The organism is Pseudomonas sp. EA_65y_Pfl2_P74, from assembly GCF_963970575.1.
GTDB lineage: Bacteria > Pseudomonadota > Gammaproteobacteria > Pseudomonadales > Pseudomonadaceae > Aquipseudomonas > Aquipseudomonas baetica_A.
This window is the reverse complement of the sequence record NZ_CAXAOQ010000023.1, coordinates 56,814-109,112: the sequence shown is the minus strand read 5'-3', so window position 1 is coordinate 109,112 and position 52,299 is coordinate 56,814. Positions and strand designations below refer to the sequence as shown.

The following is a 52,299-nucleotide window of genomic DNA, read 5'->3' as shown; positions in this document are numbered from 1 at the left end:
CGTGTTCTTCGAGGATCAGCGCGATGATTTTCGGCGCCGACATTTGCTGGTAGATGCGCTGGTTGGTGCGGTGATGCAGGTATTGCAGTTGCGGCACCATCGACACTTTGTAGCGGGTCAGGCGCTTACCGGCATCGCCCTGGGCGACGCGGTAGATCTGGCCGTGGATGCCTGAGCCCTGCGGATCGAATGCGAGAAACGCCTGCTTGTGCAGAAGTTTTTCCAGGTCCAGATCGGGGTTTTCGCTGACCAGTTCGAGGTCGAAACGATACGGCTGGCTGATGCCTTCGGTGCCGACAAACGACAGCACTTGCAGGTCGCCCACGTAGTCTTCGACCTTGAGGCTGAAGTGGGTTTCGTTGGCCAGGTTGAACATCTCAGACTCCTTGAGACAGCGCCGGTAATCCGTGGGCGTAGTGCATCTGTGTAGGGGGATGCAGATGGGAGCTGGATGTTAAACGTAAAAAGTTGCGCAAAAAGTTGCGCACATACGGTGAGGGCCCCGGTCTATGGGGGCTCCGGGAAAGTAATGCGAAATATTTCTTGGCGATGTGCCATCAGCTAGCCCAGCACAGAGCATGCTTTGCTGGGCAGTCGAGGGCATTTTTCAGCCGCTCAGGCGCTGAATTCCACCACCGGCATCTGCCGCTTCATCAATACCTTGGCGCCGCGAATCGAATACAGCGGCAGACCCTGGCTACGAATCACTTCGTAATCACTGTCCGCCGAAAGGATCAACAGGTTCGCCGGGCGCCCCGGTTCAAGGCCATAACGCTCGCCCAGATGCATGGCTTTGGCGCTGTTGTCCGTCACCAGATCCAGCGCACTTTGCAGGTTGCGGTAACCGAGCATGTGGCAGATGTGCAGCCCCGCTTCAAGCACGCGCAGGATGTTGCCGTTGCCCAGTGGGTACCACGGATCGACGATGGAGTCCTGGCCGAAGCACACGTTCATGCCAGCCTCCAGCAACTCGTTGACGCGGGTCACGCCACGGCGTTTGGGGAAGTTGTCGAAACGGCCTTGCAGGTGAATGCTTTCGGTCGGGCACGAAACAAAACTGATCCCGGAATGGCCGAGCAGGCGGAACAGTTTGGCGCAGTAGGCGTTGTCGTAGGAACCCATCGCGGTGGTGTGGCTGGCGGTGACGAGGGCGCCCATGTCACGGCTGCGCGCTTCTTCGGCAAGCACTTCGAGAAAGCGTGAGTGCGGGTCGTCGGTTTCGTCGCAGTGCACGTCGACCAGACAACCGGTGCGCTCGGCCAGGTCCATCAGAAACTTCACCGAACTGACGCCCTGATCGCGGGTGTATTCAAAATGTGGAATCCCGCCGACCACGTCCGCGCCCATGCGGATGGCTTCTTCCATCAACTCGCGACCGTTGCGGAATGACTCGATGCCTTCCTGCGGGAACGCGACGATTTGCAGGTCGATGAGGTGCCGGTTCTCTTCGCGCACTTCGAGCATGGCCTTGAGTGCAGTGAGTTGCGGGTCGGTGACGTCGACGTGGGTGCGTACGTGTTGAATGCCGTGGGCGGCCAGTGCCTCAATGGTTTTCTTGGCGCGGGTCTTGGTGTCTTCTTCGGTGATGGTGACCTTGCGCTCGCCCCAGCACTCGATGCCTTCGAACAGCGTGCCGCTCATGTTCCAGCGCGGCTCGCCAGCGGTGAGGGTGGCGTCGAGGTGAATGTGCGGCTCGACGAAGGGCGGCACCACCAGGTTGCCGCCGGCGTCGAGGTCGTCGGGCCCCAGGGACGGCGCTTCGGTCTGGGGGGCGATGCTGCGGATCAACCCGTCTTCGAGTTGCAGTTGGTGCAAACCTTCCTTGTGGCGCAATCGGGCGTTGATGATGTGCATCAGGCGAATCCTTTTTATAGGTCTTGTAGTGGCGCGCTGGCGCGGCGGGCGCCGAGCAGGCCGGTGACGATGACATACGTTAGCGCGGCAGCGGCAATGCCGACCAGCGGCGCGACCCATGGCGAACTGAACGCGGCCACGGTGCCGACGGCGTAAGCCCAAAGCCCCGGCCAGTTGAAGGCTGGCAGTTGTGCGTCGACCAGCCGTGGATAGCGCCCGCGCCAACGGTAGAAAAAGTCAGCCATGATCACCCCGCCAATCGGCGGGATCACCGTGCCGAGCAGAATCAGATAGGGCACCAGCATGTCGTACATGCCCAGCAGGGCGAGCAGGGTGCCGATCACCGCGCCGGCGAGGGTCACGGTCTTGCGCCGCCCGGTGCGCAGCAGGTTGCAACCGGCGACGGCGAAGTTGTAGATGGTGTTGTCCTGGGTGCTCCAGATGTTGAGCAACAGCATCGCCATCGCCGCCATGGCGAAGCCTTGCAGCAGCAAGACTTCAACCACATCCGGCTGCTGATAGACGATGGCGCCGTAGGCCCCGATCAGCACCATTAAACCGTTGCCGATGAAGAACCCGATCAGGCTGGCCAGTACGGCGACTTTTGCCGAGCGTGAGAAGCGTGTCCAGTTGGTCGCCTGTGTTGCGCCGCTGACGAAGGTGCCGAACACCAGCGTGATCGCCGTCGACCAGTCCATCGAGCCGCTCGGGACGATGCTGAGCAAACCCTCGAAACCACCGACCTTCACCGTCGCCACCCACATCGACAGCAACAGCAGCAACATCATCGCCGGCACCGCGATGCAGGAGAGAATTTCCAGTCCGCGATAGCCGACATATGCCGTGGCGCAGAACATCAGGCCGAACAGCACCATCAAACCCAGCACCGTGCCTTGATCAAGATCGAAATATTTGCCAATCACCACCGCCGCCGTCGCGGTGCCCCAGGCGTACCAGCCAATTTGGGTGAAACCGAGGATCAGGTCGCTGAGTTTGCTGCCGACTTCGCCGAAGCAGAACCGGCCCATCAGCACCGAGTTGAGGCCACTCTTGAAGGCGATGTAACCCAGGCCCGCCGCGTAGAGGCCCAGCAGCAAGTTGCCGACGATGATCACCGCCATCATCTCGCTAAAACTGAACGCCACGCCGAGCTTGCCACCGGCAAACATGGTGGCAGTGAAAAACGTGAAGCCCAGTAACACGATCGCCGTCGAGGCCAGGCCTTTGCGCGCGTGCATGGGGACTTCGCTGAGGGGGTAATCGTTGCCGGCATCGTTCTGCGTCATGGGGTGGTCCTTGCTGAAAAGGGGAAGACGCGGGAGGGTTGCAGTGCTCGTGCCAAATGCGGGTGGGCGCGATTATGTATAGACGAGTCGCGAGGAATGGCACGAAAGCGGTGCAGTTGAACGCACCGAGGCACAATCTGGGAGCTGTCGAGGGCGGCGGGTTTTCCGATGCACAGCGCGAAGGTTTGAGCCCGAAAAGTCCAGGCATGGAAAAGAGCGGTGGTGGCTGTTTAGTGGTGAACTTCAGAGTTGCCGGTATAGAGCCGGATAATCTGATCAATCTCCCCCGACATTTTCATCCTCAGCAACGTGCGTAAAACGCGCTGCACTGGCACCTTTGGGTCATTCCTGACATAGCAGCCCACGCTCTGCTCCTGCAGTATCGCGACACCTTGCAGTTGCTTTTCAGGCGTCAGGCGTTGGTTGAACCAGTCCAGCGTCCACTGATTGCTCACGGCATAGCGGTAACGCCCGGCCAGCAGTTTTTCCAGTACCTGTTCCTGATTTCGGGCGTCTTCGCGATGCAGTCGATCAGCATCGAACAGGTTTTGCAGGGTCGGGTAGGTGTAACCGAGCACGGTGCCGATGGATTGGCGTGGCAGTCGGTTAGTGTCGACGCGGGCAGGCTGATCCTGGTGGCTGATCAGCAAATCACGCTGAAAAAACAACGGAATGCTCCAGATGTAATCCCCGGACTGATTCGGCAGCCAGGATTGTGCGGCAAAGCAGCGCACGTCGACTCCGCCGTGTTCCATGGTGCTTTGTACGCGAGTCCGGGGCAGAACGTGGAATTCTGCCGGCACGCCGACCTGAGTCGCGAGGCTGAGCATCATGTCGTACAGAATGCCTTGGGTCGGACGACCGCGTTCAAGTTGCACCATCGGCATGGCCCAGCTATCCGGCACGGCGAAGCGCAGTGGTGTTTGCGCTGCCGTCACGCTCAAGCTGATTCCCAGCAGTGCCCCCAAGGCCCAACGCATAAACGCTCCGGTCATTTCCCGATCCCGAGCCGATAAAAGACTCCGCTCATGCAGCTTAGCCACATTAGACGAGGACACCGGATGCAATTTTGCCCTTGCTCCGCTAGCATTAGCCGCTTCAGCTTCCTTCGTTGCGACGGTTTTCGATGAGTTATCAGGTTCTTGCACGTAAATGGCGTCCGCGCTCGTTCCGCGAAATGGTCGGCCAGACCCATGTGCTCAAGGCTCTGATCAATGCCTTGGACAGCCAGCGGCTGCACCATGCGTACCTGTTCACCGGTACACGCGGGGTGGGTAAAACCACGATTGCGCGGATCATTGCCAAATGCCTGAACTGTGAGACAGGTATCACTTCCAGCCCCTGCGGCGAGTGTTCGGTGTGTCGTGAAATCGACGAAGGCCGTTTTGTCGACCTGATCGAGATCGACGCCGCGAGCCGCACCAAGGTCGAAGACACTCGCGAGTTGCTCGACAATGTGCAGTACGCGCCGAGCCGTGGGCGCTTCAAGGTCTACCTGATCGACGAAGTGCACATGCTCTCCAGCCATTCCTTCAATGCGCTGCTGAAAACCCTCGAAGAGCCGCCGCCGTACGTCAAATTCATCCTGGCGACGACTGATCCGCAGAAACTTCCGGCAACGATTTTGTCGCGTTGCCTGCAGTTCTCTTTGAAAAACATGACGCCAGAGCGTGTGGTCGAGCATTTGACCCACGTCCTCAGTGCCGAAAACGTGCCGTTCGAAGACGATGCCCTGTGGCTGCTGGGTCGCGCCGCTGACGGGTCGATGCGAGACGCCATGAGCCTGACCGATCAGGCCATTGCTTTTGGTGAAGGCAAGGTTCTGGCCTCCGACGTGCGAGCGATGCTCGGCACACTGGACCATGGTCAGGTCTATGACGTCTTGCATTCGCTGATCGAAGGTGACGCCAAGGCGTTGCTCGAAGCTGTGCGTCACCTGGCCGAGCAAGGCCCGGACTGGAATGGTGTGCTCTCGGAAATTCTCAACGTGCTGCACCGCGTCGCCATCGCCCAGGCGCTGCCCGAAGGTGTCGACAACGGTCATGGCGACCGTGATCGCGTGTTGGCATTGGCTCAGGCCTTGCCGGCCGAAGACGTGCAGTTCTATTACCAGATGGGCCTGATCGGCCGTCGCGATTTGCCGCTGGCGCCTGATCCGCGCGGTGGCTTTGAAATGGTGTTGTTGCGGATGCTGGCCTTCCGGCCCGCCGACACAGTGGACGCCCCGAGGCAACCGCTAAAGCCAGTGGGGATCAGCCAGGCCACAGTTGATTCCGCAAACGCCGTGGCTGCCGCGCCGGTGGTCGCTGCGGCTATTGCGCCGGCTCCAGCGCCGGCTGCTGCACCCGCGCCGGCTCCCGAGCCAGCGCCGGTGATTGCTCCTGAGCCGGAACCAGAACCAGATCCTGTGCCCGAGCCTGAGCCAGTCGTCGTCGATGCCGTCGTCGACTTGCCCTGGAACGATCCGGTAGAACCCGAACCCGAACCGGCCCAGCAGCCGGCGGTCGACCCCGTGCTGGAAACCGCTGCCGAGCAGCCTGATCTGCCGCCGATGCCGTTGCCCACCCCGGACAGCGTTGTACCGGACGCGCCGGAGTGGGCCGCCGGACCGATTCCCGAGCCGTCGGTCGCCGACGTCGATGCCGCCACGCCGGGCATGGACACGGATGACGAGCCGCCGCTGGACGAGGACTACATCGAGCCGGACATGGATTCGGCATACAGCTATCTCGACGAACTGGCGAGCGAGCATGCCGCAGAACCGGCCCCGGAACCCGAGCCGGAGCCCGCAGCGATGCCGGCCACCGGTCTGGCGTTGCAATGGCTGGAACTGTTCCCGAAACTGCCGATCTCCGGCATGACGGGCAGCATCGCCGCCAACTGCACGCTGATCGCGGTTGATGGCGATCAGTGGCTGATGCACCTGGACCCGGCTCACAGCGCCTTGTTCAACGCCACTCAACAGCGTCGTCTCAACGATGCGTTGAACCAGTTCCACGGTCGCACGCTGAGCCTGACCATCGAACTGATCAAGCCCGAGCAGGAAACCCCGGCCCAGGCCGCGTCCCGTCGCCGTGCCAACCGTCAGCGCGAAGCGGAGGAGTCGATCCACGGCGATCCGTTCATCCAGCAGATGGTTCAGCAGTTCGGCGCAGTGGTGCGACACGATACTATTGAACCCGTCGACGCCTTGGTCGCCCAAGGCTAATAACTGAAGGCGCTCGTTCTCCAAGGCCGGGCGCTGTTTTGATCCAAGTACTTTTGAGGTGATTCCCATGATGAAAGGTGGCATGGCCGGCCTGATGAAGCAGGCGCAGCAGATGCAGGAAAAAATGGCCAAGATGCAGGAAGAACTGGCCAACGCCGAAGTCACCGGCAAGGCCGGCGGCGATATGGTCACCGTGGTGATGACCGGTCGTCACGACGTCAAAAGCGTGAGCATCGACCCAAGCCTGGTTGAAGGCCTGAGCGAAGACGACAAAGAGATGCTGGAAGCCGTGGTGGCTGCCGCCGTCAATGACGCCGTGCGCAAGATCGAAGCCAGCAGCCAGGAAAAAATGGGCGGCATGACCGCCGGCATGAACCTGCCAGCGGGCATGAAACTGCCATTCTGATTCGCCATTGCGCGACAGATGAGCTACACAAAGTGCCAGGCATTGCGCCTGGCATTTTTGTTTCTGGCTGATTGTTTTGCATTGGCAGGGCTGACGCCTTCGCGAGCAGGCTCGCACATTTGAAATGCGTTAACCCTGTGGGAGCGGGCTTGCTCGCGAAGAAGTCGACTCGGTCGGTCCGAATAAACATCGAACCCATCACCGCCACCCACGGTCTGCTCCCTATACCGCCGAATTCATCATTCACAGGAGACGCTGACATGTCCGACCCTCTCACCCTCAATCAACGTGTCGTCCTGGCCTCACGCCCGGTCGGTGCGCCGACCCCGGAAAATTTTCGCCTTGAGCGCGAAGCCTTGCCAGAGCTTGAAGACGGGCAGGTGTTGCTGAAAACCCTGTACCTGTCGCTTGATCCGTACATGCGCGGGCGCATGAGCGACGCTCCGTCCTACGCCGCGCCGGTGGAAATCGGTGAAGTGATGACCGGTGGTGCGGTCAGCCGAGTCGAACGCTCGACCCACCCCAAATTCCACACCGGTGATCTGGTCGTTGGCGCGACCGGTTGGCAGAGTCACAGCATCAGCGACGGGCGCAATATCATTCCGATTCCGGCAGGGTTGCCGAGCCCCTCAATGGCCCTCGGTGTGCTGGGTATGCCGGGGTTGACCGCGTACATGGGCCTGATGGATATCGGTCAGCCAAAGGCTGGGGAGACGCTGGTGGTCGCGGCGGCGTCCGGGGCGGTCGGCTCAGTGGTCGGCCAAGTGGCGAAGATCAAAGGCCTGCGCGCGGTCGGTGTGGCTGGCGGCGCCGAAAAGTGCAAATACGTGGTGGAGGTGCTGGGATTCGACGCCTGCGTCGATCACAAGGCTGCGGATTTCGCCGAGCAACTGGCGAAGGCCTGTCCCGATGGTATCGATGTCTATTACGAGAATGTCGGCGGTCATGTGTTCGAGGCCGTGGTGCCATTGCTCAATCCCAAGGCACGCATTCCGCTGTGTGGTCTGATCGCGGGCTACAACGCCCATGAAGCCCCGCAAGGCCCGGATCGCCTGCCGATGCTGCAACGCACCCTGTTGACCAAGCGTGTGCGGATTCAGGGCTTTATCGTGTTCGATGACTACGGTGATCGTCAGCCGGAATTCATCAGCCACATGGTGCCGTGGGTGCGTGAGGGCAAGGTGAAATTCCGTGAAGACGTGGTCGAAGGCCTGGAGCAGGCACCCGATGCGTTTATCGGTCTGCTGGAGGGGCGCAACTTCGGCAAACTGGTGGTGCGGGTCGCCCAGGACTGAGTATTTGACGCTGGCCAGAGGCGCGGGTATAAACCGCGTCTCGTTGTTTTGTCGGACTTTTTACCCATGAGCTTCAGCCCTTTGATTCGCCAACTGATCGATTCCCTGCGCGTTCTGCCGGGTGTGGGTCAGAAAACCGCCCAGCGCATGGCGTTGCAGTTGCTCGAGCGTGACCGCAGCGGCGGTCTGCGTCTGGCTCAATCCCTGAGTCAGGCCATGGAAGGGGTCGGTCACTGCCGTCAGTGCCGCACGCTGACCGAAGACGATCTGTGCCCGCAATGCGCCGATACGCGCCGCGATGACACGCTGTTGTGCGTGGTGGAAGGGCCGATGGATGTCTATGCGGTCGAGCAGACCGGGTTCCGTGGGCGTTACTTTGTGCTCAAAGGTCACCTGTCGCCGCTGGACGGCCTCGGGCCTGAGGCAATCGGTATTCCGCAGTTGATGGCGCGGATCGAAGAGGCGGGCACTTTTGCCGAGGTGATCCTGGCCACCAACCCGACGGTGGAAGGTGAAGCGACGGCGCATTACATCGCGCAGTTGCTGAACAATAAAGGCTTGATCGCCTCGCGGATTGCCCACGGTGTACCGCTGGGGGGTGAGCTGGAGTTGGTGGATGGCGGTACCCTTGCACACTCGTTTGCCGGGCGTAAGCCGATCTCTCTCTGATAGTTGTGTTGCCTGATCTGAGGCCTTCGCGAGCAAGCCCGCTGCCACAATGGTTTTGTATACGCTACAAATCCCATGTGGCAGCGGGCTTGCTCGCCAATGGCGCGCCTCGGTCTGTCTGAATCAAACAATTCTGTTGAAAACCAAGCAAGCGCTCGGTTAACGTCGGTCAACCCTTCCGTGGAGTTTGCCGATGCCTGCCTTCCAGGAATACTTCGACCCCAACCACCAATTGGTTCGCGACAGCGTCAGACGTTTCGTCGAGCGTGAAATCCTGCCGGACATCAATGAGTGGGAAGAAGCCGAAAGCTTCCCCCGTGAGTTGTATCTGAAGGCCGGTGCAGCGGGGATCCTTGGTATCGGCTACCCCGAAGCACTGGGTGGCAGCCATGAAGGCGATGTGTTCGCCAAGGTTGCCGCCAGTGAGGAATTGATGCGCTGCGGTGCTGGCGGCCTGGTGGCGGGGCTGGGTTCGCTCGATATCGGCCTGCCGCCGATCGTCAAATGGGCGCGTCCCCACGTGCGCGATCGCGTGGTGCCGCCGGTGCTCCGTGGCGAGAAAATCAGTGCGCTGGCCGTTACCGAGCCCGGCGGCGGCTCTGACGTTGCCAACCTGCAAACCCGCGCCGTGCGTGACGGTGATTTCTACCGGGTCAGCGGCAGTAAAACCTTTATCACCAGTGGCGTGCGCGCCGATTTCTATACCGTCGCGGTTCGCACCGGCGCGCCGGGTTTTGCTGGCATCAGCCTGTTGCTGATCGAGAAGCAAACGCCCGGATTCACCGTCGGCCGCCAGTTGAAGAAAATGGGCTGGTGGGCGTCGGACACGGCGGAGTTGTTCTTCGACGATTGCCGGGTGCCTGTCGACAACTTGATCGGTGCCGAGAACATGGGCTTCGCCTGCATCATGGGCAACTTCCAGAGCGAGCGGCTGGCGTTGGCGCTGATGGCCAACATGACTTCACAGTTGGCGCTGGAAGAGAGCCTGAAGTGGGCACGCGAGCGTGAGGCATTCGGCAAACCGATCGGCAAATTCCAGGTGATCAAGCACCGGCTCGCCGAGATGGCGACGGCGCTGGAAGTGTCGCGGGAGTTCACCTATCGGCAAGCGGCGAAAATGGCGGCGGGGCAGAGTGTCATCAAGGAGATTTCCATGGCGAAGAACTTTGCCACGGACACCTCGGACCGAATCACCACCGAAGCGGTGCAGATTCTCGGCGGGCTGGGTTACATGCGCGAGAGTCTGGTGGAGCGGCTGTATCGGGATAACCGCATCCTGTCGATTGGCGGCGGGACGCGGGAGGTGATGAACGAGATCATCAGCAAGCAGATGGGGCTTTGAAGGGTAGCTGAGGCTACTGCCTCTGCGCGGGCAAGCCAGTTCCCGGTGTACACAAGATTTGTGAACGACCGAAATCACTGTGGGAGCGGGCCTGCCCGCGAAGGCATCAGTACAGGCGCTACTTACTTATCGGTCAGGGCAAACTGCGTCAGGCAGAATGTCGGGATCCCCATGTCTTCCAGACGCTGCGAACCACCGAGCTCCGGCAGATCAATGATCGCCGCCGCCTCATGCACCCGAGCGCCCATCCGGCGAATCAGATTGGCCGCGGCAATCAGCGTTCCGCCGGTGGCAATCAAATCATCAAACATCACCACCGAATCGCCCTCACACAGGCTGTCGGCGTGCACTTCAAGGAACGCTTCACCGTACTCGGTCGCGTAACCCTCGGCCAGCACGTCCGCCGGCAGTTTGCCTTGCTTGCGGAACAGCACCAGCGGCTTGTTCAACTGATAGGCCAATACCGAACCGATCAAAAAACCACGGGCATCCATCGCGCCGATGTGGGTGAAGTCGGCTTCGACATAGCGGTGAGCGAAGCTGTCCATCACCAGGCGCAGGGCCGTTGGCGACTGGAAGAGGGGGGTGATGTCACGAAAGATCACGCCCGGTTTCGGGAAGTCGATTACGGGGCGGATCAGGGATTTGATGTCGAAGGAGTCGAAGACCATCGTCGAAGTGTCCTGGCAGGGCTGCAAACGGCGCAGTATACCCGCGGCTGAAACGCTTCGCTCAACCGCGGATCGAGATCAGCCTTCGAGCGAGCCACCCGCCAGCGCACACAGCTGAATCGGGTCGAGGATATGAATTTCTTTGCCCTCGGCGGCAATCAGTTCGTTTTGCTGGAAGCGGGTGAACACCCGGGACACGGTTTCTACCGCCAGCCCCAGGTAGTTGCCGATTTCATTGCGCGACATGCTCAAGCGGAACTGGTTGGCCGAGAAACCGCGAGCGCGGAAGCGGGCGGACAGGTTGACCAGGAAGGTTGCAATACGTTCGTCGGCAGTCTTCTTCGACAGCAGCAACATCATTTGCTGGTCGTCGCGAATTTCGCGGCTCATCACGCGCATCAACTGGCGGCGCAGTTGCGGCAATTGCAGGGCCAGTTCGTCGAGGCGTTCGAAAGGGATTTCGCAGACCGAGGTGGTTTCCAGGGCCTGGGCGGAAACCGGGTGTTTTTCGGTGTCCATGCCGGACAGGCCGACCAGTTCGCTGGGCAGGTGGAAGCCGGTGAGTTGCTCTTCGCCGGTATCGCTCAGGCTGAAAGTCTTCAGGGCGCCGGAGCGTACTGCATAAACGGAATCGAACGTGTCGCCCTGGCGGAACAGGAACTCACCCTTTTTCAACGGGCGGCCGCGTTTAACGATGTCGTCCAGCGCATCCATGTCTTCCAGATTCAGAGAAAGTGGCAGGCACAGAGGGGCCAGGCTGCAATCCTTGCAATGAGCCTGGGTGTGAGCGCGCAGTTTAACTGGCTCGGACATTTCTTTAATCCTTGTGGGAAAACACACATAAGCCGTAAGGGTAACTCACGGGAGGACATTCAGGCCAGCTTGTGAAGAGATTGCCCTGCGGGCATAAAGCCGCAGGGCACGCGACAGTCGAGGTGCTATCGAGTGAATCCTGAACCATCGGTTTCAAAGCGTCTGCGTAAGCAATAACAGTTCAGATCACCCGGGAAAAACGCTGGCGGTTCTGCTGTTCAAGGTAGGCGTCAAATACCATGCACACCGAGCGCACCAACAGCCGTCCGGCCGGTAAAACCTCAATACGCTCGCGACCAAGCGTGATCAGGCCATCGTTGGCCATGCCTTGCAGTTGCGGCCACAGCGCGCCGAAATACCCCTGAAAATCGATGTTGAACTGCTGCTCGATCTCGGCGAATTCCAGGCTGAAATTGCAGATCAGTTGCTGAATCACTGCGCGTCGCAGCCGATCATCGGCGTTGCACACCAGGCCCCGACTGGTCGCCAATTGCGCGGCGGCGAGGGTGTTTTGGTATTCGTTGAGATCACTGCTGTTCTGGCAATACAGATCGCCGATCTGGCTGATGGCCGATACGCCCAGGCCAATCAAGTCGCAATGACCGTGGGTGGTGTAGCCCTGGAAGTTGCGTTGCAGGGTTTGTTCTTCCTGAGCGACCGCCAGTTCATCGTCGGGCAGGGCGAAGTGGTCCATGCCGATGTAGCGGTAACCGGCGGCGGTCAGTTGCTCGATGGTGCGCTGGAGCATGTGCAGTTTTTGCGTCGGGGTCGGCAGTTCATTGCTGTTGATCCGCCGCTGCGGCATGAAGCGTTCCGGCAGGTGTGCGTAGTTGAATACCGAGAGTCGATCCGGCTGCAGGCTGATGACTTCCTCGACCGTGCGGGCGAAGTTGTCGGGGGTCTGTTTGGGCAAGCCATAAATCAGGTCAATATTGATCGAACGAAATTGCAGCGTGCGCGCCGCGTCGATCACGGCGCGGGTTTCTTCCAGGCTTTGCAGGCGATTAACCGCCCGCTGTACCGCCGGATCAAGGTCTTGCAGGCCAATGCTGACCCGGTTGAACCCCAGCTCACGCAGCAAGCCCATGGTCGACCAGTCGGCTTCACGCGGATCGATTTCGATGCCGTAATCGCCGGAGTCGTCATCCAGCAGATTGAAGTGTTTGCGCAGATGCGCCATCAGTTGGCGCAGTTCGTCGTGGCTGAGGAAGGTCGGGGTACCGCCGCCGAAGTGCAACTGCTCGACTTTCTGCGCCGGGTCGAGGTGGCAGGCGATCAGCTGGATTTCCTGCTCCAGGCGTTGCAGGTAAGGCAGCGCTCGGCCACGATCCTTGGTGATCACCTTGTTGCAGGCGCAGTAGTAGCAAATGTTCGCGCAGAACGGCACATGCACATACAACGACAAGGGGCGTAGCGCCTTGCGGCTGTCGCGCAGGGCGTGGAACAGGTCGAAGGTGCCGACCTGACTGTTGAATTGCACGGCCGTCGGGTACGAGGTGTAGCGCGGCCCCGCCAAGTCGTAGCGGCGGATCAGATCTGTGTCCCAACGAATGGCGTCGAGCATGCGGGCATTCCCCCGGGTAGGCTGGCAGTGTTGGCGAGTCTAGGGGAGGGCGCGCGCAGGCATGTTGATTTGCATCAACGGGGAGATATGTGTGGCGGGTGCGGGCTTACCCGCGAAGGTTGCGCCGCCGACTCAATGCCCCATCAACCAGTGTTGATGAGGGCCGGGCAGGGTCCAGATGCCGAACAGCATCACTAAAACCCCGCCGGTCATGCGTACGCTGCGTTTGCGCAACAACGCTGTGACGCGCTCGGCGGCGAGGCCGGTTGCGAGCAGCACCGGCCAGGTACCCAGCCCGAATGCGAGCATCAACAAGGCACTGTCCAGCGCATTGCCCTGGCTCGCCGACCACAACAGCGTGCTGTAAACCAGTCCGCAGGGCAGCCAGCCCCATAGCGCACCGAGCAATAAGGCGCGGGGCAGGCTCGACACCGGTAGCAAGCGGTTGGCTACCGGTTGAATGTAGCGCCACAAGCCGCGACCGAGGCTTTCGATGCGGGTCAGTCCGCTCCACCAGCCGGCCAGATACAAGCCCATGGCAATCAACAGCAAACCGGCCAGCACGCGCATGAACAGCGCGGCCGGGCTGTTCGCCACTGCCCAACCGGCGAGGCCGATCAGCAATCCGGCGGTGGCGTAACTGAGGATTCGACCCAGGTTGTAGGCCAGCAGCAGACGAAAGCGTCGGCTGCGTTGTTCCTTGGGGATTGCCAGCGTCAGCGCGCCCATCAAACCGCCGCACATTCCCAGGCAATGGCCGCCGCCGAGCAAGCCGAGGATCAGCGACGACACCAGCAGAGGCGCCAATTCAAGCATGGGGCGGCGCCTTGTCGTCCGGTTTGGTTGCGTTGGCTTCGTCCACCGCAGCGGTGTGGTTGGGGTCCTGATCGTCGAACAGAATGCTGTGGGCCGGACCGTCGAGGTCGTCGTACTGACCGCTGTCCACTGCCCAGAAGAAAATGTACACGGCGATGGCCACGATCAGCAGTGCGGCCGGGATCATCACGTAGAGAGCTGGCATCTGTACTCCATGCCCTTGCGGCTCAGGCCGGCAGCGGGCGGGTTTCTGACGCGGTGCGGGCGGCCGGCGCGCTCGGCAGGCGAGTCAGGCGCAGGGCATTGAGCACCACGGTCAACGAACTGATCGACATGCCGACCGCGGCCCACACCGGGGTGATCCAGCCGAGGGCGGCGAACGGCAACATGAAGCCATTGTACAGCGCCGCCCACAGCAGGTTCTCGATGATTACCCGGCGGGTGCGTCGCGCCAGCGTGAAGGCTTGCACCAGGGCGTCGAGCCGATTGGACAGCAACACGGCATCGGCGCTGGTTTTCGCCAGGTCAGTGGCCGAGCCCATGGCCACGCTGATGTCGGCAGCCGCCAGCACTGGCACATCGTTGACGCCGTCACCGAGCATCAAGACTTTGCGACCTTCCCGGTGCAACTGGTGCAGCACTTGCAGTTTGTCGTCCGGGCGCAGACCGCCACGGGCCTCTTCGATGCCCAGTTCTGCGGCAACACTTGCGACCATCGGCGAACTGTCGCCGGACAACAGCAATGTGCGCCAGCCACGCGCCTTGCAGGCGGCGAGCAGGGCCGGTGCATCGTCGCGCAAACGGTCATCGAGGACGAACCAGGCCAGCGGCCGCTGCGTGTCGCCGAGCAGCAGCCATTGCCCGGGTTCATTCGGCATCGCAGGCGCAATGGCGCCGCTAAGGGCGCAGACAAATTCCGCCTGACCGATGCGCAAGCGTTGTTCGCCGACCAAGCCTTCGAGGCCAAGCCCTGGCGTGCTGTGGACCTCTTCGGCCGCCAGCGGCGCACGGCCGAACGCGCGGGCAATCGGGTGTTCCGAACGGTTCTCCAACGCAGCGGCGAGGCTCAGGCATTGATCGCTGTCCAGTGCGCCCAGTGGGCGAATCGAGCGCAATACCAGTCGGCCTTCGGTGAGGGTGCCGGTCTTGTCGAAAATCACCGTGTCGATCTGGTTCAGGCCTTCCAGCACATGGCCGCGGGTCAGCAGCAAGCCGAGTTTGTGCAACGTGCCGGTGGCGGCGGTGAGGGCGGTCGGTGTTGCCAGCGATAGCGCGCAGGGGCAGGTCGCCACCAGCATCGCGAGGACGATCCAGAATGCGCGTGACGAATCCAGCTCCCACCACAGCAGGCCAATGGCAGCAGCGGCGATCAGCGACAACAGCAAGAACCATTGCGCGGCGCGGTCGGCGATTTCCGCCAGTCGTGGTTTTTCGGTCTGGGCGCGGTCGAGCAAACGGACGATGGCCGACAGTCGCGTGTCCTGTCCTAGCGCGAGCACTTGCACGGTTAACGCACCCTCAACGTTCAGGGTGCCCGCTGTGACGGCATCGCCCGGCGTGCGCGGTTGTGGCAGGTATTCGCCGGTCAGCAGTGATTCGTCGATGCTCGACTGGCCATCGAGGATCTTGCCGTCCGCCGGCAGGGTCGAGCCCGGTGGCACCAGCACGTGATCGCCCAGGCGCAGCTCGCTGAGCAGGATGCGCTCGCTCTGGCCGGCCTCATCGAGGCGCAGGCACGAGGCGGGCAACAGGTTGACCAACTGTGCGGTCGCAGCGGCGGTTCGCTCCCGCGCGCGACGCTCCAGATAGCGCCCGGCGAGCAGAAACAGCGCAAACATGCCGACCGCATCGAAATACAACTCGCCGACGCCGGTGATCGCCGTCCAGATCCCGGCCATGTAGGCGCTGCCGATCGCTAGCGACACCGAAACATCCATGGTCAGGTGGCGCGTTCGCAAGTCACGCATCGCGCCCTTGAAGAACGGCGCGCAACTGTAGAACACGATCGGCGTGGTCAGAAACAGCGCGACCCAGCGCAGGATGGTGTGCAGTTCGGGGCTCAGGTCGATGTTGAATTCCGGCCAGGTCGCCATGGTTGCCATCATCGCCTGGAACCATAGCAGCCCGGCCACGCCCAATTGGCGCAGGGCGAGGCGGTTTTCGCTGGCTATCTGTTCGCTGGCACGGTCGGCCTGATACGGGTGGGCGGCGTAACCGATGTGGCGCAGTTCGGCGAGCAATCGGCTCAGCGGCAATTGCCCATCCGCCCAGCGAACGTGAAGTCGATGGTTGGACAGATTCAGTCGGGCTTCGGCGACCGCCCCAAGCGTGCGCAGATGTTTCTCGATCAGCCAGCCGCAGGCGGCGCAACTGATGCCTTCCATCAGCAGCGTGGTTTCGGCCAGTTCGCCTTCGTGGCGGACAAAAGGTTGCTGGACATCGGCGCGGTCGTACAGCGCCAGCTCATCGACCAATTGCACCGGCAGCGCTTCGGGGTTGGCCGAGGCTTCGCTGCGGTGCTGGTAGTAGCTTTGCAGACCACCGGCAACGATGGCTTCGGCCACAGCCTGACAGCCCGGGCAGCAGAACTCACGGGGTTCCCCGAGTACAACGGCGGTGAAGCGACTGCCGGACGGGACGGGCAGGGCGCAGTGGTAGCAGGGGATCGGGGTGGTCATCAGGTTTTCATTAATGCGGCGTAATCGATGTCGTCCGGTCGGGCCTCTTCGCGAGCAAACCCGCTCCCACGGTGGATACTGGATATCCACCGTGGGAGCGGGTTTGCGCGAAGCGCGGCGTTACTTCTTCAGGTCTTCGGCGCCCTGGAGCGGTTCGTCACCGAGCAGCAGGTCCGTGTCATGGCTGACCCGCTCTTCTTCGAACATGCGCCAGATGTGATCATCCTGCGATCCCAGCAATTCGACAAACCGGCGGCCGTCGACCTTGTCGCTCAACTGGCCGATGTAGCGGCCCGCTTCAGTTTCGCTGCGGGTCAGGACGATCTTGCGATCCTTCTCCGGTTGGGTCGGCGAGATCAGGTTCAGCTCAAGTGTCCTGGGCTGGCTGTCGCCGCTCAAGCGCACTTCGACTTCACCGGTCAGATCATCCAGATGCACAGCGGCGCGCATCTTCAGGTGCTGTGCGAGCAGTTCGCGATCCAGTGAGCGGTTGATGCCTTTGCCTGCCTCGTAGTAGTTGTCGTTGACCAGGTTGTCCGGGTTGTTCACCGCGATGGTCACCATGGACAGGGTCAGCGTCACCGAACAGGCCAGAATCGCGATGATGATCCATGGCCAGAGGTGCTTGTACCAGGGACTTGCGGCGTTTGCTGCGGGCATGTTCAGTTCTCTTAACGGATTTGTGGGCCGATGAATCGGCTCTTGGCTTCAACGTGGACGCTGTTGTCATCAGCATCCTTGAGGATGAATTTGACCTCGTTGGTGCTCGACGGCAGTTGTTCCGGTGCGCTCGACAGCTCGACCGGCATGCTGAAAATATCCCCGGCCGCGACCTTGATTTCACGTTTGCCTTGCAGGCGCAGATCCGGCAGGCCAGCGGCTTCCAGCACGTAGGTGTGGTCGCGCTGATCCTTGTTCATGATCTTCAGGCTGTAGACGTTTTCTATCCGGCCTTCGGCGTTCTCGCGATACAGCACGCGGTCTTTGCTGACATCGAAACCGACCAGAGAACGCATGACGAACGCAGTCACCAACAGGCTGATCATCGCCAGCAACACCACGGCATAGCCGATCAGGCGTGGTCGCAGTTTATGGGTTTTCTGGCCCGACAGGTTGTGTTCGGTGGTGTAGCTGATCAGGCCGCGCGGGTAGTCCATCTTGTCCATGATGCTGTCGCAGGCGTCGATACACGCGGCGCAGCCGATGCATTCGATTTGCAGGCCGTCGCGGATGTCGATACCGGTCGGGCAGACCTGAACGCACATGGTGCAGTCGATGCAGTCGCCCAGGCCCTGAGCCTTGTAGTCGGCGCCTTTTTTGCGCGGGCCACGGCTTTCGCCACGACGCGGATCGTAGGAAACGATCAGTGTGTCCTTGTCGAACATCACGCTCTGGAAGCGAGCGTACGGGCACATGTAGATGCACACCTGTTCGCGCAGCCAGCCGGCGTTGCCGTAGGTGGCGAGGGTGAAGAAGCCGACCCAGAAGTACGACCAGCCATCGGCTTGTCCGGTGAAAAACTCGAAGACCAGTTCGCGGATCGGCGAAAAGTAACCCACGAAGGTCATGCCTGTGACGAAACCGATCAGCAGCCAAAGCGAGTGTTTGGCGAGTTTGCGCAGGAGTTTGTTGCCGCTCATCGGCGCCTTGTCGAGCTTGATGCGCTGGTTGCGGTCGCCTTCGGTGACCTTTTCGCACCACATGAAAATCCACGTCCACACGCTTTGCGGACAGGTGTAGCCGCACCAGACTCGGCCGGCATACACGGTGATGAAGAACAGGCCGAACGCGGCAATGATCAGCAGGCCTGAAAGGAGAATGAAGTCCTGTGGCCAGAAGGTGGCGCCGAAGATGAAGAACTTGCGCTCCGGCAGGTTCCACCACACGGCCTGATGGCCACCCCAGTTCAGCCACACCGTGCCGAAATACAGCAGGAACAGGGCGGCACCGCCCATCATCCGCAGATTGCGGAACAAACCGGTAAAAGCACGGGTGTAGATTTTTTCTCGTGAGGCGTAAAGATCAACGCTGTTGTTCGCGTTTTTGCTCGGTGGCGTGACGTCGTGTACCGGAATCTGGTTGCTCATCATTGCATCCCACGGCAGTGGAAAAATGCCTCGGTCGATACGTGCCGGCCGGGGTCGGAAAGGGCGTTGCAGTGGCGCAATGATACGCCTGTCACGCCGTCTAACGGGTGCGACCTTTGGTCGCGTTGGGGGCGGGCTGTAAATGGTGTAGCAGATGTAACAAGTCCTGATCCAGATCAATTGACTATAGACGATGCATGAGAATCGCTCGGGCGAGTGAGTCCCATGCATCGTCTCGGCAGGCAATCCGCAGGCATCAGTCCAGCCTGCCGCCGCCGAGACTTTCAAGCCCGCCGTCTTTGGGTTTTTTCACCTCATGGCCAGCGGTGGCGTCGCCGCTGGCATCGGGGAGCGGAGTGTCGGGTTTGATACCCGGGTCGGCAAAAGTGAAATCTTCGTGGGATTGCACACAATCAACATCGGATTCTCGCATGGCTTTCTTCCTTGATATGCAGCGGTATAGGGGGTGGTCTGACGAACCATCGGCAGACGGAAAGAAAAGTTACAGACCGATGAAGATTGAGTCTATTGAGCATTTGCCTCAAATCGTGAACGCTTTCTGATTGCAAGTTTCGCAAGCCCCTGCGGCTGATCGTTGATTGCTTTTTAATTGTTAGTCCTGGTTGTTTTTTAGAAGCTTGGAAACAAGAGTGATTAATTAATCAGGTTTGTGTGTTTGAGATTTTATTGTCTTTCGAATAAGTTGGTGGCTGGCGACATGAGGTCGTCAGCATAAGTTATTGAATGGAAGTTAAATATGATGACGGGTAGTAAAGTTGCGGCTTTTATTCTGGGTGTGTGTTTGTTGTTGTCGGTAGTCTCGGCTTATTCTGTGGAGCCTGCGCCTAAATATATGGTGTTTGCATCGGATACGCAGTATCCCTGGACAGACAAGACAGACAGCGGGGCGCCTGAATCTGATGAGGCGTTTACAAAGCGTTCGAAGTGGCTGGTGGAAACTCAGTTGGCAAGTATTGCCGCTTTTCGAAATGCTCAGGGTGGGCAGGCGAAAGTGCCATTGATGATCAACGGAGATATCACCGCGTTCGGTCATGACTGGCAGCGCTCCTATATGAAAGAGGTGCTGGCTAAGCACTTCGGTGGTGAGTATCTGTATGGTTTGGGTAATCATGACTATGAAAACAATGTGGATGATTGTTTCAGTAACAGCTGTGCGGCGGGCAGTATTGTTGAATTCAGAAAACATCATGAAAACAGGGTGGATAACTTTGATGTGAGGTCCGCGCAAGGTTTTTGGGGTAATACGTATTCAGGAAGTCTCGCTTATTCAAAGACCATCGGTGACGTCCACATGGTTCAACTCAACAATGAGCCGACGTACTCGACCCGGATTGCTCATTTCCTGAACCCGACGACGTTCGAGATCAATAGTGCACTGGACTGGCTTGAGGTTGACCTGCGTCTGGCGAGAGCTCAGGGGTACGCCATTATCATAAATATGCACAAGCCGTTGAAGATGAAGGGCGACAGTGCGCAGCAAAAACGCTTTCGCGACATGATCGTCAAGTATCAGGTCACAGCAATATTCGCCGGTCATTTACACCGGGACGGCGGTGACTCTTACTGGGTGGGAGATGTGCCGATGTATCTGAGTGGCGCCACGTCTCAGCAGACCTACTTGATCACCCGTTTTACCGAGGATCGCAAGCAGTTGCAGATTTATCTGGTGAAGGACAATCAATGGCAGGAGCGCACGCTCATCGACACGGTGGCGGTGAAATCCATCTGGGCCAGCCGTCCATGAAAAAGGCCCGGCCAATTGTCATTGGCCGGGCCTTCCTTTGCATCAAGCGTCGGCCTTACTGCGCCTCGGCTTCCGGCATTTTTTCACCGTGGGACAGGCTGTAAACGTAAGCCGCCAGCAGGTGAACCTTGTCGTTGCCTTGCAGTTGTTCCTGCGCCGGCATCTGGCCCTGACGGCCGTAACGGATGGTTTGTTGGAGTTGCGCGAAGCTCGAGCCGTAGATGAACGCGCCCGGGTGGGTCAGGTTAGGCGCGCCCATGGCCGGGGTGCCTTTGCCTTCCGGGCCGTGGCAAGCCACGCAGTTGACGGCGAACAGTTTCTGGCCGTTGACCGGGTCAGCCTTGGCGTCTTGCGGCAGCTTGCGGCCATCGAGTTGCGTCACCACATAGGCTGCCACGTCGGCAACGCCTTGCTCGCCGATCACTTCGGCCCAGGCCGGCATCACCGCGTGACGACCGCCCATGATGGTGGTCTTGATGGTTTCCGGCTCGCCGCCCCAGCGCCAGTCGGCGTCGGTGAGGTTCGGGAAACCGTAAGCGCCTTTGGCGTCGGAACCGTGGCAAACCGAGCAGTTGGAGGCGAACAGGCGGCCGCCCATCTTCAGGGCTTGCGGATCCTTGGCGACTTCTTCGATCGGCATGGCAGCAAACTTGGCGAAGATCGGACCGAACTTGGCGTCCGAGCGAGCCATTTCCTTTTCCCACTCGTGGACGCCGGTCCAGCCGGTCTGGCCGTTGGCGAACGCGGTCTGCTTGTCGTTATCGAGGTAGTTATAGCCTGGCAGCAGGCCTTTCCAGTTACCCAGACCCGGATACAGCACCAGGTAACCCAAGGCAAAAATGATGGTGCCCACGAACAGCATGAACCACCATTTCGGCAGTGGGTTGTCGTACTCCTCGATCCCGTCGAAGGAGTGCCCGACCGTCTCGTCCGTCTGTTCGCTGCGCTGGCCCTTGCGGGTCGACAGCAGCAGCCAGGTCAGGGAAAAGATCGTACCGAGACTGAGGACTGTGACGTACAGACTCCAGAATGTAGTCATTCTTTGTTACTCCTAGAAGCTTGCTCGACGTGCTTGATGGCTTCGGGATCATCCGCAAAAGGCAGCAATGTCGCGTCTTCAAACTCCGACTTGCGCTTGGGGCTGAATACCCACAAGGCCAGACCGATGAAGGCCACCATCACGACAACGGTGCCCAGGCCACGAATCATCCCGATATCCATCCAATTCACCGTTTGCTTTTGATGATGGTGCCCAGGCCTTGCAGATAGGCCACCAGCGCGTCCATTTCGGTTTTGCCCTTCACGGCATCTTTTGCACCGGCGATGTCTTCGTCGGTGTAAGGGACGCCGAGTGTGCGCAACACTTCCATTTTCTTGGCCGTGTCTTTGCCGTCGAGCTTGTTTTCCACGAGGAACGGGTAAGCCGGCATTTTCGACTCAGGCACTACGTTGCGCGGGTTGTACAAGTGCGCACGCTGCCAGTCATCGGAGTAGCGACCACCCACACGGGCCAGGTCCGGGCCGGTACGTTTGGAACCCCACAGGAACGGGTGATCCCAGACGCTTTCACCAGCGACCGAGTAGTGGCCATAGCGTTCGGTTTCGGCGCGAAACGGACGGATCATCTGCGAGTGGCAGCCGACACAACCGTTGGCGATATAGATATCGCGGCCTTCCAGTTCCAGCGCCGAACGTGGCTTCATGCCCTCGACCGGCTTGTTGGTCACGTCCTGGAAAAACAGCGGAACGATTTGGGTCAGGCCACCGACGCTGACGGCGATGACCATGAAGAAGGCCAGCAGGCCAATATTCTTCTCGACAGCTTCATGCTTCATCAGTGAGCTCCAACGACAGCGATCTGGGCGGCGGCTTCGGCTTCAGCCGGGTTCGAGGCGCGCACGGTGCGCCAGACGTTGTAAGCCATCAGGAACATGCCGCTGGCGAAGAATGCACCGCCCAGGGCACGGACGATGTAGCCAGGGTGGCTGGCTTGCAGCGCTTCAACGAACGAGTAGGTGAGGGTGCCGTCGTCGTTGATTGCCCGCCACATCAGGCCTTGAGTGATGCCGTTGACCCACATCGACGCGATGTACAGCACGGTACCAATGGTTGCGAGCCAGAAGTGCGCGTTGATAAGGCCGACACTGTGCATCTGCGCACGGCCGAACAGTTTCGGGATCATGTGGTAGATCGCACCGATCGAGATCATGGCCACCCAGCCCAGAGCGCCGGCGTGTACGTGGCCGATGGTCCAGTCGGTGTAGTGCGAGAGCGAGTTGACGGTCTTGATCGCCATCATCGGCCCTTCGAAGGTCGACATGCCGTAGAACGCCAGCGATACCACGAGGAAGCGCAGGATCGGGTCGGTGCGCAATTTATGCCAGGCGCCCGACAGAGTCATCATGCCGTTGATCATGCCGCCCCAGCTCGGTGCCAGCAGGATGATCGACATTGCCATGCCCAGCGACTGTGCCCAATCCGGCAGTGCGGTGTAGTGCAGGTGGTGCGGGCCGGCCCAGATGTACAGGGTGATCAGTGCCCAGAAGTGCACGATCGACAGGCGATAGGAGTAGATCGGACGTTCGGCCTGTTTAGGCACGAAGTAGTACATCATCCCCAGGAAGCCAGTGGTCAGGAAGAAACCCACGGCGTTGTGGCCGTACCACCACTGGATCATCGCGTCGGTCGCGCCGGAGTAGGCCGAGTAGGACTTGAAGAAGCTGACCGGCAGCGAGGCGTGGTTGACGATGTGCAGCATCGCGGTGACGACGATGAAGGCGCCGTAGAACCAGTTACCGACGTAGATGTGCTTGGTTTTGCGCTTGGTGATGGTGCCGAAGAACACCAGACCGTAGGTGACCCAGACAATGGCCAGGAGAATAGCCAGCGGCCATTCCAGTTCCGCGTATTCCTTGGTGGTGGTGTAACCCAGCGGCAAGGTAATGATCGCGCCGACGATCACCGCTTGCCAGCCCCAGAAGGTGAAGGCGGCGAGGCTGTCGGAAATCAGTCGCGTCTGGCAGGTTCGCTGCACGACATAGTAGGAAGTGGCAAACAGTGCACATCCACCGAAGGCAAAAATCACCAGGTTTGTGTGCAACGGGCGCAGGCGTCCAAAGCTCGTCCACGGCAGACCGAAGTTCAATTCCGGCCAGACCAGTTGCGAGGCGATGAAGACACCGAGCCCCATGCCAAGGATCCCCCAGACCACCGTCATGATGGCGAACTGGCGGACTACCTTATAGTTATAAGCAGTCGGACTGATTGCTGTGCTCATTCTAAGGTTCCACGGTTTAGGTGTTTTATTAGGATTAAAATCGGCCGCAAGTATGCAGAGAGCAAGGGGTCATTGCAACGCGCCATGACCTGGGTCAATGCTTTCCAACGCTGATTCTGCGGCCTTTCCATACGCCGCGTAAGGACAAAATTGGCCTCGGACAAAATGTCGCAGCAGACAAAAAAAGCGAGGGGTTCAGATCACTTGTAACGAGGTGTGTTAAAACTGCCGGTTCGGCTGATGAACGGCAATCGGCGCGACAGCCGGTATCTACCGGCCTTTGCGGCGCGTTTGTCAGCCGATTCATCGAACACATCGCTCAGGTCGACCTGGAACCAGCACGGGCCAGTCCGCATCGAGCAAGCGTAGACCCGAATCAGGGGAACCGAAAGGAGAGGGTATCAAGGGGTGCGACAATGCGTCGCAAAGGGGCGGGAAACTGCCGCACTGAGAAACATGCGGCAGCGGTGTAGTCAATAACTACTGCTTATTGTCTTCAGTAATAAGTTTTTCTGTATTCAATTTGTGGCTGAGGCTGTACACATAAGCAGCCAGTAATTGCACTTTATCGTTACCCAGCAGCTCATTCTGCGCTGGCATATGACCTTGGCGACCATGGCGGATGGTCTGTTCGAGCTGGGTCAGGCTGGTGCCATAGATAAATCCGGCCGGGTGCGTCAGATTCGGCGCCCCCATGGCTTCAGTGCCGTGGCCGGTTGCCCCATGGCAGGCGACGCAAGTGGTGCTGAACGTTTGCTGTCCGGCTTGCAGGTCGGCCTTGCTGTCGGCGGGCAAAGGCAGGCCGGCCAGATCGTGACGCACATACGCGGCAACGTTTTTCACACCCGCTTCACCGAGCACTTCGCCCCAGGCCGGCATCGCCGCCATCCGCCCACCCATGATGGTGGTCTTGATGGTGTCGGCGTCGCCGCCCCAGCGCCAGTCGCTGTCGGCCAGGTTGGGGAAGCCGAACGCGCCTTTGGCATCCGAGCCGTGGCAGACCGAGCAGTTGGAGGCGAACAGACGGCCACCCATTTTCAGCGCCTGTGGGTCTTTTGCCACTTCTTCCAGCGGCATGGCGGCGAACCTGGCGAAGATCGGTCCGAACCTGGCGTCAGCCTTGCTCATTTCCTTTTCCCACTCGTGCACGCCGGTCCAGCCGTCCTCGTAACCGGGCAGGATGCCTTTCCAGTTACCCAGGCCCGGATACAGGATCAGATAGCCCACGGAAAACACCAGCGTGCCGGCGAACAGCATGAACCACCACTGCGGCAGCGGGTTGTCGTACTCCTCGATGCCGTCGAAGCTGTGGCCCATGGTCTGGTCGACGCTGCCCTTGGTCTCGCCCCGACGCGTGCCGATCAGCAGCCAGGTCAGGCCGATCAGGCTGCCGATGGTCAGTACGCAGATCCACGTACTCCAGAAGGTGGTCATGGCCGGGTACTCCTTGGTTCAGATGCGGGGGTAGTGTCGGGTTGCGGCTCGTCGGCGAACGGCAGCAGACGTGCTTCGGCAAACTCCGGGGTGCGCTTGCGATTGAAAACCCACAAGGTCAGGCCTACGAAGGCGACGAACACCACGACCGTGCCGAGGCCACGTATGAGGCCTGTGCTCATTTCAATGACCATGGCTCACCTCTTGCTCTTGATTGCAGTGCCGAGCACTTGCAGGTAGGAGACGAGGGCGTCCATCTCGGTCTTGCCCTTGAGGCTGGCCACCGCGCCGCTGATATCGTTGTCGGTGTACGGCACGCCGAGGGTGCGCAGGGTCTTGAGCTTGGTTTCGGTGTGGCTGCTGTCGACCGCTTGCGTGACCAGCCACGGGTAGGCGGGCATCTTCGACTCCGGCACGACGTTGCGCGGGTTGTACAAGTGCGCGCGGTGCCAGTCATCCGAGTAACGCGCGCCGACCCGGGCCAGATCCGGACCGGTGCGTTTCGAGCCCCACAGGAACGGGTGATCCCACACGCTCTCACCGGCTACCGAGTAGTGCCCGTAGCGTTCGGTTTCGGCGCGGAACGGGCGGATCATCTGCGAGTGGCAACCGACGCAGCCTTCGCGGATGTAGATGTCGCGGCCTTCCAGTTGCAGCGCGGTGTAGGGCTTCATGCCTTCCACCGGTTTGTTGGTCACGTCCTGGAAGAACAGCGGGACGATCTGGGTCAGGCCGCCGATGCTCACGGCGAACACCATGAGCAACATCAGCAGGCCGACGTTCTTTTCAATCGTTTCGTGTTTCATGGCGGACTCCTCAGGCCATCTGCGCGGCAGCAACGACGTCAGCAGGCTGTGAGGCCCGTACGGTGCGCCAGGTGTTGTAAGCCATCAGGAACATGCCGCTGAGGAAGATCGCCCCACCCACCAGCCGTACGACGAAGCCTGGGTGGCTGGCCACCAGGGTTTCGACGAAGGAGTAGGTCAGCGTGCCGTCCTCGTTCACGGCACGCCACATCAGGCCTTGGGCGATGCCGTTGACCCACATCGACGCGATGTAGAGCACGGTGCCGATGGTCGCGAGCCAGAAATGCGCGTTGATCAGGCCGATGCTGTGCATCTGCTCTTTGCCGAAGATTTTCGGGATCATGTGGTACAGCGCGCCGATGGAAATCATCGCCACCCAGCCCAGAGCACCGGCGTGTACGTGGCCGATGGTCCAGTCGGTGTAGTGGGAGAGCGCGTTGACGGTCTTGATCGCCATCATCGGACCTTCGAAGGTCGACATGCCGTAGAACGCCAGCGACACCACGAGGAAGCGCAGGATCGGGTCGCTGCGCAACTTATGCCAGGCGCCCGAGAGGGTCATCATGCCGTTGATCATCCCGCCCCAGCTCGGTGCCAGCAGGATCAGCGACATCACCATGCCCAGCGACTGTGCCCAGTCCGGCAGCGCGGTGTAGTGCAAGTGGTGCGGGCCGGCCCAAATGTACAGGGTGATCAGTGCCCAGAAGTGCACGATCGACAGGCGATACGAATACACCGGGCGCTCGGCCTGTTTCGGCACGAAGTAGTACATCATCCCGAGGAAACCGGCGGTGAGGAAAAAGCCCACGGCGTTGTGGCCGTACCACCATTGCACCATCGCATCGGTCGCACCGGCATACACCGAGTAGGACTTGGTGAAACTCACCGGCAACTCAAGGTTGTTGACGATGTGCAGGATTGCCACGGTGATGATGAACGCACCGAAGAACCAGTTGCCCACATAAATGTGCTTGGTCTTGCGCTGCATGATCGTGCCGAAGAACACGATGGCGTAGGCCACCCAGACGATGGTGATCAGAATGTCGATCGGCCATTCCAGCTCGGCGTATTCCTTGGAACTGGTGTAACCCAACGGCAGGCTGATCGCCGCCAGCAGGATCACCAGTTGCCAGCCCCAGAAGCAGAACGCGGCGATTTTCGGCGCAAACAGTTGAGTCTGGCAGGTGCGTTGCACCGAGTAGAACGAACTGGCGAACAGCGCGCAGCCACCGAAGGCGAAGATCACCGCGTTGGTGTGCAGCGGGCGCAGACGGCCGAAACTGGTCCAGGGCAAATTGAAGTTGAGTTCAGGCCAGACCAATTGGGCGGCGAGAAAAACCCCGAGGCCCATGCCGACGATGCCCCAGACCACCGTCATAATGGCGAATTGGCGGACCACCTTGTAGTTGTAGGCGGTACTGATAGAAGTGTTCATGGTTCCCCATCCACGGTTCAGCCGAAGTGAGCGCGAGCAACAATCGCCGCGAATCCTTCGCCTGGAGTTATAGGCAGACTAAAAGCGAGGCAAGCATGGACAAACAGCACAAGGCCAGTATTGACGGGGATCAATGGGCGCAGTGTGCGCGCGAGCATGGATGGCTGTGGGACGCCGCGTCGGGCGAGGCTTCGGTGACGTTGATCCTGGCCCACGGTGCTGGTGCGCCGATGGACAGTGACTGGATGACGGACATGGCTCGGCGCCTTGCTGCACTTGGGGTCAACGTGTTGCGCTTTGAGTTTCCGTATATGGCGCAGCGACGGGTTGATGGGGGTAAGCGGCCGCCCAATCCTGCGGGGAAATTGCTGGAGTGCTGGCGCGAGGTGTTCGTTGAAGTGCGACGTCATGTCGCTGGGGTTTTGGCCATTGGCGGGAAGTCGATGGGGGGGCGGATGGCGAGTCTATTGGCCGAGGAATTGGGTGCCGATGCGTTGGTCTGTTTGGGTTATCCGTTTTATGCGGTGGGGAAGCCGGAGAAACCTCGGGTTGAGCATTTGGCGTCTTTGAAGACGCGGACTTTGATTGTTCAGGGGGAGCGCGATGCGCTTGGCAATCGGGAAGCTGTCGAGGCTTACACCTTGTCACCGAGTATCGAGGTGACGTGGCTGGCGGCCGGGGATCATGATTTGAAGCCGTTGAAAGCTTCAGGTTTTACCCATGAACAGCATCTGGCTAGCGCCGCGCAGCAGGTAGTCGAGTTTCTCGGCAACAGTTCAGCGCGTATCCATCTCTTTAATTGTCTCGGTGGATGATCTGTCTCTGCGCCTCCGAACTCTGGTAATGAACGCATGTACCGGATGGAGGATGGCGGTAAGCACGCCAAGCAGCATGATGATGAAGATGATGATCAGCGGGACGCTTTCATGCGAGAACATGGTGGTTTACTCCTGTAGTCACTATGTCGGAACCCGCAGACTAGACGCATAGAACCCTGTTTTCGATGAACGTATATTCATCCTCAGACGCTCGAGCTGTGCTACGGCACAGCTGTGCGCAGTCGTCGACCAAACGTGTGCTTTAGGTCATGAATCCTTATGGATGCATACCCAGGGTGAGCGGGGCGAAGGTTTTCCTCTGGCCGCACTCATTGCTCCCTTGGTTGCCGTTTTGTCCGTCGCTTTCCATCAGGAGTGTGGAAGGAAACACCGCGATAGCGCGCTCTCGCAGAGAGGCTCGGGCGGTTTTCGTCAGGCTGACGTGGTACCGTCCTGTGAAATGCTGAGGCAGTAGGATTCGGTTGTCACACATCCTGCTCATGCGCCATGCAATGAATGCATCCCGGGCGTGGCGAATCGCTGTGTACTGGTAACGTTCGCCCGGCGAGTTCCAGTTGAAAATCAATCTCGGCGTCAACCCAACTCGCGAACTCGGCCGCTGCGTAATGAAACGCGCGCTCTAGCTCTTTCATATCCGGCGCGTCGTCTGATGCATCCAGCCAAGCCTTTTTGGCATTACGGTAATCCTCCAGGACCGACAAGGTATCCTCATCAAGTCTGATAGCCGCCGGGGCCGGTAGGATTTTGCGGGGGGCGGTCCATTTCATGGTGGTTTTACCTTTACCAAGAGCACACCGAACAAAGGGAAGACGAGGTGCCGGCACGGCCTTGCAAGCGCCATTCGTCCATCCCCGAGAACTGCACGCATCAACGATGGCCAGATGGCTATGTTGCAAAGGCCGAAAAGCTACAGCAGCTCTCAGAGACAGGGTTAAATCGTGCAGGCCTCTGCTGCGAAGTTACGACACGTGCGGCTGCGATCCAGCCTCAAACGGCCATCCCCAGTGAGCCGAGTCAGGTTCCAGGAGCTGATGAAAATGCTCCGAAATCGACTCTATCAGCGCTGCATCATCAAGCCCGTCCAGTCCTGGATACGGCCTGCCGTTGTAGTCCCCTGTATGCGTCAGCACTTTTTCGACACTGCCACTTTCATCGTAAAGCTTCCTTATCCCAAGGCACTCCTGTTCCTTGCTGTCGGTCGAGCGCAGAGCGTAATGAATGGCCAGTGCGGCACCGAACTCGAGGGCGGGCGTTTCGATCCCGTGTTTTCTGGCGAGATCAATGCTGCTCAGAATGCGCTCGTTGCGCTGCAATTTGCGCAGGGGGTCGCGGCCTACGCGTGCGCAAGGGTCCTTGAAGGAAGTCTTGCAGCGCTCCAAAAAGGTCTGAGCAAACGCGGCGACCGCCTCGTTCATCTGCGCATTGTCTGCCAACAAGGCGGGAGCAACCTCCTGGCGGATCAGCCGCTCGGCCAAAGCGCTTACACGCGAGTCCCCCATGCCTTGGCCCACCCACGAATATCCCAGCAGGCTGGCATACCAGGCAATAATCGCGTGAGGACCGTTCCAAAGGCGATTCTTGATGACCTGGATCTGGGCAATGTCATCTACGGTTTTCACTTGGCGCAGTCGCTCCAGCAGATCGCTGCCGCGTTCCACATACAGAGGCATATCCGGCTCGCTGTTGAACAGGATCAGATGCATCTGGTTAAGTGCGCTGCTGGACTGGGCGAACGGGCGAAAGCGACCAATCAGCCGTTCGTATTCCGGTACCGGAGTGGCAAGCCTGGGTGCCATGCTCGGTTCCTCGTCCATGCTGTTCTGGAACATTTGCGACTTGATTCGCAGTTGTCGCAGCAGGGCATCTTTGCTGATCTTGGAGACGATTCGGCTGACAACGGTTTCGGCAAAGTGGGTCTTGTTCAGGATCTGCTGGCAAATTTCCACTGAGCACAGCAGCGCCAATTCCGCTTCGACGTGTCGGCGAACGAAGGCGGCGCCACCCACTTTGTTCAACACGATCAAAATGGTTAGTTCGCGGCCGCGGCGTTCAAAGCGCCGCAGCAGTCCCTTGGCGATCACCCCGGCCTGTTTGCGGATGGCTTGCTCAGGCAGGCTGAGACCAACGATTTCAGCGACGTCATACATGTCGATCACCGCTTCGGCGTCGTCCATATCGATCATTCTGAGGTTTTCGATGGTCTGGTCGAAGGACGTGGCACCGTAACGCACGCTGAACCGACCGAAGGCGTCGACCGTCTCGCGCAGCATCCGCGAGCGGGTCGCGGCAATGATTTCACAGGGCCGGGTGTAGCCGTCCCAGTGGGAGAACACTTGCGTCAAGTAGCCACCACCGATCGCACCAAAGCCATGAATACCCACGCGAAACTGGTTCAGCGCCTGGGGGAAAGGCTCGCTCAGTTCAGGTGTGCCCAGGTGGGGAATGCACTCGCTGATGTCGGCGAGAAACTCGTGCATGCTGCCGTAAGCCTTGAGCGCGCCGGCTTTGACCTCAGTGGCAGGTGGCTTGATGTCTTCGATCAGGATCGGTTGCCCTTCGGCACGGATCGCCGACAGCAGGCCGTTTTCAGAGTCTTCGACCATGAAGCAACTGCCAGGCGCGCAATTGAGGGCGCTGGCTGCGCGCAGGAAAATCTCGGGATGGGGCTTGCCCTGGCTGACTTCATCGCCACACACGGTGATGTCGAAGTACTTGAGCACGTTGGCATTGATCAGGTATTCCTCGGCGATGGCTCGGCGGCTTGAGGTGGCGACTGCCATGGTCAGGCCGCATTTGCGCAACCGCTCCAGCACCTCCAGCAAGCCCGCTTTGATGGGGACGCCGTGATCACGCACGTACTCCAGTTCTAGCTCATCGGCCCGCTGGCGGATCTGCGCGTAGGGGAAATCTTCACCGTTGTGCGCCTTCGCGAGCGCTTCGGCCTTCTTCGCGCTCAGGCCCAGTGAGCCGATCAAGGTTTGCTCGCTGAGCGGCTTGCCGAAAATTTCGTTGGATGCCTGTTTGAGGGTTCTGAAGCGCAGGCGCTCAGTGTCAAACATGGTGCCATCCATATCGAAGATGGCGCTGAGTATTCTCTTCCCCTGGAAAAAAATCATTGGCTGATGCTCCTTGTAACGTGGGAACGCTCACAACCGGTCAACCTCGTGCAGGAGGCGCTGCGGCAGCATTCTGTCGTGACCCGAAGTTGACGCCGTTTGAGGCTGGATGCCGACCGGTCTGTGTTTCACTCAAGTGAGTGATGAATTCAGATAAAAAAAACCAGGCGAGCAGAACTCACCGTGACGAACCACAACGAGGTGGCGCCGGTTCAGTGACTATCGATCAGAAGGGCAGGCGGAGGGACGTAACGATGGCGCCTATAGGCGTAGCTGCCAGACAAGCGAGTTCGCAGGCAGTGTGAAGCGGAGTGTGTGGAGCGCTGAATAACGGACCCTGTGGCTACATTCAAGTAGTGTTTGACGTAAGGCCCACAGTGCGCAATCAGGGATGCATACGGTGGGCCGGACTGGCGATTGATGTGTGTGACTCCATGCATACGGCTTGATAACTTCCTGCGAATTGGCTAGTCGTTTTTTAGCAATAGCATGTACGAGACGCCGGAATCAAGGACGCTGGCCGTGCAGTCGGAACATCAATCGATGTTTGAAGTGAACGGCATGACCATCTATTCAGACTGCTTGCGTCTGTCGATGGAACTGGGAGATCACGCGCTTTCGCTCGGCGTGCAGTGAGGTTTCATGATTTTTTTAACGATAAGTTTTATTTTTTTTGAAACGCATAAACCCCCAGACCACAAGGCCTGGCGCCATGCCCCTTGGACAGGTTGGTGCATCCCGTTGCAGCTCCAGCGGTTGCGCTGAAACGTTTCGAGTGCGATAAAAAAAAGGGAAACGACACGAGAATTGTAAAAAACATGATTTTCGAACGCGTATTCACTCTTCAAAATCCGCTCCCCTCAGCGGAAATTCTTGCCGTTCAACCTCATAGAGGCCATTTCATTCGGTATCGCCAACGCCGTGCTGTAACAAAGGACCGGACCCATGAGAAATCCATCCACTGCGAACGCTCAGCTCACCGAGAAAACCAGTATCCCTTACCCCGGGAGCTTCGTCGGCCTGACTGAGGTGATCTCTGCGCTGCAAACCGGCCTGTATGCGCTGAGGGCGCGGATGACAGAATCTCTGCACGATCCAGCGCCCGGCATCCGTCCTGCGTCCACCCTTGTCCGCATCAAACCTCGCCGACATTGACCCAGCGCTGTTCCCGCGCCGCCATTCGAATGGCTGTCGCCAATCGCTCGACTTCCAGTGCTTGTTCGAAATCAGTGCCGGCTTGTCCTTGGCCGGCCAGGGCCATGATCAGCTCATGGACTTCCAGCGTCTTCAACTCGTTGTAGCCCAACTGATGCCCCGGCGCCGGACTGAACGCTGCGTAACCGGGCAGGTTGGGCCCGGCCAGTAAACGCTGGAAACCGTCCTGGCCTGCACGGCACAGGCGTAACTCATTCAAGCGCTCCTGGTCGAACGTCAGGGTTCCGTGTGTGCCACTGATCTCGAAGCTCAGGTGGTTCTTGTAGCCATGCTTGAGCCAACTGCTGCTGAAGGTTCCACGCGCGCCGCTGGCGAAGCGCAGCAATGCATGCGTCTGATCGTCGACGGCAATTGTGCGTTGTTGCTGACTACCGGCGGTGGTGGGGCGCTGGCGGTGCACGGTCTGGGAGTCGGCGCAGACCGCTTCGACATTGCCCAGCAGGTAGCGCGCCATGCCCAGCAAGTGGCTACCCAGATCCGCTAATGCGCCACCGGCATGTTCGGCTTCACAGCGCCATGACCAGGGGGACGCGGGATCGGCCATGAAGTCTTCGCTGAATTCGCCTTGAAAACTGATGATCTCGCCCAGTCTGCCGCTCTGAATCAACTCCCGCGCCAGCCCGATGATCGGGTTGTGCTGGTAGTTGTAGCCGACACGGGTGACGACGCCGGCATGCTTGGCCGCCAGGTGCATGGCATTGGCCTGTTCAAGGTTAACCGCCAGCGGTTTTTCGCAGTACACAGCCTTGCCTGCGGCGATAGCGGACATGGCCATCGGGTAGTGCAGGTGGTTGGGCGTGGTGATGGCGATCAGGTTTACTTTGGGATCGTCGATCAATGGCTGCCAATCGCCATAGGCCTGCTCAAAGCCCCAGGCAGTGGCGCAGGCTTGCGCACGAACGTGATCGGCGTCCGCCAGGGCGGCCAGGCGCAGTGTGAAGGGCAGTTCGAAGGCCGCACTGACGTTGCGAAAGGCCAAGGCGTGGGCGCGGCCCATGAAGCCTGTGCCGATCAGTCCGATTCCGAGTTCGCGCATGGCAGGATCCTCTAAATTCTTGTTTTCAGAGAATCAGCTTATAGAATAATTATTCTTTCCTGTAAATAAATGGAATAAATATTTACAAGTGAGTGCGCGGCCGCTGCCAGCGATGGTGGAGGGAGGGCGCTACGCGTGCAGCCGTAACGCCGCTCCTGGATCAGTCTTCGAACCCGACCTGCTCGTGAATATCATCGACCTTCAACTCCAGTCGATACGCCACGGCGATAAACAGCGCCTGGCACAGGCACAGGGTCGCACTCAATGAGCGGAACGCAAATGAACTGCCTTCGTTGACCAGCAGCAGGGTGTTGGCGCGCTTGGCCAAGGGCGAGAGATTGCTGTCGGTGATGATCAGGGTTTTCGCCTGTTGATGCTGGGCGATACGCAGGCAATGCTGAGTTTCCTTGCCGTATGGCGTGAAGCTGATAGCGATCACCAGGTCATTGGCGCGCACGCTGCGCATTTGCTCGCGATAGCTGCCGCCGAGCCCCGAGACCAGGTGGATTCGTTTGTTGGTGTGTTGCAGGTTGTAGACCAGGTAATCGGCTACCGCGAACGAACGGCGCACGCCGACCACGTAGATGTTGTCCGCATTCACCACCATGTCCACGGCCTTGTCGAAGGCCAGGTCATCGAGCTCCATTCCCAGTCGTTCGATGCCCGACAGGGTTGCGTTGATGCACTCGCGCGCCAGGTCGCCGCCGCTGGCTTTCTGCGATTTGTTGGCGATCATGCTGCGAATGCGCTGCTGGTAGTTCTGCACCGGCGTGGTTTTGTGGGTATACGCCTCGCGGAACAACGCCTGCATTTCGCTGAAGCCACTGAAGCCGAAACGCTGGGAAAACCGCACGATGGCCGACGGGTGCACTTCGCACTCGCGGGCAATGTCGCTGATGCGGTCGACCATGATCCGGTCGCTTTGCTGGCTCATGTAACTGGCGATGCGTTTGAGCTGGCGCGGCAGGCTGTCGTATTCATTGGTGATCAGCTGCAACAGACGCTCGGCATTGATCGGGGGGCTGGTGAGATCGCTCTCGAGCGTGCTCTCGGTCGTAGCCGGCTGATCGGTGCGGGACATAGGGAATCCTTCAGGCTGTTCTTATAGGGACGATTTTTCACCTCGTCCCCTGGCAATAGGTTTGCAATGCGCAGTCTACAGGGTAGGCAAGAACAAAATCTTGAGCTTGCAGTCGTGCGCAGCGTGCTGAAACGATCCACGACCTCTGGAACGCTTGTACAGGAGTATGTTGGAAAAAATATTCCACATAAAAATTATTTGGAATAATTATTGATTGTTCGGTCCCGGTCGTTTTAGTCTGCATCCACCAAGAGTGTTCGGCGCGGTCATCGTCCTGAGCACAGGCTGATAAAAATAACAGGAGCCAGCATGGGCCAGACTCGTTTTGCCAGTGGACGTCAGTTGGATCTGATTTGCCTGGGGCGCCTTGGCGTCGACCTCTATGCGCAGCAAGTCGGCGCGCGGTTGGAAGATGTTTCAAGTTTCGCCAAGTACCTCGGTGGATCGTCCGCCAACATCGCTTTCGGTACGGCTCGATTGGGCCTCAAGTCGGCGATGTTGAGCCGGGTCGGTGACGACCATATGGGCCGCTTCCTGGTGCAATCCCTGGCCCGCGAAGGTTGTGACATCAGTGGCATCAAAGTCGATCCGGAGCGCCTGACCGCCATGGTCCTGCTGGGCCTCAAGGATCGCGAAACCTTTCCATTGGTCTTCTACCGCGAAAACTGCGCCGACATGGCGTTGCGGGCTGAAGACATCAGCGAAGCCTTCATCGCTTCCAGCAAAGCCTTGCTGATTACCGGCACCCACTTCTCCACCGATGGCGTCTACAAAGCGAGCACCCAGGCGCTGGATCATGCCGAGAAACACAACGTCAAACGGGTGCTGGACATCGACTATCGCCCAGTGCTCTGGGGACTGGCCGGCAAGGCTGACGGGGAAACACGCTTCGTCGCCGATCAGAGCGTCAGTCAGCACGTGCAAAAAATCCTCCCGCGTTTTGACCTGATCGTCGGCACTGAAGAGGAGTTTCTGATGGCTGGCGGCTCCGAGGATTTGCTCACTGCGTTACGCAATGTCCGCCGGCTGAGCGCTGCAACGTTGGTGGTCAAGCTCGGCCCGCAAGGTTGCACGGTGATTGATGGCGTGATCCCGGCTCGTCTCGAAGACGGCGCCATTTATCCAGGCGTGCGCGTGGAGGTGCTCAATGTGCTGGGTGCCGGCGACGCCTTTATGTCGGGCTTCCTCAGTGGTTGGCTGGAGGATGCGAGCGACGAGCGCTGCTGTCAGTTGGCCAATGCCTGTGGTGGTCTCGTGGTTTCACGCCACGCTTGCGCCCCGGCCATGCCGACCCGCGCCGAACTCGAATATCTGTTCAACAGCCCGTTGCCGATTACCCGGCCGGATCAGGATGGGGTGTTGCAACGCCTGCATCAGGTCAGCGTGCCGCGCAAACAATGGAAGCAACTGTTCATTTTTGCTTTCGACCATCGCGGGCAATTGGTGGAACTGGCGCACAAGGGCGGTCGCGACCTGAGCGCGATTGGCGAACTCAAGCAACTCTTTATCAAAGCCGTGGAGCGGGTCGAAGCTGATTTGCACAAGCAAGGCATCGAGGCCGATGTCGGGCTGCTGGCCGATCAACGCTTTGGCCAGGACTCGCTGAACGCTGCCACTGGCCGTGGCTGGTGGGTGGCGCGACCGGTGGAAGTGCAAGGTTCGCGTCCATTGGCTTTCGAGCATGGTCGCTCCATCGGCAGCAACCTGATCGCCTGGCCGCAGGAGCAAATCATCAAGTGCCTGGTGCAATTCCACCCCGACGACGAGCCGTTGCTGCGACTGGAACAGGAAGCGCAGATCAAGGGTTTGTATCAGGCATCCCTGGTCAGCGGTCATGAACTGCTGCTGGAAATCATCCCACCCACTGATCATCCCTCGCCCCATCCAGACGTGTTGTATCGCGCCCTCAAACGGCTCTACAACCTGGGTATTTATCCGGCCTGGTGGAAAATCGAAGCGCAGAGCGCCCAGGAGTGGAAGCAACTCGACGAACTGATTCAGGCGCGTGATCCGTATTGCCGAGGCGTGGTGTTGCTGGGGCTGAATGCGCCGACAGCAGCCCTGGCCAAAGGGTTTCAACAGGCCAGCCAGAGCCAGACCTGCCGTGGTTTTGCCGTGGGCCGGACGATTTTCCAAGAGCCGAGCCGCGCGTGGATGGCGGGTGAAATCGACGATCAAGCGCTGATCCGCCAGGTGCAGGACACGTTTGTCGAACTGATCGATGCCTGGCGCACAGCCCGGGCCTGACGGGTTGACGCAAATCCCCTGTGGGAGCGTCGGTCTTACAGATAGGTAAAAACAATAAAAGGTGCAGCCATGCCCGCTATTCGAATTGGCATCAACCCGATCTCCTGGAGCAACGACGACTTGCCGTCCCTCGGTGGCGAGACGCCGCTGAGCACCGCATTGAGCGAAGGCAAGGAAATCGGCTACGAAGGTTTCGAACTCAACGGCAAGTTCCCCAAAGACGCCAAGGGTGTCGGCGATGTACTGCGTCCGTACGACCTGGCGCTGGTGTCCGGCTGGTATTCCAGTCGTCTGGCCCGCCGTTCGGTGGCCGAAGAAATCGACGCCATCGGCAGCCATGTCGAACTGTTGGCGAAAAACGGCGCCAAGGTGCTGGTATACGGTGAAGTCGCCGACTCCATTCAAGGCCAATACATTCCGCTGGTTGAACGCCCGCGTTTTCACACCGAACACGCCTGGCAGGAGTACGCCGACAAACTCACCGAACTGGCGCGCTTCACCCTGTCCCAAGGTGTTCGTCTGGCCTATCACCATCACATGGGCGCTTACGTCGAGTCCCCGGCCGACATCGACAAGCTGATGGCGCTGACCGGCAGTGAGGTCGGTTTGCTGTTCGATTCGGGCCATTGCTACATGGGGGGCGGCGAACCCCTGAAGGTGCTGGGCAAACACATCGAACGCATCTGCCATGTGCATTTCAAGGACGTGCGCAAACCGGTGGTGCAACTGGCGCGCAACAACCTGTGGAGTTTCCCGGACTGCATCATCAACGGCACGTTCACGGTGCCCGGTGATGGCGATATCAACTTCGGCGCCTTGCTCGACGTACTGCTGGCCGCCGATTACCAAGGCTGGCTGGTGGTCGAAGCCGAACAGGACCCCGCGGTGGCGCCGAGTTATGTCTACGCCAAAAAAGGCTACGACACCCTGCGCGCGCTGCTCGACGAGAGGACTGCATGATGAGCCTGCTGGTCAAAAGCAATGCCCGTGGCCGGACCATGGTCGAGCTGGGTAAAGATGAGTTGGAGTACGTCGGTTTCGCCGCGTACCGCTTGAGTCTGGGCGAGACCCTGCCAGTGTCTGCCGGTGATAAAGAACTGTGCCTGGTGCTGCTCAGCGGCCGGGTCAGCATCAAGGGCGAAGCGCCGGGGCAGGGCGCGTTCGACTGGGACAACCTCGGCGATCGTCAGTCGGTGTTCGAAGACAAATCTCCGTTCGCCGCGTATTTGCCACCCGGCAGTCAGGCGCAAGTGGTCGCGCTCAGCGAAGCACAAATCGCCGTGTGCGCCGCCCCCGGTTCCGCGGGCAATGGCCTCGGTCCACGGCTGATCCAACCCGACTCCATGAAACGCAGCGTGCGTGGTAAAGGCGCCAACACCCGTTATGTCTGCGACATTCTGCCGGACACCGAACCGGCCCATTCGCTGCTGGTGGTGGAAGTGCGTACGCCGTCGGGTCACTCGTCGAGCTACCCGCCGCACAAGCACGACACCGACGATTTGCCGCACCAGAGTTTTCTGGAAGAAACCTATTACCACCAGATCAACCCGCCTCAGGGCTTCGTGTTCCAGCGGGTCTACACCGACGATCGCAGCATCGATCAGGCCATGGCTGTGGAAAACAGCGACCTTGTTGTCGTGCCCAAGGGTTATCACCCGGTGAGTGTGCCGTACGGCTATGAGTCGTATTACCTGAATGTCATGGCCGGCCCGAAACGCGTCTGGCAGTTCCACAACGATCCGCAGCACAGTTGGCTGCTTGATCTGTGAACTGAAAAGCCCGAATTCCAACCTCTGCACGGAGAACACGATCCATGAGCGACGCCCCGGTCATCGGCCATTACATTCACGGTCAAGTGCAAGACAGCCACAGCGAACGCTTCAGCAATGTTTTCAACCCGGCCACCGGCAGCGTCCAGGCGCGCGTCGGGCTGGCCAGCCAGAAAACCGTCGACGCAGCCGTTGCTTCGGCCCTGAAAGCCTTCCCGGCCTGGTCCGAACAATCATCCCTGCGCCGTTCGCGGGTGATGTTCAAGTTCAAGGAACTGCTCGACCAGCATCACGATGAACTGGCAGAAATCATCAGCCGCGAACACGGCAAAGTGTTTTCGGACGCCAAGGGCGAAGTCACCCGGGGTATCGAGATCGTCGAGTACGCCTGTGGAGCGCCGAACCTGCTGAAAACCGATTTCAGCGACAACATCGGCGGCGGCATCGACAACTGGAACCTGCGTCAGCCGCTGGGCGTGTGTGCCGGCGTCACGCCGTTCAACTTCCCGGTGATGGTGCCGTTGTGGATGATCCCGCTGGCGCTGATCACCGGTAACTGCTTCATCCTCAAACCGTCCGAACGTGATCCGTCCGCCAGCTTGCTGATGGCCCGACTGTTGAGCGAAGCCGGTTTGCCCGACGGCGTGTTCAACGTGGTCCAGGGCGACAAGACAGCGGTGGACGCATTGTTGCAACACCCGGACATCGAGGCGATTTCCTTTGTTGGCTCGACGCCGATTGCCGAGTACATCCACCAGCAAGCCACCGCCCGGGGCAAGCGTGTGCAGGCACTGGGCGGGGCGAAAAATCACATGATCGTCATGCCCGACGCCGACCTGGATCAAGCGGCAGATGCCCTGATTGGCGCGGCCTACGGCTCGGCCGGCGAGCGCTGCATGGCGATTTCGATTGCCGTGGTGGTGGGCGATGTCGGTGACCCACTGATTGCCAGACTGCTGCCGCGTATCGATCAGTTGAAAGTCGGAAACGGCCTGAAGGGCGACAGCGACATGGGGCCGTTGGTGACCGCCGAGCACAAGGCCAAAGTCGAAGGGTTTATCGACGAAGGCGTGGCTCAGGGCGCACGACTGATCGTCGACGGCCGAAACTTCAAGGTGCCGGGCGCCGAGAACGGCTTCTTCGTCGGCGCGACGCTGTTCGACAACGTCACGACGCAAATGAGCATCTACCAACAGGAAATTTTCGGCCCGGTGCTGGGCATCGTGCGGGTGCCGGATTTCGCCAGCGCCGTCGCGTTGATCAACGCCCACGAATTCGGCAACGGCGTGTCCTGTTTCACCCGCGACGGTGGCATCGCCCGAGCCTTCGCCCGCACCATCAAGGTCGGCATGGTCGGCATCAATGTGCCGATTCCGGTGCCGATGGCCTGGCATTCTTTCGGCGGCTGGAAACGCTCGTTGTTTGGTGATCACCATGCTTACGGCGAGGAGGGCATTCGCTTCTACAGTCGCTACAAAAGCGTGATGCAGCGCTGGCCCGACAGTATCGCCAACGGCCCGGAATTCAGCATGCCAACGGCCAACTGATTCACCTGTGCGGAGAACAACAATAATGAGCAAACCCCTGCGTTTCGCCCTGAACCGTATGGTCGCCCCACGCTTGTCCCTGCCGGCGTTCATCGACCTGGCGGCGGCCCTCAAGGCCGACGCCATCGAAATTCGCAACGACCTTAAAGGCGTCGAGATCGAAGACGGCACCGCCCCCGAGCGCGTCCGTGAGTTGTGCACCGCCCAAGGCATTACCGTGCTGTCGATCAACGCGCTGTATCCGTTTGATGTGTGGAATGACGAGCGCCGTGCACAGGCCTTGAAGCTGGCTGCTTATGCCCGTGATTGTGGTGCTCAAGGGTTGGTCATGTGTCCGCTCAACGACCGTGCTGACCCGCGCAATGAGGCTGCACGCGCTTCGGGTTTGCGCACGGCGTTGACTGAACTGGCGCCGATCCTGCGCGAACACGGCATCCTCGGTTTCATTGAACCGCTGGGTTTCGAAGAGTGCTCGCTGCGCCGCAAGCGTACGGCGGTGGACGCGATCAAGGCCATCGGCGGGCTGGATGTGTTTCGTCTGGTGCACGACACCTTTCACCATTACTTGGCCGGCGAACATGAATTCTTTCCCGAGCTGACCGGACTGGTGCACATCTCCGGTGTCGAGGATGCCGAGGCGCCTTTGGCGTCCATTCGCGACGGCCACCGGGTGCTGGTGGGCGAGGGCGACATCCTTGGCAACGCGGCGCAAGTCGACACCTTGCTCAGCAGTGGTTACAGCGGCTACCTGTCGTTCGAGCCTTTTGCCGACAGCGTCCATGGTCTGGCGGATATCCAGCAGGCGATCGGCGCGAGCATGGATCACCTGCAAAGAACTCAAGGTTAATGGAAATCCCCCATTAGATTGGATTTGCCTTCATAAAAGGTGCGGCGATGAACACAACAAGACTGACCATGGCCCAGGCCCTGGTGAAATTCCTCGATAACCAGTACATCGAGGTCGATGGGGTCCAAAGCAAGTTCGTGGCCGGGATCTTTACCATTTTCGGCCACGGCAACGTGCTGGGTCTGGGCCAGGCGCTGGAGCAGGACAGCGGCGACCTGATCGTCCATCAGGGGCGCAATGAGCAAGGCATGGCCCACGCGGCCATCGGTTTTGCCAAGCAGCACCAGCGGCGCAAGATCTACGCTTGCTCTTCATCGGTAGGCCCTGGTGCAGCCAACATGCTGACCGCCGCGGCGACGGCGACGGCCAACCGCATTCCCTTGCTGTTGTTGCCCGGCGACGTGTATGCCTGCCGCCAGCCGGACCCGGTGTTGCAACAGATCGAGCAGTTCCACGACCTGAGCATCAGCACCAACGATGCGTTCAAGGCCGTGAGCAAATACTGGGACCGCATCAACCGCCCCGAACAACTCATGACGGCGGCGATCCACGCCATGCGTGTGCTGACCGATCCTGCCGAAACCGGCGCAGTGACCCTGGCCTTGCCGCAAGACGTGCAGGCCGAGGCCTACGACTATCCCGATTACTTCCTGCAAAAACGCGTGCACCGCATCGAGCGTCGTCCGGCGACCGAGGCGATGCTCGGTGATGCGCTGGCGCTGTTCAAAGGCAAGCGCAAGCCGCTGATCATTTGCGGTGGCGGGGTCAAATACTCGGGTGCCAATGGCGCCTTGCAGGCGTTGGCCGAGCGCTTCGACATTCCCTTCGCCGAAACCCAGGCCGGCAAGAGTGCGGTGGTGTCCAGTCACCCGCTGAACGTTGGCGGGATCGGTGAAACCGGCTGTCTGGCGGCGAACTTGCTGGCCAAAGACGCGGACCTGATCATCGGTGTCGGCACCCGCTACAGCGATTTCACCACCGCCTCGAAATCCCTGTTTCAGCATCCGGACGTGCAATTTCTCAACCTCAACATCAGTCCTTGTGATGCCCTGAAGCTCGACGGCGTGCAACTGCTGGCGGACGCCAAAGTTGGCTTGCAAGCCCTGGCTCAAGCCTTGGGCGATTACCGTTCTGCGTGGGGCGATCAACCGCGACAGGCCAAGGTGCAACTGGACGAGGAAGTCGACCGTCTCTATCAGGTCGAATACCAGAGCCAGGACTTTATCCCGGAAATCAACGACCACATGGACCCGGCGGTGCTGCGCGAATTCATCGAGCTGACCGGCTCCTGCCTGACCCAGAGCCGTGTGCTTGGCGTGCTCAATGAAACCCTGGCCGATGACGCGGTGATCGTCGCCGCCGCCGGCAGCCTGCCCGGTGACTTGCAGCGCAGTTGGCGCAGCAAGGGCGTGAACACTTATCACGTCGAGTACGGCTATTCCTGCATGGGTTACGAGGTCAATGCCGCACTGGGCGTGAAACTTGCCGAGCCTGAGCGCGAGGTCTATGCGCTGGTCGGTGACGGCTCTTACATGATGCTGCATTCCGAACTGGCGACCTCGATCCAGGAGCGCCGCAAGATCAACGTGGTGCTGTTCGACAACATGACTTTCGGTTGCATCAACAACCTGCAGATGGAACACGGCATGGACAGCTTCGGCACTGAGTTGCGGTTCCGCAACCCGCAAACCGGCAAGCTCGACGGCGGTTTCGTGCCGGTGGATTTCGCCATGAGCGCGGCGGCTTATGGTTGCAAGACCTACAAAGTGAGCACGGTCGAAGAGCTGCGAAGCGCATTGGCCGATGCGCGTTTGCAGACGGTGTCGACGCTGATCGATATCAAGGTTCTACCCAAAACCATGATTCACAAATACCTGTCGTGGTGGCGGGTCGGCGTGGCGCAAGTCTCCACCAGCGCCCGCACCGATGCGGTGGCCAAGACCCTGAATGAACGACTGGCCAAGGCCCGTCAGTACTGATTGCCCCTGATACCACAACAAATTTTCACCGGAGAATCTTCATGTCATTGCTCTCTCATTCACTGCGGATCGGCGTCATCGGTACCGGGGCGATCGGCCAGGACCATATCCGTCGTTGCAGCCAGACCCTGCTCAATAGCCAGGTCGTTGCTGTAACCGACATCAATTTGCAGCAAGCCGCGAAGGTCGTTTCCGACTTGAAACTGACCGCTGAGGTCTATCCCGACGGCCATGCGCTGATCAAGGCACCGGAGGTCGAAGCAATCCTCGTCACCTCTTGGGGCCCGAGCCATGAAGCGTTCGTGCTGGCGGCGATTGCGGCGGGTAAACCGGTGTTCTGCGAGAAGCCGCTGGCGGTCACCGCTCAAGGTTGCCGCAACATCGTCGAGGCCGAAGTGGCCCACGGTAAACGCCTGGTACAGGTCGGTTTCATGCGCCCCTATGACGAAGGTTATCGGGCACTCAAAGCCGTGATCGACAGCGGTCAGATTGGTGAGCCCTTGATGTTGCACTGCGCGCATCGCAACCCGAGCGTGGGTGAAAACTACAAGACCGACATGGCGATCACCGACACCCTGATCCATGAACTGGACGTGTTGCGCTGGTTGCTCGACGACGATTACGTGTCGGTGCAGGTGGTGTTCCCGCGCAAGAGCAGCAAGGCCCTCGCGCATTTGAGAGACCCGCAGATCGTGCTGCTGGAAACCGCCAAGGGCACGCGCATCGACGTGGAAGTGTTCGTCAACTGCCAATACGGCTACGACATCCAGTGCGAAGTGGTGGGGGAGACCGGCATCGCCAGGTTGCCCGAGCCGTCCCAGGTGCAGTTGCGCAGCGGGGCGAAGTTGTCCAACGCGATTCTGATGGACTGGAAGGATCGGTTTATCGCGGCGTATGACGTTGAGTTGCAGGCATTCATCGATGGCGTGCGCGCCGGGCAGGTGGGTGGCCCGTCAGCGTGGGATGGCTTCGCCGCTGCCGTCGCCGCAGACGCGTGCATCGAGGCGCAGAGCAGCGGGGCGATCGTCAAAGTCGGTCTGCCAGACCGCCCACATTTCTACGGCTAACGATGATCGCCTGTGGGAGCGGGCTTGCTGGCGAAAGCGCTGTGTCAGCCGACATCAATATTGACGTGTCCGCCGCCTTCGCGAGCAAACCCGCTGCCACAAGGACGGCGTGTGTCCAGTGAGCGGTTACATAACAATAAGAAGGAATGCACACATGCGGATCGGACTTGTCGGTTACGGCCATGGCGGCCGGTTTTTCCATGCTCCGCTGATCAGCAGTTTGCCGGCGGCGACGTTCGTGGGTGTGGTCACCCGTTCACCGGAACGCCGACAGTTGCTGGCGGCAGAACACCCAGGGGTGCCAGCGTTCGACAGCATCGGCCAACTGGTGGAGGCCGGGATCGATGTGCTGGTGGTGTCCACGCCGCTCAAGGGCCGTCCGGCGTTGGTGCTTGATGGCATCGAACACGGAGTGGCGGTGGTCAGCGACAAACCGTTTGCCGCTGATGCGCAGCAAGCGCAAACCCTGATTACCATGGCCGAGCGCCAAGGCGTGCCGCTCAGCGTCTATCAGAACCGTCGCTGGGACTCGGACTTCCTGACCGTGCGCAAACTCATCGAATCCGGTGCGTTGGGCCAAGTCACCCGTTTCCAATCGCGGATCGAACGTTACTCACCACTGGCGGTGAACAACGGCAGTGGTGGTGGTTTTCTTCGCGACTTGGGCAGCCATCTGGTCGATCAGGCGTTGCTGTTGTTTGGTCCGGTGACACGGGTTTACGCCGAACTGGATTACCTGGAAAAAGGCCAGGTTTTCGATAACGGCTTCTTTATGGCCCTGACCCATGCCAGTGGCGTGACCTCACACCTGGGCGGCAGTTGCCTGCAAAACACCCCCGGCCCGCGCTTTCGGGTGACCGGCACCCACGGTTGTTACAGCGTCGATGGTCTGGACGGGCAAGAAGCCTCGGCACTCGCCGGGCTTTCGCCAAAAACCGAAGGTGAGCGCTGGGGGGTGGAAGAACATCGCCGCTGGGGCTGGTTCGAACAGGGCGAGGTGCGCGAACGGGTGCCCTCCGAGCGCGGTTGCTGGAATCAGTTCTATTTACAGCTACAAACCGCGTTGCAGAGCTGTGGCCCACTGCCTGTGGACGCCCGTGATGCACTGGCGACCACTTGCGTGCTGGACGCTGCGCGACTGAGCGCCGAGCGGCATCAAGTGGTGGAATTGAGCCTGTTCGAGCGCCATGGAATAAAATCAGAATAAAATTCTAAAATTAGTTGATATGGAAATTATTTTCCAATAAAGTCGTTTTCAGCGACCTGCCTCGCCACCTGTTTAAACCCTTTTCCCGCTTGCCTGCTTACTGAAATCGTCACGCCTCATCCATAAAACCAACAAGAATGTGGAGAAAGACTTTTCATGAAGACCAAGACCCGCTTTGCCTCACTTGCCTTGTCGCTGATGTTCGCCAGTGGCGCGGCGCTCGCCGATATGAAGATCGGCGTCAGCATGTCCCAATTCGATGACACCTGGCTGACCTACCTGCGCGAATCCATGGACACGAAAGCCAAGTCCTATCCCGATGGCGTACAGCTGCAATTCGAAGACGCCCGCAGCGACGTGGTCAAGCAATTGAGTCAGGTCGAAAACTTCATCAGCCAGAAGGTCGATGCCATCGTGGTCAATCCGGTGGATACCGCCGCCACCCGTAAAATCACCGAAGCCGCCGTCAAGGCCGGTATCCCGCTGGTCTACGTCAACCGCCGCCCCGATGACCTGAAGCTGCCCAAAGGTGTCGTCACGGTCGCCTCCAACGATCTGGAGGCCGGTGAAATGCAGATGCAGTACCTGGCCGACAAAATGGGCGGCAAGGGCAACATCGTGATTCTGCTCGGCGACCTCGCGAACAACTCCACCACTAACCGCACCAAGGGCGTCAAAGAAGTATTGGCCAAATACCCGGACATCAAGATCGAGCAAGAGCAGACAGGTATCTGGTCGCGGGATAAAGGCATGACCCTGGTCAACGACTGGCTGACCCAGGGCCGCAAGTTTGACGCGGTCGTGTCCAACAACGATGAGATGGCGATTGGCGCGGCCATGGCCCTGCAACAGGCAGGCGTCAAAAAGGGTAGCGTGCTGATTGCCGGTGTCGACGGTACGCCGGACGGCTTGAACGCAGTGAAGAAGGGCGCCTTGGCCGTCTCGGTGTTTCAGGACGCCAAGGGACAGGCCGACGGTTCGATCGACACCGCCGTGAAAATGGCCAAAAACGAGCCGGTTGAACAGTCCGTGTGGGTGCCATACCGCTTGATCACCCCGCAAAACGTCGACACGTTCAAATAGCCCGTCCGTTCAATAACAACAATAAATACGCAAGGTTGCCACCGCGACCTTGCTGATGGAGTACCTGATCATGTTCGCTTCAGCGACTGCTTCGAGCACCCCGTTAGTGGGTATCCAGCCAACTGCAACACCTGCCGATGAGCCGTACCTGCTGGAGATCGTCAACGTCAGCAAGGGATTTCCCGGTGTGGTTGCCTTGGCCGATGTGCAGCTTCGGGTACGCCCAGGTTCTGTGCTGGCCCTGATGGGTGAAAACGGCGCTGGCAAATCCACCCTGATGAAAATCATTGCCGGCATCTATCAGCCGGACGCCGGTGAACTGCGCCTGAGGGGCAAGCCGGTGGTCTTCCAAACACCACTGTCAGCGCTTCAGGCCGGGATCGCGATGATCCACCAGGAACTCAACCTGATGCCGCACATGAGCATCGCCGAAAATATCTGGATCGGCCGTGAGCAGCTCAACGGCTTTCGCATGGTCGATCACCGGGAAATGCACCGCTGCACGGCGAAATTGCTCGAACGCTTGCGGATCAACCTCGATCCGCAAGAGCAGGTCGGCAACCTGAGCATCGCCGAACGGCAGATGGTCGAGATCGCCAAAGCGGTGTCCTACGATTCCGACATCTTGATCATGGACGAACCGACCTCGGCCATCACCGACAAGGAAGTTGCCCACCTCTTTTCGATCATTGCCGACCTGAAAAGCCAGGGCAAAGGCATTATCTACATCACCCACAAAATGAACGAAGTGTTCGCTATCGCCGATGAAGTGGCGGTGTTCCGCGATGGCGCCTACATAGGCCTGCAACGGGCCGACAGCATGGACAGCGATAGCCTGATTTCGATGATGGTCGGTCGCGAGTTGAGCCAGTTGTTCCCGGTACGCGAAAAGCCGATCGGCGATCTGTTGCTGTCGGTGCGCGACCTTAAACTGGACGGCATTTTCAAGGATGTTTCCTTCGACCTGCACGCCGGCGAGATCCTCGGCATCGCCGGGCTGATGGGCTCGGGGCGGACCAACGTTGCCGAAGCGATTTTCGGCATTACCCCAAGCGACAGTGGCGAGATTCGTCTCGATGGCGAAGTGGTGCGCATCAGCGACCCCCACATGGCAATCGAGAAGGGCTTCGCGCTGTTGACCGAGGATCGCAAGCTCAGCGGTCTGTTCCCGTGCCTGTCAGTACTGGAAAACATGGAAATGGCAGTGCTGCCGCATTACGCCGGCCGCGGATTTATCCAGCAAAAAGCCCTGCGCGCCTTGTGCGAAGACATGTGCAAGAAGCTACGGGTGAAAACCCCGTCACTGGAGCAGTGCATCGATACCTTGTCCGGTGGTAATCAGCAGAAAGCCCTGTTGGCGCGGTGGCTGATGACCAATCCGCGCATCCTGATTCTCGACGAGCCGACCCGCGGTATCGATGTCGGCGCCAAGGCCGAGATTTACCGGCTTATCGCCTATCTCGCCAGCGAAGGCATGGCGGTGATCATGATTTCTTCGGAACTGCCGGAAGTGCTCGGCATGAGCGACCGCGTGATGGTCATGCACGAGGGCGACCTGATGGGCACCCTCGACCGCCGCGAAGCGACTCAGGAGCGAGTGATGCAACTGGCCTCGGGCATGTCCGCCGTTCACTAATGAATGCTGACGCTGGCACGGCCAGCGTCGTCGACGCGATAGAAGGGTGAGTAGTTATGAACGCGATACTGGAAAACAAACCGGCAGCGGCGCCGGCCAAGAATCGCCGGCGCTTTCCGACCGAGCTGAGCATCTTCCTGGTGCTGATTGGTATCGGCCTGGTGTTCGAAGTGTTCGGCTGGATCGTGCGCGACCAGAGCTTCCTGATGAACTCCCAGCGTTTGGTGCTGATGATTCTGCAAGTGTCGATCATCGGCCTGCTGGCGATTGGCGTAACCCAGGTGATCATCACCACCGGCATCGACCTGTCGTCGGGATCGGTGCTGGCCTTATCGGCGATGATTGCGGCCAGCCTGGCACAGACCTCGGATTTCTCTCGGGCGGTATTCCCGTCGCTGACCGACTTGCCGGTGTGGATTCCGGTGATTGTCGGGCTCGGCGTCGGGCTGTTGGCGGGGGCAATCAATGGCAGCATCATCGCCATCACCGGAATTCCACCGTTCATTGCCACCTTGGGCATGATGGTCTCGGCCCGTGGCCTGGCGCGTTACTACACCGAAGGCCAGCCGATCAGCATGCTGTCGGACTCCTACACGGCCATCGGTAACGGCGCGATGCCGGTGATCATCTTTCTGGTGGTCGCGGTGGTTTTCCACATCGCATTGCGCTACACCAAGTACGGCAAATACACCTACGCCATCGGCGGCAACATGCAGGCGGCGCGTACGTCCGGTATTAACGTCAAACGCCATCTGGTCATCGTCTACAGCATCGCCGGGTTGCTGGCAGGATTGGCGGGCGTGGTGGCTTCGGCCCGCGCCGCCACCGGGCAGGCGGGGATGGGCATGTCCTATGAGCTGGATGCCATTGCCGCAGCGGTCATTGGCGGAACCAGCCTGGCGGGCGGGGTAGGGCGCATCACCGGCACCGTCATCGGTGCATTGATTCTTGGAGTGATGGCCAGTGGATTCACGTTCGTCGGGGTCGATGCCTATATTCAGGACATCATCAAAGGCTTGATCATCGTGGTCGCGGTGGTCATCGACCAATACCGCAACAAGCGCAAACTCAAGCGCTGACTTTGACGGCAAACAGCGAGGGCCTGTTCTGGCTCTCGCTTCACCACATCCCCATTATTTTCAGCCAGGGTGTTTGCCACGCATCATGAGGGCTGTCGGTGAGTCGACCGTTGTGCTGATCAGTCCAGCAAGGCAGTAGAAAAATCGGTAAAAGCGGCAAATTGCTGGCCCCCTGATTGCACTTTGAACGGCAAACTCGCTTTTTTTCAAAAGGTTAGGTTGGCCACATGCGGACGATTGTCATCACCGTTGCAACGCTTTCCCTGGCTGTCTTTGCCGCGGGGGTTCAGGCAAGGGCATTGAGCAAAAACCATCGCTTTGCCTGTACCTGGGGTGCCGATATCGCCGCCGGTGCGCAGCAATCGAAACTGTCCGGAATCTCCCTGTACGGTGCACGCAAGCGCTTGCAGGCCCGCAAGTTCCAGCAGCCATGGATGCGCATGACCGCCATGGGCATCACCGAGCAAACCTACAACAGCAGCTCGCGGCTCAGACCCGCGGCGATCAAGCAAACCTACTATGAACAATGCGTGCGGCATGAACTGGCACAGCGTTAAGCCAAAAGCCCAACCCTTAACGGTTGGGCTTTTTCATGGGTGTGGAAAACGCAGACTCACTTGTCGCTATCGCAATTGACCATCCATGACACGCCAAAGCGATCCACCAACATGCCAAATCGTGCGGCCCAGAAGGTCGCTTCCAGCGGCATGTCGACGCGACCGTCCTTGGCCAGCGCGTTAAATATCCGCTCGGCTTCGGCAATGCTGTCGACGTTCAGGGAAATTGAACAGCCACTCATGCCCTGAGTCGGGCGGTCGGGCGTGGTGTCCGAAGCCATGATCATCTGATCGCCGACTTTCAGGCAGGTGTGGATGATCAGGTGCCGATGTTCTTCTGCAACGTGCTCCGCAGCGGGGGATTCACCGAAAGAGGTCATCGCCTCCAGTTCGCCGCTCAGGGCTTGCTGATAAAAAGTGAAGGCTTCTCGGCAGTCGCCGTTGAAGATCAGGTACGGGTTGATTTTCATGTCTTTGTTCCTGGCAGTCAGGCGTGGAGTAGTGGTTGTACAGCGTGTTCCACGATGGGCGGTTAAAACATAGCAGAGGTTTTGACGTCGGGATCGAGCGGGTTCTCCCGATGTTTTTCAAATGAAAAGACCCGGGCAAGTCCCGACTCAGTCGACGATGACGTGCTCGTCGTCACCCAGGCATATGGTCAATTGCTGACCCTCCTTGCTGAACGCGCAATGGGGTAGCTCAAGGTGCGTGGCAATTTTGATCGGCGCGCCGATAAAAACAACGGCTATGAGAACCGCCACCACAGACCTGCCGATCATTGCGAAGCGGGACGGCTGGCCGCTGCTGTGGCTTTTCTTGAGTCTTGAGCGCAAAAAAAGACCGAACAGCATCAAGCCTGCGCCGATCAACATTGCGCTGCCGATTTCATGGGGGCTGATGCTGTAGATCCGTTGTTCTGCATCGTCTGGATAGTTGACTAGCCACCAGGCGCCCATGCCAAGTGGCAAAAGCCCTGCGGCGATGCAGGCATGGATCGATCCAGGCAAGCGCACTAGCAGGCTTATCAACAAAACCACTGTGGTCAGAACCCAGGCACTGACAAACATTTGCCCGCCCATGCCGCCCATGAAGGTGCCACCGACATCGATCGGTGTCATCAGATTCCAGTCATAAAAAGCGCTGTGCAGCAGCAGCGTCAGAGCCGCGAGCCAGCAGAGAGGGTAATAGAGCCAAAGGGCATTGGGGCGAGATAACACGTTGAGTCCTTTTCGTGGTGTTCGGCGCACGCCAGTATGCCGAGGAATTCGCACACTATGAATTTCAATCGTTGCGCTGGAGTACCATGGCGCACTGTCATCACCTGCCGGGTTCAACGTCCTATGCCTTCATTTTCCCGCGTCACTTTCTTGTTCGACCAAGCGCAGCGTGCGTTGCGGTTGGTCTGGGGGACGTCGCGAGGTTTGTTTCTGGGGCTGGTGCTGGCGACGCTGATTGCCGGGATGCTGCCGGCACTGGCGGCGTGGTTGGGCCAGCGCATTGTCGATGCCGTGGTCGCGGCGATGCAGCTGCACGCGCAGCACGGCAGTGCGCCGCTGTGGCCGGTGTTGCGATATGTGCTGATGGAGGCGGGGGTATTGGCGTTGTTGTCCGGCACACAGCGGGCGCTGTCGGTGCAGCAGTCGCTGTTGCGGGTGCAGTTGGGCCAGAAGGTCAACACGATGATTCTGGAGAAGGCGCAGACCCTCTCACTGGTGCAGTTCGAGAACTCCGAGTTCTACGACAAGCTGGTGCGGGTGCGCCGCGAAGCCTCGACGCGGCCATTGGCGTTGGTCATGAAGTCGCTGGGATTGATCCAGAACCTGATCATGCTGATCAGCTTCGGCGTGCTGCTGGTGCACTTTTCGCCGTGGGCCTTGGTGCTGTTGGTGGCCGGGGCGCTGCCGGTGTTTTTCGCCGAGGCGCATTTCTCCGGTGATGCGTTTCGCCTGTTTACCCGTCGCGCGCCGGAGAGTCGACAGCAGAGTTACATCGAGACGCTTCTTTCCCACGAGGCCTATATCAAAGAGGTCAAACTGTTCGGCTTCGCACCGCTGTTGCTGCAACGCTACCGCGACACGTTCGCCAGACTCTATGCCGAAGATCGGCGCTTGACGCTGCGTCGTGATGGCTGGGGTTTCGGTCTTGGATTGCTTGGCACCGCGGCGTTCTACGTGGCCTACGCCTGGGTGGTGATCGATGCAGTGCAGGGCGACATCAGTCTGGGCCAGATGACCATGTATCTGGTGCTGTTCAAGCAAGGTCAGAGCGCTGTGAGCAGTAGCCTGAGCGCGATCAGTGGTCTGTACGAAGACGGCCTGTACCTGACGAGTCTTTATCAATACCTCGCTGAACCGGTGCTGGCCGATACCGGTCACCTGACCGTCGGCGCGCAACCGGGCGATGGTCTGCGTTTCGAAAACGTCGGTTTCTGTTACCCGGGGGCCAGCCGTCCGGCACTGCAAAGCATTGACCTGCATCTGGTGCCGGGCAACAGCCTGGCGTTGGTGGGGGAAAACGGTTCCGGCAAGACCACGCTGATCAAGTTATTGACCCGCCTATACCGTCCCGATCAAGGACGCATTCTGCTC

48 protein-coding genes (1 of these 48 cut by a window edge) are annotated in these 52,299 nt (G+C 59.6%); 21 read left to right on the top strand and 27 right to left on the bottom strand.

Annotated elements, in window-relative coordinates; all coding sequences use genetic code 11:
- The 4 genes from AACY18_RS19055 to AACY18_RS19040 form a co-directional block, all read right to left on the bottom strand.
- The coding region (locus AACY18_RS19055; protein WP_339465693.1) for a contractile injection system protein, VgrG/Pvc8 family at positions 1-376 on the bottom strand (376 nt) is incomplete at its 3' end.
- A gap of 239 nt (positions 377-615) precedes the next feature.
- Positions 616-1,854, bottom strand: a complete 1,239-nt coding sequence (gene codA / locus AACY18_RS19050; protein ID WP_339465692.1) for a cytosine deaminase — start codon at positions 1,852-1,854, stop codon at positions 616-618.
- Between the two features lie 14 nt (positions 1,855-1,868).
- Positions 1,869-3,140: a cytosine permease gene (gene codB, locus AACY18_RS19045; protein ID WP_339465691.1), complete on the bottom strand. Its 1,272-nt coding sequence runs from the start codon at positions 3,138-3,140 to the stop codon at positions 1,869-1,871.
- A gap of 230 nt (positions 3,141-3,370) precedes the next feature.
- Positions 3,371-4,120, bottom strand: a complete 750-nt coding sequence (locus AACY18_RS19040) for a substrate-binding periplasmic protein (protein ID WP_339432593.1) — start codon at positions 4,118-4,120, stop codon at positions 3,371-3,373.
- A 146-nt stretch (positions 4,121-4,266) separates the two neighbouring features.
- Between AACY18_RS19040 and dnaX the strand changes: the two genes are divergently transcribed.
- The 5 genes from dnaX to AACY18_RS19015 all read left to right on the top strand — a co-directional run bounded on the left by dnaX (position 4,267) and on the right by AACY18_RS19015 (position 10,060).
- Entirely contained in the window at positions 4,267-6,348 is a 2,082-nt protein-coding gene (gene dnaX / locus AACY18_RS19035) for a DNA polymerase III subunit gamma/tau (protein ID WP_339465690.1), read from the top strand.
- Positions 6,349-6,415: 67 nt separating this feature from the next.
- Entirely contained in the window at positions 6,416-6,754 is a 339-nt protein-coding gene (locus AACY18_RS19030) for a YbaB/EbfC family nucleoid-associated protein (RefSeq protein WP_008088817.1), read from the top strand.
- 260 nt (positions 6,755-7,014) lie between these two features.
- Positions 7,015-8,049, top strand: a complete 1,035-nt coding sequence (locus tag AACY18_RS19025; RefSeq protein ID WP_339432584.1) for an NADP-dependent oxidoreductase — start codon at positions 7,015-7,017, stop codon at positions 8,047-8,049.
- A gap of 66 nt (positions 8,050-8,115) precedes the next feature.
- Positions 8,116-8,718: a recombination mediator RecR gene (recR, locus tag AACY18_RS19020; protein WP_339432583.1), complete on the top strand. Its 603-nt coding sequence runs from the start codon at positions 8,116-8,118 to the stop codon at positions 8,716-8,718.
- A 193-nt stretch (positions 8,719-8,911) separates the two neighbouring features.
- Complete coding sequence (locus AACY18_RS19015) at positions 8,912-10,060, top strand: acyl-CoA dehydrogenase family protein (protein WP_339465689.1); 1,149 nt, start codon at positions 8,912-8,914, stop codon at positions 10,058-10,060.
- Between the two features lie 122 nt (positions 10,061-10,182).
- Here the strand turns inward: AACY18_RS19015 and AACY18_RS19010 are convergent, their stop codons facing one another.
- From AACY18_RS19010 to AACY18_RS18970, 9 genes are all read right to left on the bottom strand, one after another.
- Positions 10,183-10,731 carry an adenine phosphoribosyltransferase gene (locus AACY18_RS19010; protein ID WP_027921719.1) on the bottom strand — a complete coding sequence of 183 codons (549 nt, stop codon included), beginning with the start codon at positions 10,729-10,731 and terminating at the stop codon, positions 10,183-10,185.
- Between the two features lie 78 nt (positions 10,732-10,809).
- Entirely contained in the window at positions 10,810-11,544 is a 735-nt protein-coding gene (fnr, locus tag AACY18_RS19005) for a fumarate/nitrate reduction transcriptional regulator Fnr (RefSeq protein ID WP_339432581.1), read from the bottom strand.
- A gap of 181 nt (positions 11,545-11,725) precedes the next feature.
- Positions 11,726-13,108 (bottom strand): oxygen-independent coproporphyrinogen III oxidase, encoded by a 1,383-nt coding sequence (gene hemN, locus AACY18_RS19000; RefSeq protein ID WP_339432580.1) that lies wholly within the window; start codon positions 13,106-13,108, stop codon positions 11,726-11,728.
- 132 nt (positions 13,109-13,240) lie between these two features.
- The gene (locus AACY18_RS18995) at positions 13,241-13,924 is read right to left on the bottom strand and encodes a sulfite exporter TauE/SafE family protein (protein WP_339465688.1); all 684 of its coding nucleotides are present in this window, start codon (positions 13,922-13,924) and stop codon (positions 13,241-13,243) included.
- Positions 13,917-14,129 (bottom strand): cbb3-type cytochrome oxidase assembly protein CcoS, encoded by a 213-nt coding sequence (gene ccoS, locus AACY18_RS18990; protein ID WP_339432578.1) that lies wholly within the window; start codon positions 14,127-14,129, stop codon positions 13,917-13,919. The genes AACY18_RS18995 and ccoS overlap by 8 nt, the downstream gene beginning before the upstream one ends.
- 22 nt (positions 14,130-14,151) lie before the next feature.
- Positions 14,152-16,602 (bottom strand): heavy metal translocating P-type ATPase, encoded by a 2,451-nt coding sequence (locus tag AACY18_RS18985; protein ID WP_339465687.1) that lies wholly within the window; start codon positions 16,600-16,602, stop codon positions 14,152-14,154.
- A gap of 120 nt (positions 16,603-16,722) precedes the next feature.
- Entirely contained in the window at positions 16,723-17,262 is a 540-nt protein-coding gene (locus AACY18_RS18980; protein ID WP_339432576.1) for a FixH family protein, read from the bottom strand.
- An 11-nt stretch (positions 17,263-17,273) separates the two neighbouring features.
- The gene (ccoG, locus tag AACY18_RS18975) at positions 17,274-18,689 is read right to left on the bottom strand and encodes a cytochrome c oxidase accessory protein CcoG (RefSeq protein ID WP_339432575.1); all 1,416 of its coding nucleotides are present in this window, start codon (positions 18,687-18,689) and stop codon (positions 17,274-17,276) included.
- 256 nt (positions 18,690-18,945) lie between these two features.
- Positions 18,946-19,122, bottom strand: coding sequence for a hypothetical protein (locus AACY18_RS18970; RefSeq protein WP_339432574.1), 177 nt, complete (start codon positions 19,120-19,122; stop codon positions 18,946-18,948).
- Positions 19,123-19,449: 327 nt separating this feature from the next.
- Here AACY18_RS18970 and AACY18_RS18965 point away from each other — a divergent pair, with 327 nt between their 5' ends.
- Positions 19,450-20,454 (top strand): metallophosphoesterase family protein, encoded by a 1,005-nt coding sequence (locus AACY18_RS18965; RefSeq protein WP_339465694.1) that lies wholly within the window; start codon positions 19,450-19,452, stop codon positions 20,452-20,454.
- A gap of 55 nt (positions 20,455-20,509) precedes the next feature.
- On the opposite strand, the gene ccoP (AACY18_RS18960) is transcribed toward AACY18_RS18965, so the two are convergent.
- The 8 genes from ccoP (AACY18_RS18960) to ccoN (AACY18_RS18925) all read right to left on the bottom strand — a co-directional run bounded on the left by ccoP (AACY18_RS18960) (position 20,510) and on the right by ccoN (AACY18_RS18925) (position 27,406).
- Entirely contained in the window at positions 20,510-21,493 is a 984-nt protein-coding gene (gene ccoP / locus AACY18_RS18960; RefSeq protein WP_339432573.1) for a cytochrome-c oxidase, cbb3-type subunit III, read from the bottom strand.
- Positions 21,490-21,675, bottom strand: coding sequence for a CcoQ/FixQ family Cbb3-type cytochrome c oxidase assembly chaperone (locus tag AACY18_RS18955; RefSeq protein WP_003175465.1), 186 nt, complete (start codon positions 21,673-21,675; stop codon positions 21,490-21,492). The genes ccoP (AACY18_RS18960) and AACY18_RS18955 overlap by 4 nt, the downstream gene beginning before the upstream one ends.
- A 5-nt stretch (positions 21,676-21,680) precedes the next feature.
- Entirely contained in the window at positions 21,681-22,289 is a 609-nt protein-coding gene (gene ccoO, locus AACY18_RS18950; RefSeq protein WP_221733289.1) for a cytochrome-c oxidase, cbb3-type subunit II, read from the bottom strand.
- Positions 22,289-23,731, bottom strand: a complete 1,443-nt coding sequence (ccoN, locus tag AACY18_RS18945; RefSeq protein WP_123463551.1) for a cytochrome-c oxidase, cbb3-type subunit I — start codon at positions 23,729-23,731, stop codon at positions 22,289-22,291. Before ccoN (AACY18_RS18945) ends, ccoO (AACY18_RS18950) begins: the two co-directional genes overlap by 1 nt.
- A 480-nt stretch (positions 23,732-24,211) precedes the next feature.
- On the bottom strand, positions 24,212-25,165 hold the full coding sequence (gene ccoP / locus AACY18_RS18940; protein ID WP_339432572.1) for a cytochrome-c oxidase, cbb3-type subunit III: 954 nt from the start codon (positions 25,163-25,165) through the stop codon (positions 24,212-24,214).
- The gene (locus tag AACY18_RS18935; protein WP_339432571.1) at positions 25,162-25,359 is read right to left on the bottom strand and encodes a cbb3-type cytochrome oxidase subunit 3; all 198 of its coding nucleotides are present in this window, start codon (positions 25,357-25,359) and stop codon (positions 25,162-25,164) included. The genes ccoP (AACY18_RS18940) and AACY18_RS18935 overlap by 4 nt, the downstream gene beginning before the upstream one ends.
- 3 nt (positions 25,360-25,362) lie before the next feature.
- Entirely contained in the window at positions 25,363-25,971 is a 609-nt protein-coding gene (gene ccoO, locus AACY18_RS18930; RefSeq protein WP_339432570.1) for a cytochrome-c oxidase, cbb3-type subunit II, read from the bottom strand.
- A gap of 10 nt (positions 25,972-25,981) precedes the next feature.
- Positions 25,982-27,406 carry a cytochrome-c oxidase, cbb3-type subunit I gene (gene ccoN / locus AACY18_RS18925; protein WP_221733294.1) on the bottom strand — a complete coding sequence of 475 codons (1,425 nt, stop codon included), beginning with the start codon at positions 27,404-27,406 and terminating at the stop codon, positions 25,982-25,984.
- Between the two features lie 95 nt (positions 27,407-27,501).
- Here ccoN (AACY18_RS18925) and AACY18_RS18920 point away from each other — a divergent pair, with 95 nt between their 5' ends.
- Positions 27,502-28,221, top strand: coding sequence for an alpha/beta family hydrolase (locus AACY18_RS18920; RefSeq protein ID WP_339465686.1), 720 nt, complete (start codon positions 27,502-27,504; stop codon positions 28,219-28,221).
- 488 nt (positions 28,222-28,709) lie between these two features.
- Here the strand turns inward: AACY18_RS18920 and AACY18_RS18915 are convergent, their stop codons facing one another.
- Both AACY18_RS18915 and mtlD read right to left on the bottom strand, forming a co-directional pair.
- Positions 28,710-29,012 (bottom strand): hypothetical protein, encoded by a 303-nt coding sequence (locus AACY18_RS18915; RefSeq protein ID WP_339465685.1) that lies wholly within the window; start codon positions 29,010-29,012, stop codon positions 28,710-28,712.
- A 192-nt stretch (positions 29,013-29,204) separates the two neighbouring features.
- Positions 29,205-31,361 (bottom strand): bifunctional mannitol-1-phosphate dehydrogenase/phosphatase, encoded by a 2,157-nt coding sequence (gene mtlD, locus AACY18_RS18910; RefSeq protein ID WP_339465684.1) that lies wholly within the window; start codon positions 31,359-31,361, stop codon positions 29,205-29,207.
- Positions 31,362-31,850: 489 nt separating this feature from the next.
- Here mtlD and AACY18_RS18905 point away from each other — a divergent pair, with 489 nt between their 5' ends.
- Complete coding sequence (locus tag AACY18_RS18905) at positions 31,851-31,997, top strand: hypothetical protein (RefSeq protein WP_339465683.1); 147 nt, start codon at positions 31,851-31,853, stop codon at positions 31,995-31,997.
- A gap of 499 nt (positions 31,998-32,496) precedes the next feature.
- Here AACY18_RS18905 and AACY18_RS18900 read toward each other — a convergent pair whose 3' ends face one another.
- Together AACY18_RS18900 and AACY18_RS18895 are read right to left on the bottom strand one after the other, a co-directional pair.
- Positions 32,497-33,612 carry a Gfo/Idh/MocA family protein gene (locus AACY18_RS18900; RefSeq protein ID WP_339465682.1) on the bottom strand — a complete coding sequence of 372 codons (1,116 nt, stop codon included), beginning with the start codon at positions 33,610-33,612 and terminating at the stop codon, positions 32,497-32,499.
- 160 nt (positions 33,613-33,772) lie between these two features.
- The gene (locus AACY18_RS18895) at positions 33,773-34,693 is read right to left on the bottom strand and encodes a MurR/RpiR family transcriptional regulator (RefSeq protein ID WP_339432565.1); all 921 of its coding nucleotides are present in this window, start codon (positions 34,691-34,693) and stop codon (positions 33,773-33,775) included.
- A 309-nt stretch (positions 34,694-35,002) separates the two neighbouring features.
- Here AACY18_RS18895 and AACY18_RS18890 point away from each other — a divergent pair, with 309 nt between their 5' ends.
- From AACY18_RS18890 to AACY18_RS18835, 12 genes are all read left to right on the top strand, one after another.
- Entirely contained in the window at positions 35,003-36,940 is a 1,938-nt protein-coding gene (locus AACY18_RS18890; RefSeq protein ID WP_339432564.1) for a bifunctional 5-dehydro-2-deoxygluconokinase/5-dehydro-2-deoxyphosphogluconate aldolase, read from the top strand.
- A gap of 69 nt (positions 36,941-37,009) precedes the next feature.
- The gene (iolE, locus tag AACY18_RS18885) at positions 37,010-37,900 is read left to right on the top strand and encodes a myo-inosose-2 dehydratase (protein WP_339465681.1); all 891 of its coding nucleotides are present in this window, start codon (positions 37,010-37,012) and stop codon (positions 37,898-37,900) included.
- A complete protein-coding gene (gene iolB / locus AACY18_RS18880) occupies positions 37,900-38,709 on the top strand; it encodes a 5-deoxy-glucuronate isomerase (RefSeq protein ID WP_339465679.1) in 810 nt (269 codons plus the stop codon). Before iolE ends, iolB begins: the two co-directional genes overlap by 1 nt.
- 44 nt (positions 38,710-38,753) lie before the next feature.
- The gene (locus AACY18_RS18875) at positions 38,754-40,256 is read left to right on the top strand and encodes a CoA-acylating methylmalonate-semialdehyde dehydrogenase (protein WP_339465677.1); all 1,503 of its coding nucleotides are present in this window, start codon (positions 38,754-38,756) and stop codon (positions 40,254-40,256) included.
- A gap of 25 nt (positions 40,257-40,281) precedes the next feature.
- Positions 40,282-41,103: a TIM barrel protein gene (locus AACY18_RS18870; RefSeq protein ID WP_339465676.1), complete on the top strand. Its 822-nt coding sequence runs from the start codon at positions 40,282-40,284 to the stop codon at positions 41,101-41,103.
- Between the two features lie 47 nt (positions 41,104-41,150).
- The gene (iolD, locus tag AACY18_RS18865; protein ID WP_339465675.1) at positions 41,151-43,082 is read left to right on the top strand and encodes a 3D-(3,5/4)-trihydroxycyclohexane-1,2-dione acylhydrolase (decyclizing); all 1,932 of its coding nucleotides are present in this window, start codon (positions 41,151-41,153) and stop codon (positions 43,080-43,082) included.
- A gap of 41 nt (positions 43,083-43,123) precedes the next feature.
- Positions 43,124-44,149, top strand: a complete 1,026-nt coding sequence (locus tag AACY18_RS18860) for a Gfo/Idh/MocA family protein (protein ID WP_339432558.1) — start codon at positions 43,124-43,126, stop codon at positions 44,147-44,149.
- A gap of 154 nt (positions 44,150-44,303) precedes the next feature.
- Positions 44,304-45,356, top strand: a complete 1,053-nt coding sequence (locus AACY18_RS18855) for a Gfo/Idh/MocA family protein (RefSeq protein WP_339465674.1) — start codon at positions 44,304-44,306, stop codon at positions 45,354-45,356.
- Positions 45,357-45,512: 156 nt separating this feature from the next.
- Positions 45,513-46,439, top strand: coding sequence for a sugar ABC transporter substrate-binding protein (locus AACY18_RS18850; RefSeq protein ID WP_339465673.1), 927 nt, complete (start codon positions 45,513-45,515; stop codon positions 46,437-46,439).
- Positions 46,440-46,509: 70 nt separating this feature from the next.
- Positions 46,510-48,075, top strand: a complete 1,566-nt coding sequence (locus tag AACY18_RS18845; protein WP_339432555.1) for a sugar ABC transporter ATP-binding protein — start codon at positions 46,510-46,512, stop codon at positions 48,073-48,075.
- 56 nt (positions 48,076-48,131) lie between these two features.
- Positions 48,132-49,154: an ABC transporter permease gene (locus AACY18_RS18840; RefSeq protein WP_339465671.1), complete on the top strand. Its 1,023-nt coding sequence runs from the start codon at positions 48,132-48,134 to the stop codon at positions 49,152-49,154.
- Between the two features lie 227 nt (positions 49,155-49,381).
- A complete protein-coding gene (locus tag AACY18_RS18835) occupies positions 49,382-49,711 on the top strand; it encodes a hypothetical protein (protein WP_339432552.1) in 330 nt (109 codons plus the stop codon).
- A 56-nt stretch (positions 49,712-49,767) separates the two neighbouring features.
- On the opposite strand, the gene AACY18_RS18830 is transcribed toward AACY18_RS18835, so the two are convergent.
- On the bottom strand, positions 49,768-50,181 hold the full coding sequence (locus AACY18_RS18830) for a VOC family protein (RefSeq protein WP_339432551.1): 414 nt from the start codon (positions 50,179-50,181) through the stop codon (positions 49,768-49,770).
- 147 nt (positions 50,182-50,328) lie between these two features.
- Positions 50,329-51,045, bottom strand: coding sequence for a hypothetical protein (locus tag AACY18_RS18825; RefSeq protein ID WP_339465669.1), 717 nt, complete (start codon positions 51,043-51,045; stop codon positions 50,329-50,331).
- A gap of 6 nt (positions 51,046-51,051) precedes the next feature.
- On the opposite strand from AACY18_RS18825, the gene AACY18_RS18820 reads away from it, so the two are divergent.
- Positions 51,052-52,299 carry the 5' portion of an ABC transporter ATP-binding protein gene (locus tag AACY18_RS18820; RefSeq protein ID WP_339432549.1) on the top strand. The gene runs 564 nt beyond the window's last position, so the window shows 1,248 of its 1,812 coding nt (coding positions 1-1,248); its start codon is at positions 51,052-51,054; its stop codon lies off the right edge, out of view.

What these genes read in the sequence shown, in the direction of transcription:
- codA (WP_339465692.1), bottom strand. Translation starts at nt 1,854, where the DNA reads ATGCACATCATCAACGCCCGATTGCGCCACAAGGAAGGTTTGCACCAA.
- codB (WP_339465691.1), bottom strand. Translation starts at nt 3,140, where the DNA reads ATGACGCAGAACGATGCCGGCAACGATTACCCCCTCAGCGAAGTCCCC.
- AACY18_RS19040 (WP_339432593.1), bottom strand. Translation starts at nt 4,120, where the DNA reads ATGCGTTGGGCCTTGGGGGCACTGCTGGGAATCAGCTTGAGCGTGACG.
- dnaX (WP_339465690.1), top strand. Translation starts at nt 4,267, where the DNA reads ATGAGTTATCAGGTTCTTGCACGTAAATGGCGTCCGCGCTCGTTCCGC.
- AACY18_RS19030 (WP_008088817.1), top strand. Translation starts at nt 6,416, where the DNA reads ATGATGAAAGGTGGCATGGCCGGCCTGATGAAGCAGGCGCAGCAGATG.
- AACY18_RS19025 (WP_339432584.1), top strand. Translation starts at nt 7,015, where the DNA reads ATGTCCGACCCTCTCACCCTCAATCAACGTGTCGTCCTGGCCTCACGC.
- recR (WP_339432583.1), top strand. Translation starts at nt 8,116, where the DNA reads ATGAGCTTCAGCCCTTTGATTCGCCAACTGATCGATTCCCTGCGCGTT.
- AACY18_RS19015 (WP_339465689.1), top strand. Translation starts at nt 8,912, where the DNA reads ATGCCTGCCTTCCAGGAATACTTCGACCCCAACCACCAATTGGTTCGC.
- AACY18_RS19010 (WP_027921719.1), bottom strand. Translation starts at nt 10,731, where the DNA reads ATGGTCTTCGACTCCTTCGACATCAAATCCCTGATCCGCCCCGTAATC.
- fnr (WP_339432581.1), bottom strand. Translation starts at nt 11,544, where the DNA reads ATGTCCGAGCCAGTTAAACTGCGCGCTCACACCCAGGCTCATTGCAAG.
- hemN (WP_339432580.1), bottom strand. Translation starts at nt 13,108, where the DNA reads ATGCTCGACGCCATTCGTTGGGACACAGATCTGATCCGCCGCTACGAC.
- AACY18_RS18995 (WP_339465688.1), bottom strand. Translation starts at nt 13,924, where the DNA reads ATGCTTGAATTGGCGCCTCTGCTGGTGTCGTCGCTGATCCTCGGCTTG.
- ccoS (WP_339432578.1), bottom strand. Translation starts at nt 14,129, where the DNA reads ATGCCAGCTCTCTACGTGATGATCCCGGCCGCACTGCTGATCGTGGCC.
- AACY18_RS18985 (WP_339465687.1), bottom strand. Translation starts at nt 16,602, where the DNA reads ATGACCACCCCGATCCCCTGCTACCACTGCGCCCTGCCCGTCCCGTCC.
- AACY18_RS18980 (WP_339432576.1), bottom strand. Translation starts at nt 17,262, where the DNA reads ATGCCCGCAGCAAACGCCGCAAGTCCCTGGTACAAGCACCTCTGGCCA.
- ccoG (WP_339432575.1), bottom strand. Translation starts at nt 18,689, where the DNA reads ATGAGCAACCAGATTCCGGTACACGACGTCACGCCACCGAGCAAAAAC.
- AACY18_RS18970 (WP_339432574.1), bottom strand. Translation starts at nt 19,122, where the DNA reads ATGCGAGAATCCGATGTTGATTGTGTGCAATCCCACGAAGATTTCACT.
- AACY18_RS18965 (WP_339465694.1), top strand. Translation starts at nt 19,450, where the DNA reads ATGACGGGTAGTAAAGTTGCGGCTTTTATTCTGGGTGTGTGTTTGTTG.
- ccoP (WP_339432573.1), bottom strand. Translation starts at nt 21,493, where the DNA reads ATGACTACATTCTGGAGTCTGTACGTCACAGTCCTCAGTCTCGGTACG.
- AACY18_RS18955 (WP_003175465.1), bottom strand. Translation starts at nt 21,675, where the DNA reads ATGGATATCGGGATGATTCGTGGCCTGGGCACCGTTGTCGTGATGGTG.
- ccoO (WP_221733289.1), bottom strand. Translation starts at nt 22,289, where the DNA reads ATGAAGCATGAAGCTGTCGAGAAGAATATTGGCCTGCTGGCCTTCTTC.
- ccoN (WP_123463551.1), bottom strand. Translation starts at nt 23,731, where the DNA reads ATGAGCACAGCAATCAGTCCGACTGCTTATAACTATAAGGTAGTCCGC.
- ccoP (WP_339432572.1), bottom strand. Translation starts at nt 25,165, where the DNA reads ATGACCACCTTCTGGAGTACGTGGATCTGCGTACTGACCATCGGCAGC.
- AACY18_RS18935 (WP_339432571.1), bottom strand. Translation starts at nt 25,359, where the DNA reads ATGGTCATTGAAATGAGCACAGGCCTCATACGTGGCCTCGGCACGGTC.
- ccoO (WP_339432570.1), bottom strand. Translation starts at nt 25,971, where the DNA reads ATGAAACACGAAACGATTGAAAAGAACGTCGGCCTGCTGATGTTGCTC.
- ccoN (WP_221733294.1), bottom strand. Translation starts at nt 27,406, where the DNA reads ATGAACACTTCTATCAGTACCGCCTACAACTACAAGGTGGTCCGCCAA.
- AACY18_RS18920 (WP_339465686.1), top strand. Translation starts at nt 27,502, where the DNA reads ATGGACAAACAGCACAAGGCCAGTATTGACGGGGATCAATGGGCGCAG.
- AACY18_RS18915 (WP_339465685.1), bottom strand. Translation starts at nt 29,012, where the DNA reads ATGAAATGGACCGCCCCCCGCAAAATCCTACCGGCCCCGGCGGCTATC.
- mtlD (WP_339465684.1), bottom strand. Translation starts at nt 31,361, where the DNA reads ATGATTTTTTTCCAGGGGAAGAGAATACTCAGCGCCATCTTCGATATG.
- AACY18_RS18905 (WP_339465683.1), top strand. Translation starts at nt 31,851, where the DNA reads ATGTACGAGACGCCGGAATCAAGGACGCTGGCCGTGCAGTCGGAACAT.
- AACY18_RS18900 (WP_339465682.1), bottom strand. Translation starts at nt 33,612, where the DNA reads ATGCGCGAACTCGGAATCGGACTGATCGGCACAGGCTTCATGGGCCGC.
- AACY18_RS18895 (WP_339432565.1), bottom strand. Translation starts at nt 34,693, where the DNA reads ATGTCCCGCACCGATCAGCCGGCTACGACCGAGAGCACGCTCGAGAGC.
- AACY18_RS18890 (WP_339432564.1), top strand. Translation starts at nt 35,003, where the DNA reads ATGGGCCAGACTCGTTTTGCCAGTGGACGTCAGTTGGATCTGATTTGC.
- iolE (WP_339465681.1), top strand. Translation starts at nt 37,010, where the DNA reads ATGCCCGCTATTCGAATTGGCATCAACCCGATCTCCTGGAGCAACGAC.
- iolB (WP_339465679.1), top strand. Translation starts at nt 37,900, where the DNA reads ATGAGCCTGCTGGTCAAAAGCAATGCCCGTGGCCGGACCATGGTCGAG.
- AACY18_RS18875 (WP_339465677.1), top strand. Translation starts at nt 38,754, where the DNA reads ATGAGCGACGCCCCGGTCATCGGCCATTACATTCACGGTCAAGTGCAA.
- AACY18_RS18870 (WP_339465676.1), top strand. Translation starts at nt 40,282, where the DNA reads ATGAGCAAACCCCTGCGTTTCGCCCTGAACCGTATGGTCGCCCCACGC.
- iolD (WP_339465675.1), top strand. Translation starts at nt 41,151, where the DNA reads ATGAACACAACAAGACTGACCATGGCCCAGGCCCTGGTGAAATTCCTC.
- AACY18_RS18860 (WP_339432558.1), top strand. Translation starts at nt 43,124, where the DNA reads ATGTCATTGCTCTCTCATTCACTGCGGATCGGCGTCATCGGTACCGGG.
- AACY18_RS18855 (WP_339465674.1), top strand. Translation starts at nt 44,304, where the DNA reads ATGCGGATCGGACTTGTCGGTTACGGCCATGGCGGCCGGTTTTTCCAT.
- AACY18_RS18850 (WP_339465673.1), top strand. Translation starts at nt 45,513, where the DNA reads ATGAAGACCAAGACCCGCTTTGCCTCACTTGCCTTGTCGCTGATGTTC.
- AACY18_RS18845 (WP_339432555.1), top strand. Translation starts at nt 46,510, where the DNA reads ATGTTCGCTTCAGCGACTGCTTCGAGCACCCCGTTAGTGGGTATCCAG.
- AACY18_RS18840 (WP_339465671.1), top strand. Translation starts at nt 48,132, where the DNA reads ATGAACGCGATACTGGAAAACAAACCGGCAGCGGCGCCGGCCAAGAAT.
- AACY18_RS18835 (WP_339432552.1), top strand. Translation starts at nt 49,382, where the DNA reads ATGCGGACGATTGTCATCACCGTTGCAACGCTTTCCCTGGCTGTCTTT.
- AACY18_RS18830 (WP_339432551.1), bottom strand. Translation starts at nt 50,181, where the DNA reads ATGAAAATCAACCCGTACCTGATCTTCAACGGCGACTGCCGAGAAGCC.